The organism is Ruegeria sp. MALMAid1280, assembly GCF_049195285.1.
GTDB lineage: Bacteria > Pseudomonadota > Alphaproteobacteria > Rhodobacterales > Rhodobacteraceae > Ruegeria.
On record NZ_JBMIRT010000059.1, the window covers coordinates 278,773 to 334,046 of the forward strand.

General features: G+C 60.8%; 56 protein-coding genes and 3 tRNA genes (2 of these 59 only partly in view). 38 read left to right on the forward strand and 21 right to left on the reverse strand.

Features of this window, described 5'->3' with window-relative positions:
• Both ACOQFT_RS18275 and ACOQFT_RS18280 read left to right on the forward strand, forming a co-directional pair.
• Positions 1-864: the 3' portion of a D-arabinono-1,4-lactone oxidase gene (locus ACOQFT_RS18275; protein WP_421599303.1), read on the forward strand. Its footprint begins 384 nt before the window's first position; 864 of the gene's 1,248 nt are visible here — the last part of the coding sequence; its start codon lies off the left edge, out of view; the stop codon is at positions 862-864.
• The gene (locus ACOQFT_RS18280) at positions 861-1,979 is read left to right on the forward strand and encodes an alanine racemase (protein WP_421599304.1); all 1,119 of its coding nucleotides are present in this window, start codon (positions 861-863) and stop codon (positions 1,977-1,979) included. Before ACOQFT_RS18275 ends, ACOQFT_RS18280 begins: the two co-directional genes overlap by 4 nt.
• A gap of 33 nt (positions 1,980-2,012) precedes the next feature.
• Here the strand turns inward: ACOQFT_RS18280 and ACOQFT_RS18285 are convergent.
• Positions 2,013-2,096, reverse strand: a tRNA-Tyr gene (locus tag ACOQFT_RS18285).
• 116 nt (positions 2,097-2,212) lie between these two features.
• Between ACOQFT_RS18285 and rlmB the strand changes: the two genes are divergently transcribed.
• The 4 genes from rlmB (at position 2,213) to ACOQFT_RS18305 (ending at position 4,509) form a co-directional block, all read left to right on the forward strand.
• A complete protein-coding gene (gene rlmB / locus ACOQFT_RS18290; RefSeq protein ID WP_421599305.1) occupies positions 2,213-2,986 on the forward strand; it encodes a 23S rRNA (guanosine(2251)-2'-O)-methyltransferase RlmB in 774 nt (257 codons plus the stop codon).
• Positions 2,967-3,281, forward strand: a complete 315-nt coding sequence (locus tag ACOQFT_RS18295) for a hypothetical protein (protein ID WP_421599306.1) — start codon at positions 2,967-2,969, stop codon at positions 3,279-3,281. The genes rlmB and ACOQFT_RS18295 overlap by 20 nt, the downstream gene beginning before the upstream one ends.
• Positions 3,282-3,387: 106 nt before the next feature.
• A complete protein-coding gene (locus ACOQFT_RS18300; protein WP_421599307.1) occupies positions 3,388-3,840 on the forward strand; it encodes a YHS domain-containing (seleno)protein in 453 nt (150 codons plus the stop codon).
• A gap of 198 nt (positions 3,841-4,038) precedes the next feature.
• Complete coding sequence (locus ACOQFT_RS18305; RefSeq protein WP_421599308.1) at positions 4,039-4,509, forward strand: CoA-binding protein; 471 nt, start codon at positions 4,039-4,041, stop codon at positions 4,507-4,509.
• On the opposite strand, the gene ACOQFT_RS18310 is transcribed toward ACOQFT_RS18305, so the two are convergent.
• From ACOQFT_RS18310 to ACOQFT_RS18340, 7 genes are all read right to left on the reverse strand, one after another.
• Complete coding sequence (locus tag ACOQFT_RS18310) at positions 4,506-5,072, reverse strand: hypothetical protein (protein WP_421599309.1); 567 nt, start codon at positions 5,070-5,072, stop codon at positions 4,506-4,508. The genes ACOQFT_RS18305 and ACOQFT_RS18310 overlap by 4 nt on opposite strands.
• Before the next feature lie 72 nt (positions 5,073-5,144).
• A complete protein-coding gene (locus ACOQFT_RS18315) occupies positions 5,145-5,462 on the reverse strand; it encodes a phosphoribosyl-ATP diphosphatase (RefSeq protein WP_421599310.1) in 318 nt (105 codons plus the stop codon).
• Positions 5,459-6,220, reverse strand: coding sequence for an imidazole glycerol phosphate synthase subunit HisF (gene hisF, locus ACOQFT_RS18320; protein WP_421599311.1), 762 nt, complete (start codon positions 6,218-6,220; stop codon positions 5,459-5,461). The genes ACOQFT_RS18315 and hisF overlap by 4 nt, the downstream gene beginning before the upstream one ends.
• Before the next feature lie 94 nt (positions 6,221-6,314).
• Positions 6,315-6,785, reverse strand: a complete 471-nt coding sequence (locus tag ACOQFT_RS18325; RefSeq protein ID WP_421599312.1) for a hypothetical protein — start codon at positions 6,783-6,785, stop codon at positions 6,315-6,317.
• A 224-nt stretch (positions 6,786-7,009) separates the two neighbouring features.
• The gene (locus ACOQFT_RS18330; RefSeq protein ID WP_421599313.1) at positions 7,010-7,381 is read right to left on the reverse strand and encodes a hypothetical protein; all 372 of its coding nucleotides are present in this window, start codon (positions 7,379-7,381) and stop codon (positions 7,010-7,012) included.
• Positions 7,357-7,929, reverse strand: coding sequence for a hypothetical protein (locus ACOQFT_RS18335; RefSeq protein ID WP_421599314.1), 573 nt, complete (start codon positions 7,927-7,929; stop codon positions 7,357-7,359). Before ACOQFT_RS18335 ends, ACOQFT_RS18330 begins: the two co-directional genes overlap by 25 nt.
• A gap of 184 nt (positions 7,930-8,113) precedes the next feature.
• Complete coding sequence (locus ACOQFT_RS18340) at positions 8,114-8,263, reverse strand: hypothetical protein (RefSeq protein WP_421599315.1); 150 nt, start codon at positions 8,261-8,263, stop codon at positions 8,114-8,116.
• 379 nt (positions 8,264-8,642) lie between these two features.
• Between ACOQFT_RS18340 and ACOQFT_RS18345 the strand changes: the two genes are divergently transcribed.
• The gene (locus ACOQFT_RS18345; protein ID WP_421599316.1) at positions 8,643-9,089 is read left to right on the forward strand and encodes a DUF302 domain-containing protein; all 447 of its coding nucleotides are present in this window, start codon (positions 8,643-8,645) and stop codon (positions 9,087-9,089) included.
• Between the two features lies 1 nt (position 9,090).
• On the opposite strand, the gene hisA is transcribed toward ACOQFT_RS18345, so the two are convergent.
• On the reverse strand, positions 9,091-9,810 hold the full coding sequence (gene hisA, locus ACOQFT_RS18350; protein WP_421599317.1) for a 1-(5-phosphoribosyl)-5-[(5-phosphoribosylamino)methylideneamino]imidazole-4-carboxamide isomerase: 720 nt from the start codon (positions 9,808-9,810) through the stop codon (positions 9,091-9,093).
• Positions 9,811-9,944: 134 nt separating this feature from the next.
• Here hisA and ACOQFT_RS18355 point away from each other — a divergent pair, with 134 nt between their 5' ends.
• Positions 9,945-10,343 (forward strand): DUF2147 domain-containing protein, encoded by a 399-nt coding sequence (locus tag ACOQFT_RS18355; protein ID WP_421599318.1) that lies wholly within the window; start codon positions 9,945-9,947, stop codon positions 10,341-10,343.
• A 3-nt stretch (positions 10,344-10,346) separates the two neighbouring features.
• Here ACOQFT_RS18355 and hisH read toward each other — a convergent pair whose 3' ends face one another.
• Both hisH and hisB read right to left on the reverse strand, forming a co-directional pair.
• Complete coding sequence (gene hisH / locus ACOQFT_RS18360) at positions 10,347-10,985, reverse strand: imidazole glycerol phosphate synthase subunit HisH (RefSeq protein ID WP_421599319.1); 639 nt, start codon at positions 10,983-10,985, stop codon at positions 10,347-10,349.
• Positions 10,986-11,573 carry an imidazoleglycerol-phosphate dehydratase HisB gene (gene hisB / locus ACOQFT_RS18365; protein ID WP_209224983.1) on the reverse strand — a complete coding sequence of 196 codons (588 nt, stop codon included), beginning with the start codon at positions 11,571-11,573 and terminating at the stop codon, positions 10,986-10,988.
• A gap of 154 nt (positions 11,574-11,727) precedes the next feature.
• Between hisB and ACOQFT_RS18370 the strand changes: the two genes are divergently transcribed.
• A complete protein-coding gene (locus ACOQFT_RS18370) occupies positions 11,728-11,967 on the forward strand; it encodes an Lrp/AsnC ligand binding domain-containing protein (protein WP_170615187.1) in 240 nt (79 codons plus the stop codon).
• Here ACOQFT_RS18370 and ACOQFT_RS18375 read toward each other — a convergent pair.
• The 3 genes from ACOQFT_RS18375 to ACOQFT_RS18385 all read right to left on the reverse strand — a co-directional run bounded on the left by ACOQFT_RS18375 (position 11,964) and on the right by ACOQFT_RS18385 (position 13,089).
• On the reverse strand, positions 11,964-12,824 hold the full coding sequence (locus ACOQFT_RS18375) for a GNAT family N-acetyltransferase (protein WP_421599320.1): 861 nt from the start codon (positions 12,822-12,824) through the stop codon (positions 11,964-11,966). The genes ACOQFT_RS18370 and ACOQFT_RS18375 overlap by 4 nt on opposite strands.
• 81 nt (positions 12,825-12,905) lie before the next feature.
• Positions 12,906-12,980 (reverse strand) — tRNA-Gly (locus ACOQFT_RS18380).
• A gap of 34 nt (positions 12,981-13,014) precedes the next feature.
• Positions 13,015-13,089: transfer RNA gene (locus ACOQFT_RS18385), tRNA-Gly, on the reverse strand.
• A 148-nt stretch (positions 13,090-13,237) separates the two neighbouring features.
• Between ACOQFT_RS18385 and ACOQFT_RS18390 the strand changes: the two genes are divergently transcribed.
• A complete protein-coding gene (locus tag ACOQFT_RS18390) occupies positions 13,238-13,390 on the forward strand; it encodes a hypothetical protein (RefSeq protein WP_421599321.1) in 153 nt (50 codons plus the stop codon).
• A gap of 15 nt (positions 13,391-13,405) precedes the next feature.
• On the opposite strand, the gene ACOQFT_RS18395 is transcribed toward ACOQFT_RS18390, so the two are convergent.
• The 4 genes from ACOQFT_RS18395 to ACOQFT_RS18410 all read right to left on the reverse strand — a co-directional run bounded on the left by ACOQFT_RS18395 (position 13,406) and on the right by ACOQFT_RS18410 (position 20,422).
• Complete coding sequence (locus ACOQFT_RS18395; RefSeq protein WP_421599322.1) at positions 13,406-13,789, reverse strand: MAPEG family protein; 384 nt, start codon at positions 13,787-13,789, stop codon at positions 13,406-13,408.
• An 80-nt stretch (positions 13,790-13,869) separates the two neighbouring features.
• A complete protein-coding gene (locus ACOQFT_RS18400) occupies positions 13,870-17,307 on the reverse strand; it encodes a pyruvate carboxylase (RefSeq protein ID WP_421599323.1) in 3,438 nt (1,145 codons plus the stop codon).
• A gap of 124 nt (positions 17,308-17,431) precedes the next feature.
• Positions 17,432-18,589, reverse strand: coding sequence for an alpha-hydroxy acid oxidase (locus ACOQFT_RS18405; RefSeq protein ID WP_421599324.1), 1,158 nt, complete (start codon positions 18,587-18,589; stop codon positions 17,432-17,434).
• A gap of 39 nt (positions 18,590-18,628) precedes the next feature.
• Positions 18,629-20,422 (reverse strand): sensor domain-containing diguanylate cyclase, encoded by a 1,794-nt coding sequence (locus tag ACOQFT_RS18410; RefSeq protein ID WP_421599325.1) that lies wholly within the window; start codon positions 20,420-20,422, stop codon positions 18,629-18,631.
• A gap of 177 nt (positions 20,423-20,599) precedes the next feature.
• Between ACOQFT_RS18410 and ACOQFT_RS18415 the strand changes: the two genes are divergently transcribed.
• On the forward strand, positions 20,600-22,996 hold the full coding sequence (locus ACOQFT_RS18415) for an ATP-dependent helicase (protein ID WP_421599326.1): 2,397 nt from the start codon (positions 20,600-20,602) through the stop codon (positions 22,994-22,996).
• Positions 22,997-23,405: 409 nt separating this feature from the next.
• Here ACOQFT_RS18415 and ACOQFT_RS18420 read toward each other — a convergent pair whose 3' ends face one another.
• The gene (locus ACOQFT_RS18420) at positions 23,406-23,630 is read right to left on the reverse strand and encodes a DUF1127 domain-containing protein (RefSeq protein ID WP_421599327.1); all 225 of its coding nucleotides are present in this window, start codon (positions 23,628-23,630) and stop codon (positions 23,406-23,408) included.
• 904 nt (positions 23,631-24,534) lie between these two features.
• Here ACOQFT_RS18420 and mraZ point away from each other — a divergent pair.
• The 9 genes from mraZ (at position 24,535) to ACOQFT_RS18465 (ending at position 34,214) form a co-directional block, all read left to right on the forward strand.
• Positions 24,535-25,038 carry a division/cell wall cluster transcriptional repressor MraZ gene (mraZ, locus tag ACOQFT_RS18425; protein ID WP_421599328.1) on the forward strand — a complete coding sequence of 168 codons (504 nt, stop codon included), beginning with the start codon at positions 24,535-24,537 and terminating at the stop codon, positions 25,036-25,038.
• Positions 25,039-25,042: 4 nt separating this feature from the next.
• A complete protein-coding gene (rsmH, locus tag ACOQFT_RS18430; RefSeq protein WP_421599329.1) occupies positions 25,043-26,035 on the forward strand; it encodes a 16S rRNA (cytosine(1402)-N(4))-methyltransferase RsmH in 993 nt (330 codons plus the stop codon).
• Positions 26,032-26,400, forward strand: a complete 369-nt coding sequence (gene ftsL / locus ACOQFT_RS18435; protein ID WP_421599330.1) for a cell division protein FtsL — start codon at positions 26,032-26,034, stop codon at positions 26,398-26,400. Before rsmH ends, ftsL begins: the two co-directional genes overlap by 4 nt.
• The gene (locus tag ACOQFT_RS18440) at positions 26,397-28,184 is read left to right on the forward strand and encodes a peptidoglycan D,D-transpeptidase FtsI family protein (RefSeq protein ID WP_421599331.1); all 1,788 of its coding nucleotides are present in this window, start codon (positions 26,397-26,399) and stop codon (positions 28,182-28,184) included. Before ftsL ends, ACOQFT_RS18440 begins: the two co-directional genes overlap by 4 nt.
• A gap of 22 nt (positions 28,185-28,206) precedes the next feature.
• The gene (locus ACOQFT_RS18445) at positions 28,207-29,688 is read left to right on the forward strand and encodes a UDP-N-acetylmuramoyl-L-alanyl-D-glutamate--2,6-diaminopimelate ligase (RefSeq protein ID WP_421599332.1); all 1,482 of its coding nucleotides are present in this window, start codon (positions 28,207-28,209) and stop codon (positions 29,686-29,688) included.
• On the forward strand, positions 29,685-31,079 hold the full coding sequence (locus tag ACOQFT_RS18450) for a UDP-N-acetylmuramoyl-tripeptide--D-alanyl-D-alanine ligase (protein ID WP_421599333.1): 1,395 nt from the start codon (positions 29,685-29,687) through the stop codon (positions 31,077-31,079). The genes ACOQFT_RS18445 and ACOQFT_RS18450 overlap by 4 nt, the downstream gene beginning before the upstream one ends.
• Before the next feature lie 24 nt (positions 31,080-31,103).
• Positions 31,104-32,186, forward strand: coding sequence for a phospho-N-acetylmuramoyl-pentapeptide-transferase (gene mraY / locus ACOQFT_RS18455; protein ID WP_170441181.1), 1,083 nt, complete (start codon positions 31,104-31,106; stop codon positions 32,184-32,186).
• Between the two features lie 147 nt (positions 32,187-32,333).
• Positions 32,334-33,734 carry a UDP-N-acetylmuramoyl-L-alanine--D-glutamate ligase gene (murD, locus tag ACOQFT_RS18460; RefSeq protein ID WP_421599334.1) on the forward strand — a complete coding sequence of 467 codons (1,401 nt, stop codon included), beginning with the start codon at positions 32,334-32,336 and terminating at the stop codon, positions 33,732-33,734.
• A 105-nt stretch (positions 33,735-33,839) separates the two neighbouring features.
• Positions 33,840-34,214, forward strand: a complete 375-nt coding sequence (locus ACOQFT_RS18465; RefSeq protein WP_421599335.1) for a glycine zipper family protein — start codon at positions 33,840-33,842, stop codon at positions 34,212-34,214.
• On the opposite strand, the gene ACOQFT_RS18470 is transcribed toward ACOQFT_RS18465, so the two are convergent.
• A complete protein-coding gene (locus ACOQFT_RS18470) occupies positions 34,211-35,389 on the reverse strand; it encodes an NAD(P)/FAD-dependent oxidoreductase (protein ID WP_421599336.1) in 1,179 nt (392 codons plus the stop codon). The two genes, ACOQFT_RS18465 and ACOQFT_RS18470, sit on opposite strands and share 4 nt — an antisense overlap.
• A gap of 126 nt (positions 35,390-35,515) precedes the next feature.
• Here ACOQFT_RS18470 and ACOQFT_RS18475 point away from each other — a divergent pair, with 126 nt between their 5' ends.
• The 17 genes from ACOQFT_RS18475 (at position 35,516) to ACOQFT_RS18555 (ending at position 52,775) form a co-directional block, all read left to right on the forward strand.
• Entirely contained in the window at positions 35,516-35,809 is a 294-nt protein-coding gene (locus ACOQFT_RS18475) for an antibiotic biosynthesis monooxygenase family protein (RefSeq protein WP_421599337.1), read from the forward strand.
• A gap of 168 nt (positions 35,810-35,977) precedes the next feature.
• Positions 35,978-37,141, forward strand: coding sequence for a putative lipid II flippase FtsW (ftsW, locus tag ACOQFT_RS18480; protein ID WP_421599338.1), 1,164 nt, complete (start codon positions 35,978-35,980; stop codon positions 37,139-37,141).
• Positions 37,141-38,238, forward strand: coding sequence for a UDP-N-acetylglucosamine--N-acetylmuramyl-(pentapeptide) pyrophosphoryl-undecaprenol N-acetylglucosamine transferase (locus ACOQFT_RS18485; protein WP_421599339.1), 1,098 nt, complete (start codon positions 37,141-37,143; stop codon positions 38,236-38,238). The genes ftsW and ACOQFT_RS18485 overlap by 1 nt, the downstream gene beginning before the upstream one ends.
• Positions 38,235-39,644, forward strand: coding sequence for a UDP-N-acetylmuramate--L-alanine ligase (gene murC / locus ACOQFT_RS18490; RefSeq protein ID WP_421599340.1), 1,410 nt, complete (start codon positions 38,235-38,237; stop codon positions 39,642-39,644). Before ACOQFT_RS18485 ends, murC begins: the two co-directional genes overlap by 4 nt.
• 78 nt (positions 39,645-39,722) lie before the next feature.
• Positions 39,723-39,956 (forward strand): DUF2484 family protein, encoded by a 234-nt coding sequence (locus ACOQFT_RS18495; protein ID WP_421599341.1) that lies wholly within the window; start codon positions 39,723-39,725, stop codon positions 39,954-39,956.
• A complete protein-coding gene (locus tag ACOQFT_RS18500; protein ID WP_421599342.1) occupies positions 39,953-40,219 on the forward strand; it encodes a DUF2484 family protein in 267 nt (88 codons plus the stop codon). The genes ACOQFT_RS18495 and ACOQFT_RS18500 overlap by 4 nt, the downstream gene beginning before the upstream one ends.
• A gap of 24 nt (positions 40,220-40,243) precedes the next feature.
• Positions 40,244-40,537, forward strand: a complete 294-nt coding sequence (locus ACOQFT_RS18505; protein ID WP_421599343.1) for a hypothetical protein — start codon at positions 40,244-40,246, stop codon at positions 40,535-40,537.
• Positions 40,534-41,460, forward strand: coding sequence for a UDP-N-acetylmuramate dehydrogenase (gene murB / locus ACOQFT_RS18510; RefSeq protein WP_421599344.1), 927 nt, complete (start codon positions 40,534-40,536; stop codon positions 41,458-41,460). The genes ACOQFT_RS18505 and murB overlap by 4 nt, the downstream gene beginning before the upstream one ends.
• A 102-nt stretch (positions 41,461-41,562) precedes the next feature.
• Positions 41,563-42,486, forward strand: coding sequence for a D-alanine--D-alanine ligase (locus ACOQFT_RS18515; protein WP_421599345.1), 924 nt, complete (start codon positions 41,563-41,565; stop codon positions 42,484-42,486).
• Entirely contained in the window at positions 42,474-43,475 is a 1,002-nt protein-coding gene (locus ACOQFT_RS18520; protein ID WP_421599346.1) for a cell division protein FtsQ/DivIB, read from the forward strand. The genes ACOQFT_RS18515 and ACOQFT_RS18520 overlap by 13 nt, the downstream gene beginning before the upstream one ends.
• 8 nt (positions 43,476-43,483) lie before the next feature.
• Complete coding sequence (gene ftsA, locus ACOQFT_RS18525; protein WP_421600067.1) at positions 43,484-44,818, forward strand: cell division protein FtsA; 1,335 nt, start codon at positions 43,484-43,486, stop codon at positions 44,816-44,818.
• Entirely contained in the window at positions 44,805-45,221 is a 417-nt protein-coding gene (locus tag ACOQFT_RS18530; protein WP_421599347.1) for a hypothetical protein, read from the forward strand. Before ftsA ends, ACOQFT_RS18530 begins: the two co-directional genes overlap by 14 nt.
• A gap of 350 nt (positions 45,222-45,571) precedes the next feature.
• Complete coding sequence (gene ftsZ / locus ACOQFT_RS18535; protein ID WP_421599348.1) at positions 45,572-47,200, forward strand: cell division protein FtsZ; 1,629 nt, start codon at positions 45,572-45,574, stop codon at positions 47,198-47,200.
• A 213-nt stretch (positions 47,201-47,413) separates the two neighbouring features.
• Positions 47,414-48,334 carry a UDP-3-O-acyl-N-acetylglucosamine deacetylase gene (gene lpxC / locus ACOQFT_RS18540; protein ID WP_421599349.1) on the forward strand — a complete coding sequence of 307 codons (921 nt, stop codon included), beginning with the start codon at positions 47,414-47,416 and terminating at the stop codon, positions 48,332-48,334.
• A gap of 127 nt (positions 48,335-48,461) precedes the next feature.
• Positions 48,462-49,304 (forward strand): outer membrane protein assembly factor BamD, encoded by an 843-nt coding sequence (locus ACOQFT_RS18545; RefSeq protein WP_421599350.1) that lies wholly within the window; start codon positions 48,462-48,464, stop codon positions 49,302-49,304.
• A 35-nt stretch (positions 49,305-49,339) separates the two neighbouring features.
• Positions 49,340-50,989 (forward strand): DNA repair protein RecN, encoded by a 1,650-nt coding sequence (recN, locus tag ACOQFT_RS18550; RefSeq protein WP_421599351.1) that lies wholly within the window; start codon positions 49,340-49,342, stop codon positions 50,987-50,989.
• Between the two features lie 100 nt (positions 50,990-51,089).
• Positions 51,090-52,775 (forward strand): chloride channel protein, encoded by a 1,686-nt coding sequence (locus tag ACOQFT_RS18555; protein ID WP_421599352.1) that lies wholly within the window; start codon positions 51,090-51,092, stop codon positions 52,773-52,775.
• Here the strand turns inward: ACOQFT_RS18555 and ACOQFT_RS18560 are convergent.
• The gene (locus tag ACOQFT_RS18560) at positions 52,772-54,136 is read right to left on the reverse strand and encodes a DUF3179 domain-containing protein (RefSeq protein ID WP_421599353.1); all 1,365 of its coding nucleotides are present in this window, start codon (positions 54,134-54,136) and stop codon (positions 52,772-52,774) included. The genes ACOQFT_RS18555 and ACOQFT_RS18560 overlap by 4 nt on opposite strands.
• Before the next feature lie 246 nt (positions 54,137-54,382).
• On the opposite strand from ACOQFT_RS18560, the gene ACOQFT_RS18565 reads away from it, so the two are divergent.
• A protein-coding gene (locus ACOQFT_RS18565) for a PQQ-dependent sugar dehydrogenase (RefSeq protein ID WP_421599354.1) crosses the window boundary here: on the forward strand, positions 54,383-55,274 show its 5' portion. The gene runs 734 nt beyond the window's last position; 892 of the gene's 1,626 nt are visible here — the first part of the coding sequence; its start codon is at positions 54,383-54,385; its stop codon lies off the right edge, out of view.

The following is a 55,274-nucleotide window of genomic DNA, read 5'->3' on the forward strand; positions in this document are numbered from 1 at the left end:
GCCGCGAAGCTGGTCACCGCAGGCGGAGATGTCCTGTCCACCAACGACATCCCGCTTGAGATGGCGCAGGTCACGCTGGGAATGCTGGGCATTCTGACCGAGGCGCAAATCTCGATCGTGCCCAAGTACAACCTGCGCCGCCGGGTGCGATTGGCCGATCTGCAGGATAGTCTGGCCGACATGCACCAAAACTGGACGCAGAACCGGAATTTTGAGTTCTTCTACATTCCCTTCACCGGCAAGGCGGTCGAAATCCGCCACGACCTGACTGACTCGCCCGAGGGGGCGGTGCCGCGTGATCTGGACATGATCGCCGTCAAGGTGCTGAAGCTCGCGCGCAACGCAGGCCGGTTTAGTGGCGGGTTGCGCAGTATGCTGCTGAAGTTGCTGACCATGGCGCACTCGGACGAAGACTATGTCGGCGAAAGTTGGCGAGTACTGTGCAGCGACCGGCATATTCGCTTCAACGAGATGGAGTACCACCTGCCGCCCGATGTGGCCGGGGACGTGCTGCAAGAGGTCATCACCCGCCTTCACCGCGATCACAAGGATATCTATTTCCCGATTGAAGTGCGCCAGACCGCAGGCGACACGGCCTGCCTGTCTCCGTTTCAGGGCGGGCCGCGGATTTCGATTGCAGTGCACTCGGATGCCAATGAAAACCATCGCCGCTGTTTCGACGCGCTGGAGCCTGTCTTCGTCGAGGCGGGTGGGCGCCCGCACTGGGGCAAGATGCACAGTCTGACCTACAAGGAACTGTCGGGCATATACCCGGATTTCGACCGCTTCTGTGTGTTGCGGGAACAGCTTGACCCGGGCGGCAAGTTCCTGACCCCCGCTTTGGCCAAGCTGTTTCGACCATGACTGAATACCTGCAAACCCTGTGCGACACGCTGCGGGCCTATGGAGTGGACAAACCGGTCACCGTGGTTGATCTGGATCGGTTGGAGGCAAACTGCGCCCTTGCCGTCAGCGGGGCCGATGCCGGGTTGGATCGCCGGCTGGTCGCCAAGTCTCTGCCCTGTCTGCCGCTGCTGGATCATATCCGGGGGCGGATTTCGACCTCGGGCCTGATGACTTTTTCCGAACCGATGCTGCTGGCACTTTTGCGGGCCGAGCCCAAAACGGATCACTTGATCGGCAAACCACTGCCGGTCAGTTCGGCCGCGCGGGTTCTGGCCGCGTGCCCGGAGGCTGCGGCGTGCGTTCAGTGGCTGATCGACACGCCGGGCCGGTTGCGGGATTACCTGGCGCTTGCGGCAGCCAAGCAATCCGCCCTCCGCTTGTCGCTTGAGGTCGATATAGGCCTGCATCGCGGAGGGTTTCTGCCGGAACAGGTCGCGGATATAGCTCAGGAAATCGACGCCTACCCCAACGCGCGCCTGTCGGGCATGATGGGGTACGAGGCGCATCTGGCCAAGCTGCCGGGATTTTTGAGAAAACGCGCGGTTCGATCCAGCGCGGATGCTTTCCGGCGCGCGGTTTCCAGCTTGCCCAGGGGCGGGGAAGGGCTGTGCCTGAACACAGGCGGCAGCCTGACCTTTCAGTCTTATAGGGCTAACAGCGGCGCCACCGAGGTCGCCTTTGGTTCTGTTCTGGTCAAGCCAAGCGATTTCGATCACCCTGCAACACAAATGTTCCAGCCCGCGGCTTTCATTGCCACGCCAGTTCTTAAGGCGATGCCGGGTAATCCGCTGCCCGGTTTGGATTTTCTATGGCGAACCAGAACTGATATCGCCGTGTTCGGCGGGCATTTTCTGGCACATCCCGTCTTTCCCAAGAGGTTCCGCTATTCCACGATCTTTGGTCGCTCCAGCAATCAGGAGGTCTGGACAGGGCCATGCCCGGCCATGGTCACACCCGGAGATATTGCCATACTGCGCCCGACCCAAAGCGAGGCGGTGCTGAATCAACTCGGAACCATGCTGGCGGTTCGGGGAAATCAGGTGGTCGCAGAATGGGAATGCCTGCCGAATTAACGGCCGTTGCACTTTGTCACCATCTGAGGAAGATGGTGGGCGACCCTGGAATCGAACCAGGCGTGCGTCTCCGCGAGGGAGTTACAGTCCCCTGCCACACCTTGCGGCCTGTCGCCCACTGTCAGGCGTTGCACCTGACGTGGAGGCGTGATTACTAGCGCCTTAAAGGAGCGTCAACAGGAAAATACGGCTTTGACGCAGGAAACCGAATTCCCGGCCCGGAGGCCCAAGAAATGAAGAAACCCAAGTGGGTCGTTGAAAAGGAACAGGCGCGCAAAGCGGCCGCTGCGGAAACCGTCTGGCTGTTCGGTCTGCACGCCGTGCGCGATGCGCTGATGAACCCCAACCGGCAGAAACTGCGCCTGATCGTGACGCGCAATGCGCAGGATAAACTGGCCGAAGCGATTGAATTTGCAGGGATCGAGGCCGAATTGGTCGATCCGCGCAAATTCACCGCGCCGATTGACCCGGGCTCTGTCCATCAGGGCGCCGCGCTTGAGGTCAAGCCGTTGGACTGGGGCGGGTTGGCCGAGAATTGCATCGGGCGCGAACATCCGCGCGTGATACTGCTGGATCGGGTGACTGATCCGCACAATGTCGGGGCGATTCTGCGCTCGGCCGAGGTTCTGGGGGCCAGTGCGGTGATCGGTACGCGGCACCATTCTGCGCCGGAAACCGGTGCGCTGGCCAAAACGGCAAGCGGCGCGCTGGAACGGCAACCTTATCTGCGGGTCCGCAATCTTGCGGACGCGATCGTGGAATTGCAGAACATGGGCTTTCTGGTGCTGGGCTTGGATGGTGAGGCCGACGACACCATCGAATCGACCTTGGGTGGAAAGCTGGACCAGCCTGTTGCGTTGGTCTTGGGGGCCGAGGGGCCGGGTTTGCGGCAGAAAACCAAGGAAACCGTTGATCGATTGGTGAAAATCGACGCAGCCGGTGGATTTGGCTCGCTCAACGTCTCAAATGCGGCGGCAATCGCCCTATATGCCTCAAGGCACAGATAGACAGGAGAGTCCCATTTCCAGCCCGTCGAAAATCGCCACCTGCTGCTATTGCGGGACCCGCGCTGCGCTGGTTCTGAAGGGCAAGCAGCGTCACGAGCTGAGCTGCTCCAGTTGCGGTGCGCCGTTGCATGACCTCAAAATGGTGCCCAAGCGCAAACTGTCCGAGGGCAAGGCAAAGCGCGACACCGCAAACGCGGCGGGATACCGCAAAAAAAAGAAGCCGAAAAAGAAGAAGACTATGTTCTCGCGCGTGTTCGATGAGGCATGGGATGTCATCGAGGATATCTTCGACTGACGTGACGTCCAGGCGACACAGGTGATCACAACCCCGTTAAATGGGGTTTCACTGGGCCGTAAAAATTGCATCTTGAGACCCTGATGTCTGAAATCCGAATACCGTTATGCTGACCCGACGTTTCCTTCTTGGCGCGATGGCCGCCGTTTTGATCGCTCCTGCCGCGACGGCGCAGGAGGTGCCCGTGTACTATGAGGCTGACGGTGCCGCCTTGGCGGGGTATGATCCGGTGTCTTATTTCAGAAGCGACGCGCCGGTACTGGGCCTGCCGGAATACGCGGTCGTTTGGAAGGGGGCCGAATGGCACTTTGCCTCGGATGAGAACCGTGAGGCGTTCGAACGTGACCCGCGCGCCTTTGCACCCCAATTTGGAGGCTATTGTGCATATGCCATGGCCAATGGGACACTGGTCGGTACGGACCCGATGGCTTGGCAGGTGGTTGATGGCCGTCTGTACCTGACACACTCGCCTGAGATCGAAGAGATGTGGCGCGAAGCGACGGCCGAATACATCCGCATGGCCGAGGCGCACTGGCCCGTTGTTCTGTACGAGCAATAGGCGGAGTTCCGCTTTTTGTGACGTGTCATCACAAAAATGCGCGCGCCCTCTTTTTTTCTCCCAACTTATGCCTAAATGTCACAGTGACCGCGGAACGGAACTGCCGCGGGTCATTTCACTGTCCCTCGTTCCAACAACTGGCGCTCAGGTTCGACCTGGGCGCTTTTTTCTTTGGCAGGCTCGGATTAGGGTGCCCGCATGAGCGACTATTCCGACGCATACCTGAAAGACATCCTGCAGCGCACCAAGGTGATCGCCGTGGTCGGCGTGTCGATGAACCCGGTGCGGCCCAGCTATTACGTGGCGCGGTATCTGTCGTTGAAAGGATATACGGTCATCCCGGTCAATCCGGGCCATGCCGGGACCGAACTGTTTGGTCAGACCGTCCGGGCCTCATTGTCCGAGATTTCCGAACCGGTGGACATGGTCGATATCTTCCGCCGCTCCGAGGCGGTGCCGCCGATTGTCGATGAGGCGCTGGCCGCTTTTCCGAACCTGCGCACGGTCTGGATGCAAATCGGTGTCGAAAACCCTGACGCCGCCGCCAAAGCGCAGGCGCGCGGCGTGGATGCGATCATGAACCGCTGCCCCAAGATCGAATATCAACGCCTGTTCGGAGAGCTACGCATGGGTGGATTTGCGACCGGTGTGATCTCGTCCAAAATCTAGCCGCCGACATAAGGCAACAGCTCACCGTATTGCTCCACCCGGCGCTTTTCCAAAACGACGTCACGCGGCACCCATTCGTATTTCGTGTCTTCAACCAGCGGAGACCAGAACAGCACCCCGCCATAGCGCCACGGGTCCAGTACCACGCCGTCATACATCGTCTCACCCTTGCGGCCGATAATGGCCGTGCTGTGGTCGATTCTGAACGGGTTGTCCGCATTGGCAATGGCGCGGTGCAGGTCCAGCGTCTGGAAGTTCTCTTGCTTCAGCCGGCGCTCGATATCCTCGGCCCAGTGCCAGCAAAGCCCGCGCGGGCGCAGGCCCTTGTTGACCTTGGCGTTATGGATCAGCGGAGGGTCGGTGATCTCATATTCCTGCACCAGCTGCGCGGTATAGGAATAGGCGATACGGGCGGCGCGGTCGGCCTCTTCCGGGTCGATATCCGGGCCGAGGCTGCGGATTTCAGTCGCCAACCGCTGAACTTCATCCCCCGAGGATGGTGGAGGGGCGGAACACGCGCCTAGCGTCACAAGGGCCAGAACAATGGCCAAAGCTCGGATCATTATTTGCCCTTCGATCTGTGGACCGTGAGGCCTGATCATAAAGGGTAGGGCGGGGGGACGAAACCCCGTGGCTTACCCCTTGGGGCGCGCGGCTTTTTCAGCGATGCCGCTGATGCCCTGGCGGCGTGCCAGTTCGGCCAGAACGTCATCCAGCGCCACGTCCCGCGCAGCCAGCATGACCAGCAGGTGATAGAGCACATCCGCAGCCTCGGCCGTCAGCCCTGCCTTGTCGTTCTTGACGGCTTCGATGATGGCTTCAATGGCTTCTTCCCCAAATTTCTCGGCACATTTCTCGGGGCCTTTGGCAAGCAGCTTGGCGGTCCAACTGGAGTCGGGGTCGGCGCCTTTGCGGGCCTCAATCGTGGCGGCCAGATCGTGCAGAATGCTCATGTCAGCCTCATGGGGATGCCTGCGGCGGCCATGTGTTCCTTGGCCTCGCGGATGGTGTATTCGCCGAAATGAAAGATCGAGGCGGCAAGCACCGCGCTGGCCCCGCCTTCGGTCACACCCTCGACCAGATGGTCCAGATTGCCCACGCCGCCCGAGGCGATCACGGGAACGTCCACCGCGTCGGAAATGGCCCGGGTCAGCGGCAGGTTGAACCCCGCCTTGGTGCCGTCGCGATCCATCGAGGTCAGCAGAATCTCACCCGCGCCTTTTGCGACAACGGTTTTGGCGAACTCCACCGCGTCGATGCCGGTGGGTTTGCGGCCGCCATGGGTGAAAATCTCCCACTTGCCGGGTCTGACGGTCTTGGCGTCAATAGCGCAGACGATGCACTGGCTGCCGAACTGATCTGCCGAGTCCGCGATCACATCCGGGTTGGCCACGGCGGCCGAGTTGAAGCTGACCTTGTCGGCGCCCGCCAGCAGCAGGGCGCGCACGTCATCCTTGGTGCGCACGCCGCCACCGACCGTCAGGGGGACAAAGCACTGCTCGGCCGTGCGCTGCACGACGTCGAACATGGTGCCGCGGTTTTCATGGGTGGCGTGGATGTCCAGGAAACAGATTTCGTCCGCACCGGCGGCGTCATAGGCCTTGGCCGATTCTACCGGGTCGCCCGCGTCGCGCAGGCCTACGAAATTCACGCCCTTGACCACGCGGCCATCGGCGACATCAAGACAGGGAATGATGCGGGTTTTCAGCATGTCGGCGTCCTTTGTTGCCGCACCTCTACCGACAAAGCCCCGCCGATGCCAGTGCCGAGAGATTTGAATTCGCGACGCCGCAACGCGTGTGGGGCTAGTTCTGCGCCAACATCCTGAGCGCCAAGAGCAGATTGGCCTTGTCGTCTGTCCAGGCGTTCTCGCCATCGGCGATCATGGGATGCCGACCCCTCGCGTCGATGAACGCATTGATGCGGTTTTCGTCGCGGCTCAGGATGGCGACAAGCGAGTTCGCGGCGCCCTGCCGCTGGGCCTCTTCGTCGATCGTACCCCACTTGATTGCCGCGTGCAGACCAAGCGTTTCAGCAGCCCGGGCCAGTTGCGGGGCCAGATCGTAGAATTTGTTGGAGATGTGGAAGGCCAAAGTCCCGTCCGGGTTCAACCGGCTCATATAAGTCTGGATCGCTTCCAGAGTGATCAGGTGAAGCGGTATGGCGTCCGAGCTGTAGGCGTCCAGCACCAAGATATCGAAAGCGAATTCCTGATGCGCCAATATGATCCGCGCATCCCCCAAATGGGTAGTCGACCCCGGGGCGCAGTCTGACATGTAGGTGAACAATTCCGGATTGCGGGCGATCCGGTCGACGGTCTCATCGATCTAGAAAAATTTCCAGGTTTGATGAGGCTGTCGATAGCAAGCCAGCGCACCGGTCCCGAGGCCGACGATACCGATTTTGTCCGAGGCCCGCCCGTATTCCGAAGTCAGGACTTCGGCTATCGGGCCGTTCGGATGATAGCAAGATGACCCGACAGGACGGATACCGGGCGAGGTCAACCTTTGCCCGCCTTGAATCGTGGCGCCGTTCGTGTAGACCCGAAAACCGTCGCGATCATACACCGCATGTGTTCCGAAAAAGCTGCGGTCGCGGGCAATGTGTTGGCATCATTTGTGTTCCCTTGGTTCAGTTCCCAGATCAGGAAAGCAAGTGGAGCAGCGGCGGCAACGCCCAGCAGGACCTGACGAAGGATGATAGCGCCAGACTGAATCAGGAACAGCCCCCCGGCGGTAAGAAGGGGCAGGGCGAATTCGATCTCTAGGTCAAATACAGCTGGTGCGATGATCGAGTTGAACAGCCCGCCACAAGCACCGCCGACCGAGAGGGCGACGTAGAAGATCGTCAGGTGCTTGGCGGGCGGCCGCATCTCATAGAGCAATCGGTGCGCAAACAGATTGGCGGTATATAAACCAGCATCGCAGCCAGGGGCAGTTGTGCGGACCCTAGTCTGAACAGCAGGGCCACACCGATTGCCATGGCGAACAGAACCGGGGTTTTCAGGCTCTCCAACGTGTTCGGTTGCCGTTTTGCGAAAGCAAGAATGAAGGTCAGGATATGGGTGGCCAGCGGCACGACCCAGATCAAAGGGTTGGACCCCAGGTCAATGCTGAGCTTGGTTGTGGTGGCCAGCATCAGCGACGATGGCACAAAGGCAATGAAAACCCAGGTGGCAATTGTCTTTGCGTTGAGAGAGCCGCTGATCCCGCGTGGTTCTTGTGGAAGGATGGTGCATGACGGGCCGCGCAGCGCAATCACTCCACTGATGGCCAGCAGAACGCCAAAAACGACAAAGCCTGCGGACCAGAACAGGCTTATATCCCGCGCGCCATAAAAAGGATCGGCAATCAGTGGAAAGGTCAGCAGAACCAATAGCGAGACGACATTGCTGGCCGCATGCAGGAAAATAGGGGTCATTGGCTGATGGCCCGCCGGACCGAGAATACCACGCCTGCAGCAGCGGTGCGTTTGCGGACAACACCGCAAATAGAACCCCAACGCCCGCTGCAAACAGTAAAAGTGTTTGCAGGGCAATGGATTGCGAGGAATCGAACCTCCAGCCTTCTTGTGTGGCCAGGGGCAGAAAGCCAAGCGCCAGCAGCTACAGCGCCAGATGTGTCACAAGTTGCCACCGCGGGGTAAACCAGCGGGTCAGCATATGGGCATACAGATACCCAAGGATCAGCATCAGCTGGAAAAACAGCATGGCGGTGGTCCAGACCGCCAGAGTCCCGCCGATTTTGGGCAACATGAGCTTGGCAAGCAGCGGCTGAACAAAGAACAGCAAGCTGGCGCTGACGAAAATTGACGCGCAAAAACCGATGACCGGAGCGTAATAGCGCCAATTCTCTGTCGGCTGCTATGCGTTCGAATAGAACACGAGTAAGGTTCCGGTATAAGATAGCGGTCCAGCCGTATTGGTTAATCTTGACCAATTTGCGGCTGATCAGTGGAAACTCGGCGCGTTTGCGCGGAAATGTTCACGATTTGAGATCGATCGGCAGGCGCGCAGGTTGCGGCAGTTATGGTGATGGCCAGAACCGGCAAAGCCCCGCCGATGCCGGAGATGTGATTGCCACATCTCTCAATCCTGTGGAGACTGTCCCCAAATTCATCAGGAGATCAATGAGATGCGTAAACTCTTTTTGACAACCGTTTTTGTAATTGGTGGGGCTGTCACCGCAATGGCAGACGACATCATAAAAGTGAACACCGCCAAATCCGTACCAGAGGCGATGGATGCCCTAGAGGCAGCCGTTGGCAACGCGGGCGCGACAGTGTTTGCACGTATTGATCACGCGGCGGGCGCTGAAAAGGTCGGGCTGACCATTCCGGCCAATCAGGTTCTGATCTTCGGCAACCCGGCACTGGGAACGCCTGCCATGCAGATCGACCCGCGTGCCGGTCTGTTCCTACCGCTGAAAGTGCAGGCCTACGCGGATGAAAACGGTCAGGTCTTGCTGGCCTATGAAGACCCGAAAGAGACCATGGACGAGCTGGACGCCGTCGAAAACTCCCCCGTAATTGAAAAGATGCGCGGCGCGTTGGCCAAGCTGACTTCGGTCGCCGCGCAGTAACTTAGCTCAGGGCGCGAATGGCCTCTTTCAGGTCAATCGCGCCATCATAGAGCGCCCGGCCTGAAATCGCGCCGTTCAGCTCCACACCGCAATCCCGCAGGGCGATCAGATCGTCCAATGAGCTGACGCCGCCCGAGGCAATCACCGGGATCGACACGGCGCGGGCTAGATCGGCGGTGGCTTCGATATTCGGACCTTGCATCGCGCCGTCGCGGTGGATGTCGGTATAGATGATGGCGGCAACGCCCGCGTCTTCGAAGCTGCGGGCCAGATCGGTGACCTGCACATCGGTTTCCTCGGCCCAGCCTTTGGTGGCGACCATACCGTTGCGGGCGTCGATGCCCACGGCAACCTTGTCGGGGAATTCTCGCGCGGCCTCACGCACCAGATCTGGGTTTTCCACCGCGACGGTGCCCAGAATCACCCGGGCCAGTCCCTTGCCGATCCAGGTCTCGATCGTGGCCATATCGCGGATGCCGCCACCCAACTGGGCGGGGACGTCGCAGGCTTTCAGGATGGCTTCGACCGGGGCTGCGTTCACCGGCTCACCCGCGAAAGCTCCGTTCAGGTCGACAAGGTGCAGCCATTCGCAGCCCGCCTCGACGAATGCGCGGGCTTGCGCGGCAGGGTCTTCGTTGAACACGGTTGCCTTGTCCATTTCTCCGCGCAGCAGGCGCACGGCCTGGCCGTCTTTGAGGTCGATGGCGGGGTAAAGGATCATGATCGGCGGCCCTATATCAGTGTTACACGCGCGGGATATCGCACAGGCAGGGCAGGGGATGCAACGCGACGCTAAGTCATTCTTGCCCAGTTTGGTTCCGCCCGTCAGACTGACGGCAAAACAGGGAGGAAATCATGAAGAAAATTACTCTTGCGGCAGGCATTGCTGTTCTGGCAACGGCGTCTTTCGCTGATCCGGCCGATGGTCTGTGGAAAACACAGCCCGGCGACGAAGGCGGGTATTTGCATGTCACGATCGCGCCCTGCGGCAGCGCGATCTGCGGCACCATCGACAGCGCCTTTGACAAATCCGGCAATCAGCAGCTGGCGTATGAAAACCTGGGCAAGCAGATCATCTGGGACATGGAGCCCGAGGGTGACGGCAGCTATGCCAACGGCAAGATCTGGGCGCCGGACCGGGACAAGACCTATAACTCGAAAATGACCCTCGACAGCCAGAACGAGCTGACCGTCAAGGGGTGTGTCGCGGGTGGTCTGGTCTGCCGTGGACAGACCTGGACGCGCATTCAGTAGGCTTTACGGAGCCCAGGTCAGGAAGTTCCCGATCATGCGCAGGCCCACATCCTGGCTTTTTTCCGGGTGGAACTGCATCCCAACCATCGTGTCGCGGCCGATCACGGCCGTGACCTCTTGCCCATAATCCACATAGGCCAGCCGCTGCGCAGGATCGCTGACGCGGAAATGGTAGGAGTGGACGAAATAGGCGTGATCACCAGATTTCACCCCGTCGAAAACGGGATGTCCGCATTCCAAAACCAGATCGTTCCAGCCCATATGCGGGACTTTCAGCGCCCGGTCCGAAGGTTCGATCCGCACCACGTCACCGGCAACCCAGCACAGACCGTCCGTGTCGGTGTATTCGTGACCCTTTGAAGCCATCAACTGCATCCCGACGCAGATGCCCAGAAACGGGCGGCCTTTCTGTTCGACCGCCTCGACCATCGCGTCATAGATACCCTTGTGGCCGCGCAGTTCGGCGGCGCAGGCCGGAAAAGCACCGTCACCGGGCAGAACCAACCGGTCCGCCCGTGCGACGACATCCGCGTCCGAGGTCACGACAACCTCGCCCGCGCCCACCTCGCACGCCATGCGTTGAAATGCCTTTTCGGCCGAGTGCAGGTTACCGCTCTCGTAATCAATGATGGCGGTCAGCATTTACAGCGCGCCTTTGGTGGACGGAATCGCATCCGCCTTCCGCGGGTCGGTTTCCACCGCCAGCCGCAAGGCGCGGGCGACGGCCTTGAAGGCAGCCTCGGCGATGTGGTGGCTGTTGAACCCGTGCAACTGATCGATATGCAGGGTGATGCCGCCATGGGTGGACAGCGCCTGGAAGAACTCGCGCACCAATTCGGTGTCGAACGTGCCGATCTTGGGTGTCGGCAGATCCACGTTCCAGATCAGGAACGGTCGGCCCGACAGGTCCAGCGCGCAACGGACCTGTGCGTCGTCCATCGGCAGGTGGCACTCGCCATACCGTCGAATGCCCTTCTTGTCGCCCAGGGCCTGTGTCAGCGCCTGACCCAGCGCGATGCCGGTATCCTCGACCGTGTGGTGGTCGTCGATGTGATAATCGCCCTTGGCGCGGATCGTCATGTCGATCAGCGAATGGCGCGCAAGCTGGTCCAGCATGTGGTCAAAGAAGCCAACGCCGGTCTGGTTGTCATAGGTGCCGGTGCCGTCCAGATTGACCTCGACCGAGATCTCGGTCTCGGCGGTCTGACGGCTGATCTTTGCGCTGCGCATGGGCGAATTCCTTTTGCTACAGGCGCGCTTATAGACGGGGAAGGGCGGGCTTTTCCAGACCACCCGTCGCAATCACCGCAAACTGTTGCAGGGGATTGCACCCGGACGCGGCCCATGCCAGCCTGCGGACAAGTCAACAAACAAGGCCCGGCCCATGTCCACCTGCGTTTTCATCCAGATCCGCTGTAAACCCGGCTCCACCTACAAGGTTGCCGAGGAAATCGCGCTGCGCGAAATCCACTCCGAGCTATATTCGACCAGTGGTGAATATGACCTGCTGCTGAAGCTCTACATCCCCGAAACCGAGGATGTGGGTCATTTCATCAACGAAAACCTGCTGGTGATTCCGAACATCGAACGGTCGCTGACCACGATGACCTTCAAGGCGTTCTAACCCAGTTCGAACGTGGTTACGCCAAAGATCCGGTTCAGGTCGACATCGGGCTCGTGGTCTGAATACATCCGCGCCGTTTCAAAGACCTTCTCTAACCCAAGTTTTGCCGCCAAAGCAAAGGCAGCCTGGTTGGGTTGGGGTATGTCGATATAGACATCTTGCCTGCTTTGATCCTCGGCCAATGTTTCCAACAGGCTGGCCAGCAAGGATTCGGCAATGTCTGCGCGGTCCGCGAATAGCGGCCCGACCTTGTAGCCGACCCTGCACGGGCGCAGAGTGGCAGAGCCCTTGATCTGCCCGTCCTCGGAATACACGCGGGAAACATGGCCAGGTGCACTGATCCAGCCCTGCAGAAATGTGTCACGCGCGGTCGGAAACAGCTGGCGGTCATACGCCTTCAACTCATTTGAAACCGCAGTCAAAGCTTCAGTGCCAGCCGACCTAGTCAATGTCCGCTTAATGTCGCCTACGGTCCCGGTGAAACGGTAATTGTTGTACGCAAAGGCAAAACCCGATTTGCGATAGTTGTGCTGCTGATCGACAACCCCATCCAGCCCGACGTTGCGTGCAGTGCAATTGGACAATGCACGCTGCCAGAGCTTCAGCCCGTGTCCAGCGCCGCGAAACTCGGGGCGAACGATGTAGAACCCAAGGAAAGCAAACCCATCGTCGTAATGTACCACCGAGATTGAGGCGATCATTTCACCATCCAGAAATCCGCCCAGAAACCCGTCAGTATCCGTGCTGTGGAAACAAGAGGCATCATGATGGCCGGGATTCCAGCCCTCGCGCGCGGCCCAATCCACGGCTTGCTGCAACTCGTCAGCGGTGAGAGGGCGGATAACGTATTCAGACATGAGTGAACCCCGTGTTGCGCAATGCAGCCAGAATGACGCAACGCCTCATGAAGAACCAGCATGTTTGGAAAGTGTGGTATCTGGAGCGGGCGAGGCGATTCGAACGCCCGACCCTAACCTTGGCAAGGTTATGCTCTACCCCTGAGCTACGCCCGCATCAGATACATATGCTGGTCCGAAGACCTCTCAATGGAGCGGGCGAGGCGATTCGAACGCCCGACCCTAACCTTGGCAAGGTTATGCTCTACCCCTGAGCTACGCCCGCGCCGTTGAGTGAGGAGGGATGTATAAATTCCCACGCGGGGCTGCAAGCGGAAAAACACAAAAAGGCGGAAAAATCTTTCGACGGAAATCGGGGGGCGGCGCGTTGAAGTCATAGACCATTAAAAAACAAGAGGGTTCGAGGAGAGGAAATGACACGGATTGCAGATATGAAGATGGCCCTGCTGGCAGCGCTAATCGTGCTGACATCGGCACTTTGTTTACCGGAGAAGGACAGGCTGGGTGAGGTTGAGCCTGTCCTGAGGGATGCACCGCAGGTCGAAACGCGGGTGCTGGCGGGGTAAGTCCCGCCTATCGGATCACAGTGCCAGTACGAGATTCGCGATGGCGGCCACCAGAATCGCAGCGAACGTCAGCAGCATCCCGATCTGGCGCAGAATGACGATCTGCGGGCTGCGTCCGAATCCATAGGCGTGCAACAGACGACCGCTCAGCAATGTCAGGCCCAGCAGGTTCAGCAGCAGCCCACCGGCCCCCTGCAATTCGGCCATCGCGATCAACAGCAGGGCGAAGGGGGTGTATTCGACAAAGTTGGAATGCGTCCGCATCACCTTGAGCATCGCTGTATTCCCGCCGTCGCCGTAGGAAATCTTGTCGCTGCGCCGCTGGCTGATGACCTTGACGCTGAGAGCGATAAACAGGATTGCCAGCAATGCGGCATAGACTGGTGTGACGGACAGCATGGGCAATTATCCTCCTCGGGCCAAGAAAAAGGCCGCCCGGTTCCCCGAGCGGCCCCTGTTAGCCCAGAAAGCTAAACCGGTTATTCCAGTTCGACCAGCAGGTCCTTTGCGTCAATCTGCCCACCGGGTTGAATGTGAACAGCTTTGACCGTGGCGTCGCGTTCCGCGTGGATGCCGGTTTCCATCTTCATCGCTTCGATGGTCAGCAGCATGTCGCCTTCCTTGACCTCCTGGCCCGCCGCGACGGCGACCGTGGCGACTACGCCGGGCATCGGCGCGCCGACATGGTTGGCGTTGCCCACCTCGGCCTTGGGACGTGCCTGCGTAGAGGACGTGACCAGGCGGTTCGGCACCCGGATCACGCGCGGTTGGCCGTTGAGTTCGAAGAACACTTTGACCTCGCCCTTTTCATCGGTCTCGCCGATGGCCTGACAGCGGATTTCCAGCGTCTTGCCGGGATCAATCTCGGCGGTGATCTCTTCGCCCGGCTCCATCCCGTAGAAGAAGGTGCGGGTGGGCAGGGTGCGGACCGGACCATAGGTGCGGTGGCGGCCCATGTAATCCAGGAACACCTTGGGATACATCAGGTAGCCGTTCAGATCCTCGTCATCGACCACTTTGCCTTCCAACTGCTTGGACAGGTCGGCGCGGGTGGCCTCCAGGTCGACCGCAGGAACATCCTTGCCGGGGCGTTCGGTGTTCGGGGCTTCATCCTTCAGCACCTTCCTGATGATGGTATCGGGGAACCCGCCCGGAGGCTGACCCAGATTGCCGCGCATCATGTCGACCACCGAGTCGGGGAACGCCACATCGGTCGATGGGCTTTCCACATCGGCGCGTGTCAGGCCCTGGCTGACCATCATCAGCGCCATGTCACCGACCACTTTCGACGACGGCGTCACCTTCACGATGTCACCAAACATCTGGTTCACGTCGGCATACATCTGCGCCACTTCGTGCCAGCGCTCTTCCAGCCCCAAGCTACGCGCCTGCGCCTTGAGGTTGGTAAACTGACCGCCGGGCATCTCGTGCAGATACACCTCGGACGCCGGAGCCTGCAGACTGGACTCGAAAGCCGCGTACTGGCTGCGGACAGCCTCGAAGTAATCGCTGATTTCGCGGATCGCCTTGATGTCCAGACCGGTGTCACGCTCGGTATGACGCAGCGCTTCGACCACGGTGCCCAGCGTGGCTTGCGAGGTATTGCCCGAGAAGCTGTCCATCGCGCAATCCACCGCGTCCACGCCCGCCTCGGACGCGGCCAGGATGGTGGCGCTGGCGATGCCGGCGGTGTCGTGGGTGTGGAAGTGGATCGGCAGCCCGACCTCTTCCTTCAGCGCCCGGATCAGGATACGCGCCGAGGCCGGTTTCAGCAGACCGGCCATGTCTTTCAGGCCCAGCACATGCGCACCGGCGTCGCGCAGTTCCTTCGCCATGCCGACATAATACTTCAGGTCATATTTGGCGCGGTCCGGGTCGAGGATATCGCCGGTGTAGCAGACGGTGCCCTCGCAGATCTTGCCGTTTTCCACGACCGCATCCATGGCCACGCGCATGTTTTCAACCCAGTTCAGCGAGTCGAAGACGCGGAACACGTCGATGTTTTGCGACGCCTGACGCACGAATTCACGCACCACGTTGTCGGGATAGTTGGTATAACCAACGCCGTTTGCCCCGCGCAGCAGCATCTGGGTCATCAGGTTCGGCATCGCCTCGCGCAGGTCGCGCAGACGCTGCCACGGGCATTCCTGCAGGAAGCGATAGGCCACATCGAATGTCGCGCCGCCCCAGCATTCGACCGAGAACAGCTGCGGCAGGTTGGCGGCATAGCTGGGCGCCACCTTGATCATGTCGATCGAACGCATCCGGGTCGCCAGCAACGACTGGTGACCGTCGCGCATGGTGGTGTCGGTGATCAGCAGCTGACGCTGGGCCTTCATCCAGTCTGCGACAGCCTGCGGGCCTTTCTGCTCCAGCAGGTTGCGGGTGCCCATTTTGGGTTCACCCTTCGACGCGGGGGGCTTGGCCTCTTTCAGATCGGCGCGCGGTTCCGGGCGGTCCTTGGTTTCAGGGTGACCGTTCACGGTGATATCGGCGATATAGGTCAGAACCTTGGTGCCCCGGTCGCGGCGGCGCTTGAAGGTGAACAAATCCGGCGTCGTGTCGATGAACTTGGTGGTGTATTCGTTCGACAGGAAGGTCGGGTGTTTCAGCAGGTTGATGACAAAGTCGATATTGGTGCTGACGCCGCGAATACGGAACTCGCGCAGGGCGCGGTCCATCCGGGCAATCGCCGCACCGGGTGTTGGCGCCTTGGCAGTCACCTTGGTCAGCAGCGAGTCATAGTACCGCGTGATCACCCCGCCCGCATAAGCCGTGCCGCCGTCCAGACGGATGCCCATGCCAGTGGCCGAGCGATAGGCGGTGATGCGGCCATAGTCGGGGATAAAGTTGTTCTGCGGGTCCTCGGTGGTGATCCGGGTCTGCAGGGCGTGGCCGTTCAGGTGCACGTCGGCCTGGCTGGCGGCACCGGTGGCCTCGGCCAGGGTCTTGCCCTCGGCAATCAGGATCTGAGCCTGCACGATGTCGATGCCGGTGACCTCTTCGGTGACGGTGTGCTCGACCTGCACGCGGGGGTTCACCTCAATGAAGTAGAACTTGCCGGTTTCCATATCCATCAGGAACTCGACGGTGCCCGCGCATTCATAGTTCACATGGGCGCAAATCTTGCGTCCCAGCTCGCAGATTTCGGCGCGCTGTTCTTCGGACAGGTACGGGGCAGGGGCGCGTTCGACGACCTTCTGGTTGCGGCGCTGGACAGAGCAGTCGCGTTCGTAGAGGTGGTAAATCTCACCATGCTTGTCGCCGAGGATTTGCACCTCGACGTGGCGGGCACGGGTGATCATCTTTTCCAGATACCCCTCGCCATTACCGAACGCAGCCTCGGCCTCGCGGCGGCCTTCCAGAACTTTCTCTTCCAGCTCTTCCTCGGATTCGATCGGACGCATCCCGCGCCCGCCGCCGCCCCAGCTAGCCTTCAGCATCAGGGGATAGCCGATCTCTTTGGCTTCGGCCCGGATTGCGTCGATGTCATCGCCCAACACTTCGGTCGCCGGGATGACCGGTACGTCAGCCTGAATGGCGACGCGGCGTGCACTGGCTTTGTCGCCCAGGGCGCGCATGGTTTCCGCCTTGGGGCCGATGAAAGTGATGCCGTTCTGCACACAGGCATCGACGAAATCGGGGTTTTCGGACAGCAGGCCATAGCCGGGGTGGATCGCATCCGCACCGCATTCCTTGGCAACGCGGATGATCTCATCAATGCTGAGATATGCCGCAACCGGGCCCATGCCTTCGCCAATGCGATATGCCTCATCCGCCTTGAAACGATGCAAGCCCAGCTTGTCTTCTTCGGCGAACACAGCGACGGTGCGTTTGCCCATCTCATTGGCTGCGCGCATCACGCGAATGGCAATCTCGCCCCTGTTGGCGATCAGGATCTTTTTGAAGTCGGTCATTTTCGGTCCCGGTCTTTATGGTTTGGCCGTGTTAGTAGGCGGACAATACGCGCTCGTATATCAGTCCTTCTGGGTAGAACCGGCATGTTATCGCTCGCAAACGCCGCCTTTTGGCGTGATTGTCTTACACTTGCTGCACTGCAGCATCAATGTTTGCGATTGCCGTCGGGATTTCCTGCAGGTTTGAAAGACCCATTTGGCCCATATTGGCGAGCATGTCCTGACGCAGGATGTCGATGACATGCGCGGGTCCTTGTGCACCCAAGGCGCTGATACCATACAGGAATCCGCGCCCGAGCATGACAAAGTCCGCGCCCAGTGCCAGTGCGCGCAGAATGTCCAGGCCGCCTTCGACGCCGCTGTCGAAGATCAAGGGCAGGTTTGTCGCCTCACGGATCAACGGTAGCACATTGATACTTGCGGGGGCTCCGTCAAATTGGCGTCCACCGTGATTCGAGACCCAAAGGGCATCAACTCCGGTCTGTTGCAGCCGCTCGGCATCCTCAGGGCGCATCACGCCCTTTATGATGAACGGCCCGTCCCACGCATCCCGCAGCCATTTGACATACTCCATGTCGGGCGAAGTGCGCAGCAGGTAACCAACATGGGCGGTCGGCGGAAGTGCACTGTCCCCGTCGATATATTTGTCCAGTGTGCGCATCCGGGGCATCCCGTTTTGCGCCATGCCCAAAGCCCAGGCCGGACGTTGGGCGATCTGCGCCAGCAGGCGCGGGGTCAATCTGGGAGGATTGGTGAGGCCGGATCGTGTTTGCCGTTCACGGCGTGACGCGACAGGGACGTCAACGGTCAGCACAAGCGTCGAGAACCCCGCCGATCTGGCGCGGTTCAGCATGTCAGTGCGAATGCCCGGATCTTTCGGCGGGTACAGCTGAAACCAGGCGTGCCGCCCAAGATGAGGGGCCAGATCCTCGGGGCTCTGGCTGGCGACCGTCGAGAGCGTGTAGGGCAGTCCCGCCTCGGTGGCAGCACGTGCCAGCAGCCCTTCCGCGTCCGGCCAGATCAGACCAGCCATCCCGATAGGCGCGATGCCGAAGGGCAGGGGAAAATCCTGCCCCAGAAAACGCGTGCCGGTACTGAATTCGATAGGACCATGCAGGATCGAAGGCAGAAACTGCACCTGATCCAGCGCGGCCCGATTGCGGTGCAGTGTGGTCTCGGAACCTGTGCCGCTTGCCAGATATTCCCAGACGAAGAAAGGAATCCTGCGCTTTGCGCGGCGCTTCAGGTCGGCAAGGCCGGGGAATGAGCTGTGCAGGTCCATATGAATTGATCCAACCTGCGCAGCGATTCGGCAAGGTTTTCAAGCGGCTGAGGTCGACGGCGCGGATTTGGGCGCCCGTTTGTGCTTTGCATCTGCCACCGTCGAAGGGGCCGAGGCTGCACCTTTGGCGACCTGCACCTGGTTCCGGCCCTTGTCTTTGGCCATATACAGGGCGTCATCCGCTGCACGCATCAGGTCCTGCGGCATGGTGCCATGCGCCGGGTAGTGGGCGACGCCCACAGAGATCGTGATGCGCGGCAGGGATTTCTCACCATAGCGGACCGAGACAGCCTCGACCGCTTGCCGCAATTGTTCGGCGCGGGTCATGGCATCGTCGGGCGTGTTGTCCGGCAGGATCAGCATGAACTCCTCTCCTCCGATGCGGCAGGCGACCTCATCCCGGTCGCAACCCTGTTCCAGAGCCGATCCGACGGCGCGCAGCACCATGTCGCCCGCATCATGCCCGTGGGTGTCGTTGAACTTTTTGAAATGGTCGACATCCACGGCAATCAGGCTCAGCGAGGCACCGGTCTGCTGGCTGCGGCTGATGGATTTGCGCAGCGTTTCGGTCATGTGCCGGCGGTTGAACAACCCGGTCAGAGGGTCGCGCACCGATTGGTCATGCAGCTGATCGCGCATCCGGACATTGGCGATCGCCATGCTGATCTGTTCGGCGCATAGCTGGGCCAGCTTCTTGCTGGAATGAAACACCTCATCGCAGTCCTCATGCGCCCGCAGATGTAATAGACCAACCGTTTCCCCGTGGGCCAGAATGGGAAAGCAGAAATAGGGTCGTCCGTCATGCGGTTCGGCATGTTCGCAGACAAAGTCGATCTCGGACGCGCCATATTCATAGGTGCGCCCCCGCCGCAGACCCCAGCACCCCTCCGGATGGATATGCGATTTGTGCGTGCCGCCATTCCAGCTGGCACAGCCATCCAGCACATCGCGTGAATTGGAATAGACATACACACTGCCTTCGGCCTCGGGCAGGATATGGGTCATGAAGCGCGAGACCATGTCGAACAGCTCATCCAGCGAGCGGCTGGATTGCAGCCATTCGTTCAACTCGCCCAGCAAGCGGACCTCACGCGCTAGGCGCAGTTGGTCGTCCATCAGTTCACGCTCTTTTGCGGCGCGGCCGCGCAGGCTGCGCACCTGCCGCCGGTTGGCGCGGAAAATGACCAGTGTCACCGCCGACAGCGCAATCAGGGCAATGCCGCTGAGCACGGTCAGCAACAGGCGAACCCGATTGATGAACAGGTTCCGCACCTGCGTGATGTCCGAATAGAACTCGATTGCACCGACAAAGCGGCCTTCGCGGATGACGGGGGTGTAGATTTCGGCCACGTGGCGGGTCTGCGGCCCGGTGAGCTCCAGCAGGTTGCCGTCGAAATCGTCCACTTCGGTCAGGGGTTTTTCTTCATGTTTGTAAACGATGTTTCCCCGGCCCAGCACGTCGCTGAAATAGGAGTCGCTGTTGACCGAACCCACGTCCGTGGCGCGGGTCGACCAGATCACCCGCCCTGCGTCGTTGAAGAGTTCGAAACGGTAGATGTCCGAGGTTGCGGGCAGCAATTCCAGAAACTCTTCATCATGGGCGTCCAGCTTGCCGGTGCGAAAGGTGGCGTCAACATCTTCGAGATGAGAAACCACCTGCCGGTTCATCTGCGCTGCGGCGTGGCGCAGGTCGGATTCCAGCATCCGGTCGACCACCGGCGCGGGAATCGCGTAAATTCCCCAACCTGACAGGACCGTGAGGCCTCCCATCGTCAGAAGGATACCAGCAAGTTTCAGACGGGATACCATGTCCGATCCGTCAGTGTTTTTCATGATCCGCGCTCCCACAGCTTTGACCTCAGCATCGGATGCAAGCTTTGACAGTGGGTTAACGTGACCGAAGCGCGGAGGAGCGGATTGGTTAGAATTGGCGGCAAAGCGTGAAAGTCTGTGCGAACAAGGGGTGAACAAACTCTTTCCCTCGGCGCGCATCCGGCGTAGTTTGGGGGGATGAGCAGTAACGACGAAATGGACGCCTTCGAGGGCGCATCACTGTCTGCGCGGGCTATGGCCACGCGACCCACGCCCTATCTGGATGAACTGAACCCGGCCCAACGCGAGGCGGTTGAACGGCTGGACGGTCCGGTTCTGATGCTGGCCGGGGCGGGGACGGGCAAAACCAAAGCACTGACCGCACGCATCGCGCATCTGCTGAGTACAGGGCGGGCGCGTCCGAATGAGATTCTGTCGGTGACTTTCACCAACAAGGCTGCGCGCGAAATGAAAGATCGCGTTGGGCGTCTGTTGGGGCATCCCGCCGAGGGGATGCCGTGGCTGGGCACGTTCCACTTTGTGTGTGCTAAGCAATTACGCCGTCATGCTGAATTAGTTGATCTGAAATCGAATTTCAGCATCCTGGATAGGGATGACCAGTTGCGATTGCTCAAACAGTTAGCTCAAGCAGCGAATATCGATGAAAAGCGCTGGCCCGCGCGGATGCTGGCCGCAATTATTGATGACTGGAAAAGTCGTGCGCTGACGCCCGGCAAGGTGCCTACGGCGGATGCCGGGGCTTATAACAACCAGGGTATAGAGCTTTACGCCCAATACCAAACCCGCCTGCGCGAGCTGAACGCAGTGGACTTCGATGACCTGCTGCTGCACATGATTACGATTTTCCAGACCCATCCGGACGTTCTGGAGCAATACCAGCGCTGGTTCCGCTATATTCTGGTGGACGAGTATCAAGATACCAACGTCGCCCAATACCTGTGGCTGCGGTTGCTGGCCGGAGGGCACAAGAATATCTGCTGCGTGGGCGATGACGACCAGTCGATCTATGGCTGGCGCGGGGCCGAGGTGGGCAACATCTTGCGGTTCGAAAAGGATTTTCCCGGTGCATATGTGGTGCGGCTGGAACAGAACTATCGCTCGACCCCGCATATTCTGGCCGCCGCGTCGAATGTGATCCGCGGCAATGAAAGCCGTTTGGGCAAAGAGCTGTGGACCGACGCGAAAGAGGGCGAAAAGGTTCGGCTGATCGGCCATTGGGATGGCGAGGAAGAGGCCCGCTGGATCGGCGAAGAGATTGACGCGATGCAGGGCGGCACGCGCGGCGTGCGGCCGATGAACCTCGATGAGATTGCGATTCTGGTTCGTGCCTCGCATCAGATGCGGGCGTTTGAGGATCGGTTTCTGACCATCGGTCTGCCCTACAAGGTGATCGGCGGCCCCCGCTTCTATGAGCGGATGGAGATTCGCGATGCCATGGCCTATTTCCGGCTGGTGGTCAGCCCCGAGGATGATCTGGCGTTCGAGCGGATCGTAAACACGCCCAAACGTGGCCTTGGCGACAAGGCGCAGCAGACGATTCAGGTGGTGGCGCGGGAAAACGGCGTGTCTCTGGTCGAGGGCGCGCGGATTGCGGTTGAGAACGGGTTGATCAAGGGCAAGGGCGGCAAGGCCCTGCGCGAGTTGATCGACGGGCTGGCACGTTGGAGTGCGATGACGCGGGGGCCGCGGATTGAGGTCGATGATGATACAGTGATTGATGATGGCGTCTCGCCCATCCGCTATGGTGCGCCGGAACACACCCATATCGAGCTGGCGCAGATCGTTTTGGACGAATCCGGCTACACTGCCCATTGGCAGAACGAAAAGACGCCCGAAGCGCCGGGGCGGCTGGAGAACCTCAAGGAACTGGTCAACCAGCTGGACAATTTCGAGAACCTGCAGGGGTTTCTGGAGCATGTCAGTCTGGTGATGGACAATGAGCAGGACAGCGACGGCGCCAAGGTTTCGATCATGACCCTGCACGCGGCCAAAGGGCTCGAGTTCCCTGCCGTCTTTCTGCCGGGATGGGAGGACGGGCTGTTCCCGTCACAACGTTCGATGGACGAAACCGGTATCAAGGGGCTCGAGGAAGAGCGTAGGTTGGCTTATGTTGGCATCACGCGCGCGGAGGAGGTCTGTACGATTTCCTTTGCCGCCAACCGGCGGGTGTTCGGGCAGTGGCAGAATGCGATGCCATCGCGATTCATCGACGAATTGCCCGAGGATCACGTGGAGGTGCTGACGCCTCCGGGCCTCTACGGTGGAGGTCAGCCGACGGCCAGCATCGAAACGCGCGCGGCTGAGGCGAATGTCTATAACTCCCCCGGCTGGAAGCGGATGCAGGCGCGGCAGGGGCAGTACGGGATGTCTCAACCCAAAGAAAGCCGCAACACCGTGATTGATGCAACTGCGGTGGCCAGCTTCACGCTGGGCGAGCGCGTGTTTCACCAGAAATTCGGCTATGGCGCGGTGATTGGCATTGAGGGCGATAAGGTTGAGGTCGATTTCGACAAGGCGGGCACGAAAAAAGTTGTCTCGCGGTTCTTGTCGGCCAAGGACGACGTGCCGTTTTAATCAAATGGAATGTGCCTGACGGCACATGCTCGATTCTTTTGAGGGGTGCCCGGCTTTAGTTGTGGCGCCTTTTTCTGTCTGAAAACGTAAAAACGGCGGTTCCCAGGGAGGAGGAGAGGGAACCGCCGTTCTTTTCAACATCAGGGCAGGGAGGAGGAGAGCCCTGATGTATCCGAACCCGGGTTTGATCCCGGTATGAGGAAGACGCGGCGACGTCAGGGAGGAGGAGAGACATCGCCGCGCGCTTTCAACACCGGGAAAGGGAGGAGGAATACCCGGTGTGTCAGTTTCCGGCATTCAGGGCCGGTATAGGGTGCGGCGACATCAGGGAGGAGGAGAGATGTCGCCGCTGTAATACAGGTCCTAAAGGGAGGAGGAAGGACCTGATCCTTGTTATTTCGGTGCGCGCTTAGTGCGCGACGTGTTCTTCGGCCGCCTGCATTGCCAGGCGGCGGATCATCGAGCGGTGCAGGCCCAAATCGGCCAGTTCGCGATTTGTCAGTTCGGACAGTTCGTTAACTGTCTGGCGGTAGACGCGGTACCGGACGAACCGGGTCTTTGCTGCCTCGACCAGAGAAGCCAGGCCAGTTGCCGGTACGCCTTTCAGCGCGGTCTGATGTGTTACTGCGGCCATCTGCGTACCCGTTAGTTCTTGTCATTGCCGGTGTGTTCCGGCGCTTGCTTGAGACTGAAAATAGGCAAATGCTGCAATTGCACAATAGCTCATGTCGTCAATGCTGCTATGCGGCAATTGCATAGATATCAACGTGTTGGGCGTTGGGATGCTTAATGGGCTTTAAAGTAAAGGTTTTACCATCGCATCAGCGGCCTTCGCGTGGGTCTGAACGGCGGGGTGGGTTTGTGACTGCTACTTCTTTGTGCACCATCTTTTGAAAATTGCGCGTTTTGAAACCTATATGTGGCGGCAGGCTCAATGGTTGGATCGCGGCCTATGGGAATTCATGGGCAGAGATTGAGCAGGCTTGGGCTGGACGTCGATACAGAGTGTTCTTTGGTGATTCGGGGCGGGATAGGCGTCTGAACTGGTGCTTGGGTGCGGGAATCTCAAGAAATTCTGAAATATCTTGGGAAAGCATGGGACAACGTGGTTGTTGGCCGAATACACCATATATAGTGTTTAACTATCAAGGCATTCATATTTGCGGTGTAAGGTGCATGGTTTTCATTTGATTTCGGCTTGGTTATGCTGTGGGTTCGATGATGAGTCGGTGAAATTTGTTGTTGCTTTCCATGAATTCCCATGTCATCCCTTATACATCCGATGAGGACGAGGCACATGGGGCGCCAAACGACCCCGAACCAACAAAAAACAGGTTTCATACAGGCATCTCGCTTTCATCACTCAAGAGATCCGGCGCGCGGGCGAGCAGACATCCCCCCAGGTGGCGCGCGCAGCTGGACATCCCGCTCAGCGGGTTAATGCGGCGGGTTGATCAGTGGCAGCAGATCAACCCGCCGTTTTTCATCCGGGGGGAGCGTGAAATTTAGGTGGGGCGCAAGCGAAAGGGACAGTCGTCTTGGCGCGCAGGTTCAGAGGCGAAAGCCAGCATAAGGTTGATACGAAGGGCAGGGTCTCAATCCCGGCCTCGTTTCGCCGTGTGCTTGAGGCCTCTGATCCCAACTGGCAACCCGGAGACACGCCTGAACTGGTGATTGTCTACGGCGACCACCGCCGCAAGTTCCTTGAATGTTATACCATGCAGGCAATCGAAGAGGTCGACGACAAGATTGACGCTTTGCCGCGTGGCTCGATGCAGCGGAAGATGCTGCAGCGCATGTTCCATGGTCAGTCCTTCCCGACAACCGTGGATGAGACGGGGCGTCTGGTACTGCCTGCCAAGCTACGCAAGAAGATCGGGCTTGAGGGTGAGGCGTTCTTTATTGCCGCTGGCGACACGTTCCAGATATGGAAACCCGAGACATACGAATCCGAAGAGTTGGCCGCCGCCGAGGATTGGCTGGACGAACAGCCCGAGGACTTTGATCCTCTGGTCTATCTAGATGGCGCCGGGGACGCGTAGCGGCATGGCCGGCGCTGAGACCCCTTCCGACAAACCTCATATCCCTGTTCTGTTGCGCCCGTTGCTGACCGCCGTGGCACCGGTCACGGGTGTCTGGCTGGATGGGACGTTTGGGGCGGGTGGTTACACCCGTGGCTTGTTGGACGCCGGTGCCGACAAGGTCATCGGCGTGGATCGTGATCCGCTGGCATTTGAGATGGTTTCAGAATGGGCCGGTGACTATGGTGACCGGCTGGTGATGCAGCCGGGTGTGTTCTCGCGCATGGACGACTATGCACAGGGCTTGGATGGCGTGGTGCTGGACCTCGGTGTATCATCGATGCAGTTGGATCAGGCCGAACGCGGGTTTTCCTTCATGAAGGATGGCCCGCTGGACATGCGGATGAGCCAGGAGGGGGAAAGTGCCGCCGATCTGGTCAACACCGCGACCGAGACGCAGTTGGCCGATATCCTGTTTCAATACGGTGAGGAACGCGCCAGCCGCCGCATCGCCAAGGCCATCGTGAAGGCGCGTGCTGAAAATCCGATCACCACGACTCTGCGACTGGTTGAGATTGTCGAATCCTGCCTGCCGCGTCCAAAGCCGGGGCAGTCGCACCCTGCAACGCGCAGCTTTCAGGGGCTGCGGATCGCGGTGAATGCGGAGTATGAAGAGCTTTTCCAAGGGCTTATGGCCGCCGAGCGGGCGTTGAAGCCGGGCGGTCAACTGGCCGTGGTGACGTTCCATTCCATCGAAGATCGTATGGTCAAACGGTTCTTTCAGTCTCGGGCTGGCAAGACGGGCCGGGCCAACCGTTACGCGCCCGAAATCGAACAGGAACTGCCGCAATTCACGCTCAAGACCCGCAAAGCCTTGGGTCCGGACGAACAGGAATTGCAGGAAAACCCGCGCGCACGCTCGGCCAAGCTGCGCGTGGCGGTACGTACCGAGGCTCCGGCGGGGGAAATTGACGCCCGCGCCATTGGGATGCCGCAACTTGGGGGAAGGGCGAAATGAAGAGTATTTTGTATGTGTTGACCGCTCTGGCCGTGTTTGGATTGGCGCTTTGGGCGTATCAGGAGAATTACCGCACCCAGCAGGTGGTGAAGGAAACGCAAAAGCTGCAGCGTGAAATCGGTATGGCGCAGGTGCGGTTGGCGGTATTGAACGCGGAATGGGCTTATCTGAACCGACCCGACCGGCTGCGCGAGCTGGCCGACCTGAACTTTGAACGTCTGGGGCTGCTGCCGCTGCGAGCCGAGCAATTCGGCCGAGCCGACCAGATTGCATATGCCGAGGACCCGGACCTGCCCATCGTTGACCCGATCGAGTTGCAGGCCATCACCAACATTCAGGCGCTGGGCGAGGTGCAGATCCCATGACCCGCACGCCCCTGCGCCCTTTGGCCCGAATCCTCGACGCCCGCGCCCGGGGCGAGAATCCCAAGGCGATTGAGCGCGAAAACATCCGCCAGCGCCACGAAGACATGAAAGACCGCGCCCGCGCCCGCGCCGAAGGGCGCTTACTGGTGCTGGGTCTGTTCTTCTTCTGCGCTTTCTCGGTGGTGGGGGTCCGTATGGGCATGTTGGCCACGTCCGAGGCACAAGAGCCGCTGGCCAGTGCCCCCGGTGCCGCGATTGCCATGCAGCGGGCAAATATTGTCGACCGGGAAGGGCGCATTCTGGCGACCAACCTGGACACATATTCGGTCTACGCGCAGCCGCCTTTGATGATTGATCCGGTCGCCGCTGCCGAACAACTGGTGGCGATTTTCCCCGATCTGGAAAAAGAACGCCTGGTTAAGGACTTTACAGGCAATCGCAAGTTCCTGTGGATCAAGAAACGCATCTCGCCGGAACAAAAGCAGGCGGTGCATGACATCGGCGATCCTGGCATTCTGTTTGGCCCGCGTGAGATGCGGCTTTACCCGAATGGCCGTCTGGCTGCGCATATTCTGGGTGGCTCGGGGTTCGGTCGTGAGGGCGTCAGCGCCGCCGAGGTGATCGGTGTGGCGGGTGTCGAAAAGCAGTTCGACGACTACCTGCGTGACCCGGCCAACGGCAACAAGCCCCTGCAATTATCGCTGGACCTGACTGTTCAGGCGGCGGTTGAGCAAGTGCTGTACGGCGGCATGAAGATCATGAACGCCAAGGGGGCCTCGGCGGTTCTGATGAACGCGCATACGGGCGAGGTGGTATCGGCCGCATCGCTGCCGTCCTTTGATCCGAATGATCGCCCGCGTCCGCCGACCTCGGGCTTTGATCCGTCGGACAGCCCGCTGTTCAACCGCTATGTGCAGGGTGTGTACGAGCTGGGCTCGGTGTTCAAAATCTTCACCGCCGCGCAGGCCGTGCAGCTGGGTCTGGTAAATTCCGAAACCATCATTGACACCTCCGGCCCGATGCGGATCGGGCGGTTTCCGATTGGTGAATTCAACGGCAAGAACTATGGTAAGATCAGCGTGGCGGACGTGATCGTCCACAGTTCGAACCGGGGCACCGGCCGGCTGGCGCTGCAGATCGGTGCGAAACGGCAGCAGAACTTTCTGAAATCGCTGGGCATGTTCGACCCGACCCCGTTCGAGATCGTCGAAGCCGCAGGCGGCGAACCGCTCAAGCCCAAGAAATGGGGTGAGCTGAGCACGGTGACCATTTCCTATGGCCACGGGTTGTCGACCAGCCCGATGCATCTGGCCGCCGGATATGCCGCGATTGCCAATGGCGGGCACTATGTCAGCCCGACCATCCTGCGCAAGAATGGCCACCAGTACGGCCCGCGCGTCTTGTCGGACAGCGCAGCCACACAGGCGCAGAAAATGCTGCGCAAAGTGGTCACGGACGGCACCGCCAGCTTTGGCGATGTCGCGGGCTATGATGTGGCTGGCAAGACCGGCACGGCGGACAAGCCAAAGCCGCGCGGTGGCTATTACGATGACAAGGTAATCGCGACCTTTGCGACGATCTTTCCGGCTTATGATCCGAAATATGTGCTGATCGTCACGCTGGATGAGCCGTCCATCGTAGCCTACGGCGAAAAACGCCGCACGGCGGGGTGGACGGCGGTTCCTGTCGCCGCGGAACTGATCGGTCGCATTGCCCCGTTGCTGGGCCTGCGACCCCGGCTTGAGCCTGAGGCACGCGCTGCTATAACCCTGACCTCAAATTAGGCTATCCAGCAAAAGGTGGGTCATGGGCACAAGGACGAAAACACTCAGCCAACTGGCCCTGACCGCAAGGGGCGGCGCAAACCCCGAGATCACCGGGCTGGCCGTCGACAGCCGTGAGGTCAAGGACGGTTTCCTGTTTGCAGCCCTTCCCGGTACCCGCGTTCATGGCGCAGAGTTCATCCAGTTCGCCCTGCGTATGGGCGCTGCGGCGATTCTGACCGATGCCGAGGGCGCTGAGATCGCTGCCGAAGAATTGGCGGCGTCGGACGCGGCATTGATCGTGGTTGAAGACCCGCGTCAGGCGCTGGCCGGATGCGCCGCGTTGTGGTTCGGCGCGCAGCCGCAGACGATTGTGGCTGTGACGGGGACGAACGGAAAGACATCGGTGTCGACCTTTGTACGCCAGATCTGGATGGAGCTTGGTCACGCGGCGGTCAACCTCGGTACCACGGGGGTTGAAGGTGCATGGACTGCACCACTGGCACATACCACGCCCGAGCCGATCACCCTGCATCGTTGCCTGGCCGAAGCGGCTGAGAACGGCGTGACCCATGCCGCGATGGAGGCATCCTCGCACGGGTTGGAGCAGCGCCGTTTGGATGGCGTGCATCTGGCCGCTGCGGGGTTTTCGAACTTCACGCAGGATCATCTGGATTATCACGAAACCTTCGAGGCCTATTTCGCCGCCAAGGCCGGGCTGTTCGACCGGGTTCTGCCGCAGGACGGGACCGTGGTCATCAACATGAATGACCCCAAAGGTGCCGAGGTTCGCAAGATCGCCGAGGCACGCGGCCAGTCGGTTCTGACCGTCGGATCAACCGATGCCGATCTGTGCCTGACAAACCAGCGTTTCGATTCCACCGGACAGGACCTGCGCTTTACGTGGCAGGGCAAGGTGTTCCAAAGCCGTCTAAATCTGATCGGTGGGTTTCAGGCCGAGAACATCCTGCTGGCCTGTGGTCTGGTCATCGCTGCCGGTGAGGACCCTGAGCGTGTGTTCGAGACCCTGCCGCATCTGACAACGGTTCGGGGGCGTATGCAGTTGGCCGCAACGCGCGAAAACGGCGCGGCGGTGTTTGTCGATTACGCCCACACCCCGGATGCCGTGGCCACCGCGCTTAAGGCGATGCGCCCTCATGTCATGGGCCGTCTGATTGCCATCGTCGGTGCGGGCGGGGATCGCGACGCCACCAAGCGCCCGTTGATGGGGCAGGCCGCCGCTGAAAATGCTGACGTCGTCTTTGTCACCGATGACAACCCGCGCAGCGAAGATCCGGCCCCCATCCGCGCCGCCGTTTTGCTGGGCGCGCCCGAGGCCACCGAGGTCGGTGATCGGGCCGAGGCGATATTGCGCGGCATTGACGCCTTGCAACCCGGCGATACCTTGTTGATCGCGGGGAAAGGGCATGAGTCCGGCCAGATCGTCGGCGATCAGGTTCTGCCCTTCGACGATGCGGAGCAGGCCAGCATAAGCGTTGCGGCGCTGGACGGGAGGGTGGCATGACGCTCTGGACTGCGGCTGAGGCCGCCGAAGCCACCAATGGGCGCGCGACGACTGATTGGGTGGTGAACGGCGTGTCGATCGACACCAGAACCCTCCAGCCCGGAGACCTGTTCGTGGCGCTCAAGGCCGCGCGGGACGGACATGACTTTGTGGCACAGGCCTTGGAAAAGGGTGCGGGCGCAGCACTGGTGTCCCGTATCCCTGAGGGCGTATCTGAAGACGCGCCTTTGCTGATCGTCGATGACGTGCAGACCGGGCTTGAGGCGTTGGGGCAGGCGGGTCGCGCCCGTACGGACGCGCGCGTGATCGGTGTGACCGGTAGTGTTGGCAAAACCTCGACCAAGGAAATGCTGGCCTGCATCCTGGAAACGCAGGGAAAAACCCATGCCAGCGTGGCCAGCTACAACAATCATTGGGGTGTGCCCCTGACGCTGGCGCGGATGCCGCGGGACACCGAATTCGCGGTGATCGAGATCGGCATGAACCACCCGGGCGAGATTGCGCCGTTGGCACGGCAGGCGCGTCCGCATGTGGCACTGGTGACGACCGTGGCGGCGGTGCATCTTGAGGCCTTCGAGTCGGTTGCGGGCATCGCCCATGAAAAGGCCGCGATCTTCGAAGGGCTCGAGGCCGGCGGTGCGGCCATCGTGAACGCCGATATCGACCACGCAGAGATCCTGCGCCAGACCGCGCAGGAACATGGGGCCGGGATTGTCGATTTCGGTCGCAAGGCTGCGGATTACATTCTGACCGAAGTGACGCAAAGCGCCGACTCGGTTCATGCCGGGGCGACTGTCGGCGACATGGCCATCACCTATGATGTGCAGTCTGCTGGTACGCATTTCGCCATGAATGCGCTGGGTGCGCTGGCGGCCTGTGTTGAGATTGGAGTCGATCTGGATGACGCCATCGCCGGGCTGCGCCAATGGTCTCCGGTCAAAGGGCGGGGCGTGCGGGAAACGCTGCCTTTGGCAACAGGTGGGCAGATCGAGTTGCTGGACGACAGCTACAATGCCAACCCCACCTCGATGGAGGCCGCGCTGGATGTGCTGGCCGCGTCGCAAGGTGCCCGTCGGATCGCTTTTCTTGGCGATATGAAAGAGTTGGGCGCGCAGGAAATTGCGATGCACGCCGGAATGGCCGATGTCGCGGCAATGGCGCGTGTGGATCAGGTTCATTGCATCGGCCCGCTGATGAAAGCCTTGCATGAAGCGCTGCCCGAGGAAAAGCGCGGGCTGTGGAGCGAGACCAGCGCCGAGATGGCCGAGCACCTGCCGGAGTTGATCCGCGCGGGGGATACGGTGCTGGCCAAGGGCTCGCTCAGCATGGCGCTGGCCCAGATTGTTGACGGTTTGCGGAAAATGGGGCAAGGGAGCGCGCTTGAACCATGATTGCCGCCTAGGAAAGGTATTGTAATGCTCTATTGGTTGACCGCCCTGTCGGATGGAGGGGATTTCTTTAACCTCTTCCGCTATATCACATTCCGTGCGGGTGGGGCCTTTCTGACGGCGCTGATCTTTGGGTTTATCTTCGGCAAACCGCTGATCAACGTGTTGCGCCGCAAGCAGGGCAAGGGGCAGCCGATCCGGGATGACGGTCCCGAAGGACATTTCTCGAAAGCGGGCACGCCGACCATGGGCGGTTTGTTGATCGTGGGGGCGCTGGTGACATCGACGCTGATCTGGGCGCGGTGGGACAATCCTTATGTCTGGATGGTGCTGTTCGTGACGCTGGCCTATGCGGCGATTGGCTTTGCGGATGATTACGCCAAGGTCTCGAAACAGAATACCAAGGGGGTGTCCGGCAAAATGCGGCTGGCGCTGGGTGTGATTATTGCGGTTCTGGCCTCGCTCTGGGCGACATTGCACCATCCCGAGGCGCTGCAGTACCAGTTGGCCGTGCCGGTGCTCAAGGATACGCTGGTCAATCTGGGTGTGTTCTACATTCCGTTTGCGATTGTTGTAATCGTTGGGGCGGCCAATGCGGTGAACCTGACCGATGGTCTGGACGGGCTGGCGATCATGCCGGCGATGATCGCGGCCTCGACCCTTGGGGTGATTGCCTATGCGGTTGGCCGGGTCGACTTTACCGAGTATCTGGACGTGCACTATGTGCCGGGAACCGGAGAAATCCTGATTTTTACTGCAGCGTTGTTCGGGGGCGGGTTGGGCTTTTTGTGGTACAATGCTCCGCCTGCGGCCGTGTTCATGGGCGATACCGGATCGCTGGCCTTGGGTGGTGCGCTGGGCGCGATTGCGGTGGCCACCAAGCACGAGTTGGTTCTGGCCGTTGTCGGTGGTCTGTTTGTGGTTGAGGCGCTGAGTGTGATCATTCAGGTGTTGTATTTCAAACGCACCGGACGCCGGGTGTTCCTGATGGCGCCGATCCATCACCACTATGAGAAAAAGGGCTGGGCCGAGCCGACCATCGTGATCCGGTTCTGGATCATCTCGCTGATCCTGGCGATGATCGGTCTGGCGACTTTGAAGGTCCGGTAACGCTCCCGCCAGGTTCGGCGGACCTGCGGTCCACCTGCCACCTGTTGGGCCCGGCTCGCGCTGGCGCGAGCCTTGTGCCGCTCTTGCCATCGGTTATGTCTTCTGCGCAGTGTGACGCCAATTGGACGTCAGAAGAAGGTACGCGGCATGATCCCGGTCAAAGGGTTTTCAGGGCAGAGGGTTGCGGTTCTGGGGCTTGGCCGGTCGGGCTTGGCCACAGCGCGTGCATTGCGGGCGGGCAAGGCCGAACCGGTCTGTTGGGATGACAACCCGGCGGCGCGTGAAACGGCCGAGGCCGAGGGGTTTACCTGCCTTGATCTGCATCGTCACGGGGCGTTTGACGATATCGCATCGCTGATCGTTTCGCCCGGAATCCCGCATCTCTATCCCGAGCCGAACCCGGTTGTTGCCGCAGCGCTTGCGGCAGGGGTGCCGGTGGACAATGATATCGGGCTGTTCTTCCGGTCCTTTGCAGGCCCGGAATGGGGCAACTATGACACCCCGCCGCGCGTGATCGCGGTGACCGGGTCGAACGGCAAGTCGACCACTGCTGCCTTGATCCACCATATCCTGACTGAAGCAGGGCGCGAGGCGCAGTTGGCTGGGAATATCGGGCGTGGTGTGCTGGATATCGATCCGGGCGGCGATGGCTCGGTCGTGGTGTTGGAGTTGAGCAGCTATCAGACCGAATTGGCTCGGTCGCTGACGCCGGATGTGGCGGTGTTCACCAACCTGTCGCCGGATCATCTGGACCGACATGGCGGAATGGGGGGGTATTTCGCGGCTAAACGCCGCCTGTTCGCCGAGGGTGGTCCGGATCGTGCCGTGATCGGGATTGACGAAACCGAAGGCGCGTTTTTGGCGGGGCAACTGGCCGAAGGGCCGACTGACGACCGGGTGATCCGTGTCTCGGTGGCGCGCAAACTGACCGGCCCGGGTTGGCAGGTCTTTGCGCGCAAGGGGTTTCTGTCGGAATTTCGCAAGGGGCGGCAGGCCGGGTCGATCGACCTGCGCCAGATCAAGGGGTTGCCCGGCGCGCATAACCATCAGAATGCCTGTGCGGCCTATGCCGCCTGTCGTGCGCTTGGTCTGGCGCCGCGGGTGATAGAGGATGCGCTGCACAGTTATCCCGGACTGCCGCACCGCAGCCAGATCATCGCCGAAGCTGATGGTGTGACCTATGTGAACGATTCCAAGGCCACCAATGTGGATAGCGCGCTGAAGGCGCTGACGGCGTTCGACAAGATCCGCTGGATTTGCGGAGGGCTTGAAAAAGAAGGAGGTCTGGCTGCACTGAACGAAGCGGCGGATCAGGTGCTCAAGGCCTATGTGATCGGGCGTGACGCGGCCGGTTTCGCCATGCAGCTAGAGGCCGAAGCACAGGTCTGCACCACAATGGCAGAGGCAGTCACGCAGGCCATGGCGGACGCTCAGCCGGGTGAGACCGTGCTGCTGGCTCCGGCGGCGGCCAGTTTCGACCAGTATGACAATTTTGAACAGCGCGGAGACGATTTCACGCAACAAATTCTGAAGCGGCTCGCAGGCTAGTCATTTGCAATAGACCGCCGGTTGGGCCAAGCTGCGGTGCCATCAGCTTGACGCGCCATGACAATTACGTTTGGCTCCGGGCAAATTCAACACGAGGTCATGACTATGCCATTTCGTAAGTTTTCTCTGATCCTGCCTGCTATTCTGGTTGCAGGCGCCTGCACCAACACAGGCGCCAATTATCAGCCTATCGTTGATGGTCCGATCGGTCCGAACTACAATGTTGATCTGCAGCAATGCCAGCAGCTTGCCGCCTCGCAGGCCAGTGTGGATGGCACCACTGCCGGGAACGCGGCAATCGGCGCAGCGGGCGCTGCTGCGACGACCGCAATTATTCAGGACAGCAGTGACAATCTGGGTCGCGCAGCGGCAGCAGGTGCGCTGATCGGCGCTGGTGCGGATGTCTATTCGAAGAACCAGAACAAAGAAGTCATCGTGCGCAACTGTATGCGCGGCCGCGGTTATAACGTCGTAGGCTAACGGGTCGCGATGGCAGTTCCGGCGGCGTATCCCGAGGACCACGCCCACTGGAAATTGTAGCCGCCCAGCCAGCCGGTGACATCCACCGCTTCACCAATCGCATAGAGGCCGGGGACATCCCTGGCCTCCATCGTTTTCGACGACAGGTCATCCGTGTCGATCCCGCCCAGAGTGACCTCGGCGGTGCGATAGCCTTCGGTGCCCGAGGGCGTCAGATGCCAGTTGGACAGCGCGGCCACCAGCTCGGTCAGCGCGGTGTCGGACTGGTCGGCCAGATTGCCCGGCATCGGAATGTGCTGGCTCAGATAGTCCACCAGCCGCGCGGGCAGGTGGCGGGCCAGTTCCGTTGTCAGTGCCTTGCGACCGCTGCTTTGCCGCTGATCGCGCAGCAGATCGAACAGGGGCAGATCGGGGATCAGATTGACCCGGATCGCCTCGCCCTCATGCCAGTAGGACGAGAGTTGCAGCGCCGACGGCCCGCTGAGGCCACGATGGGTGAACAGCAGCGCCTCGTCAAAGCTGGTGCGGTCGTTTGACAGCCGCGCGGGCAGTGAGACGCCGGACAGGTCATTGAACCGGCCATCGGAAAAGGTGAACGGCACCAGCGCCGCGCGTGTCCCGGTCATCCGCAGGCCGAACTGTCGCGCAATATCATAGGCCAGCCCGGTCGCGCCCATCTTTGGGATCGACTTGCCGCCCGTGGCCAGAACCAGATTGCGGCAGGTCAGGCAGAAGCGTTGGCCTTCGCGGTCAACGTCCAGTGCGAAACCCGCTTCGGTCTTGCGCAGGTCCTTTACTTCAGTCCGGACCCAAAGCTCGGCCCCGGTGCGTTCCATTTCGTCCAGCAGCATCTGGATGATCTGTTTCGAGGACCCGTCGCAGAACAGCTGCCCCAGTGTTTTCTCGTGCCACGCGATGCCGTGGCGCCCGACCAGATCGACGAAATCCCATTGCGTGTAGCGTGCCAGCGCGGATTTGCAGAAATGCGGGTTCTGCGACAGGAAGTTGCCCGGCCCTGCATACATGTTGGTAAAGTTGCAGCGCCCACCGCCCGAGATGCGGATTTTCTCACCCGCAGCCTTGGCGTGGTCGATCACCAAAACGCGGTCACCGCAATGGGCGGCGCACATCATGCCGGCTGCACCGGCCCCAAGGATGATCGTGTCGTAGGTCATGCGCAGCGCATGGCGCGAAATGGCGAGGATGGCAAGTGGAAGCCTGTTCACAGGACGTTTGAGCTATGTGGTAAACTCCTATCGTCAAAGAACCGAAATATGCTCATTGCAGAGGAGGGCGCCCCGATGATCATGCGTGTATTCCAAGTCACCGTTCGGCCCGGCAAAGAAGCTGAATTCTCGAAGTTCTTCCACGAGACCGCGATCCCATTGATGCAAAGCACCGATGGCATCGTTCAGGTTCTGCCAGGCGCCGCGCGGTCCGACACGCCGCGCGAGTTCAGCTTTGTGATGATTTGGCGCAGTTTGGATGCGCTGAAGGCTTTTGTTGGTGACGACTATGAAAGCCCGCACATTGATCCGGCCGAAGCCGAATTGGTCGAGTCCAGAACGATCAAACACTACGATCTTGTTGCCTAGGCGATCCGAAGCTTGGGGAGTGGCGCCTTGAGTCCAAGCCACTGCCCGCAGGGCGCTAATTTCCGCAACCGGCCCGTCATTCTGCTAGCCCAAACACCAAAATGCCTGTAGAGTCTCAATCAGACCCCGAAAACGGGGCGTTAACGAGGCAGAGAGTGGCGGTATCTCATGACTGAGATGGTGTATGGCGCGGTCCAGGACCAGCGCGGCGAACCGATTCTACCAAAGTGGTGGCGGACAATTGATCGCTGGACGATGTCCTGCGTGCTGATCCTGTTTGTCATCGGGCTTTTGCTGGGGCTGGCCTCGTCGCCACCCCTGGCCGGTCGCAACGGGTTCGATCCATTCCACTATGTCGAGCGTCAGGCATTGTTCGGCGGGCTGGCGCTGGTAGCGATGCTGCTGACCTCGATGATGTCGCCGACGCTGGTGCGGCGTCTGGCGGTGCTGGGCTTTCTGGGCGCGTTCGTGGCGCTGGCCTTCCTGCCGGTATTCGGCACCGACTTCGGCAAGGGCGCGGTGCGCTGGTATTCGCTGGGCTTTGCCTCGCTGCAACCGTCCGAGTTTCTGAAGCCCGGCTTTGTCGTCGTGGCCGCGTGGCTGCTGGCCGCGTCGCAAGAGATCAATGGCCCTCCGGGTCGGTTGTGGTCCTTTGCACTGTGCATGGCCATCGTCGGGATGCTGGTGCTGCAGCCCGATTTCGGTCAGGCCTGTCTGATCCTGTTCGGTTGGGGCGTGATGTATTTCGTGGCCGGCGCACCGATGCTGCTGCTGCTGGGCATGGCCGGAGCGGTGGTTCTGGGGGGTATGTTTGCCTATTCGAACTCGGAACACTTTGCGCGCCGGATTGATGGCTTTCTGAACCAGGAGGTCGATCCGACCACTCAGATCGGTTACGCCACCAACGCCATTCGCGAGGGCGGATTGTTCGGCGTGGGCGTGGGCGAAGGGCAGGTGAAGTGGTCTCTGCCTGATGCGCATACGGATTTCATTATCGCAGTCGCGGCCGAGGAATTCGGCCTGATCCTGGTGTTGATCATCATCGCGCTGTACTCAATCATCGTGGTGCGCTCGCTGCTGCGGCTGATGAAGGAACGTGATATGTTCATCCGTCTGGCAGGCACCGGTCTGGCCTGCATGTTCGGCGTGCAGGCGATGATTAACATGGGCGTCGCAGTGCGTCTTCTGCCCGCCAAGGGCATGACGCTGCCGTTTGTCAGCTATGGCGGGTCGTCCCTGATTGCGGGCGGTATTGCAGTCGGGATGCTATTGGCGTTTACCCGCACCCGCCCACAGGGCGAGCTTGGCGATATTCTGCGCGGACGAGGTTGATGACCAAACCCTATCTACTGATTGCGGCGGGCGGCACTGGGGGCCATATGTTCCCGGCGCAGGCCCTGACCGAGGCAATGCTGCAAAAGGGCTGGCGCGTGCGCCTGTCCACCGATGCGCGCGGTGCGCGCTATACCAGCGGTTTTCCGCACTCGACCGAGATTGTCGAGGCGTCGTCGGCCACCTTCGCCCGCGGCGGTCTGGCGGCAAAAGCACTGGTCGGGCCGAAGATTGCCGCAGGTGTGACTGGCATGGCCGTCCAGATGATGCGCGACCGCCCGGACGTGGTGGTGGGCTTTGGCGGCTACCCCTCGATCCCGGCGCTGGGCGCGGCGACGATGCTGAAAATCCCGCGCATGATCCACGAGCAGAACGGCATTCTGGGTCGGGTGAACCAGCTGTTTGCAACCCGCGTGTCACAGGTGGCCTGCGGTATCTGGCCCACCGACCTGCCCGAGGGCGCAAGGGGCGTGCATACCGGAAACCCTGTCCGCGCCGCGGTGTTGGAGCGGGCAGCAGCTGGCTATATCCCGCCCGGCGATTACCCGATGTCTGTCTTGGTAATGGGCGGCTCGCAAGGTGCGCGCATCCTCAGCGATATGGTGCCGGGTGCGATTTCCGCCTTGCCCGAATTGCTGCGCGATCATATCCGCGTCGCCCATCAGGCCCGCGACGAGGACGGTGAACGGGTCACCGCCTTTTACGCCGAACACGGCATCCGGGCCGAGGTCAAGCCGTTCTTTCAGGACGTCCCCCGCCGCATGTCCGACGCGCAGCTTGTCATTTCACGTTCGGGTGCGTCCAGCGTCGCCGATATCTCGGTGATCGGGCGGCCTTCGATCCTGATCCCGTTTGCCGCGGCCGCTGGCGACCACCAAACCGCCAACGCGCGTGGCCTGGTGCAGGCGGGCGGGGCGATCATGATCCCGGAAAACCTGCTTGACGTTTCCGCGCTGACCGAGCAAATCACCGCAGTTCTGACAAACCCCGAAGCCGCACAAAAGATGGCCCATGCCGCCCTCTCGACCGGCGCGCCGGATGCGACCGAGCGTCTGGTGCACCTTGTCGAAGATCTGGCGCAGAAGGAGACCGCATGAATCCCGCAACCAAACTGCCGCAAGATGTAGGGCCGATCCACTTTGTCGGGATCGGAGGGATCGGGATGTCGGGGATTGCCGAGGTGCTGCTGAACCTGGGCTACCGGGTTCAGGGGTCTGACCTTAAGGCCTCGAAGATCACAGACCGCCTGGCTGGTTTGGGGGCTGAGATTTTTGTCGGTCAGCGTGCTGAAAATCTGGAGAACGCGGCCGTTGTGGTGGTGTCGACTGCGATCAAGCCGGGCAACCCGGAGCTGGACGGCGCCCGCGCGCAGGGTCTGCCGGTGGTGCGCCGTGCGGATATGCTGGCCGAACTGATGCGGTTGAAATCGAATATCGCCATCGCCGGGACTCACGGCAAGACCACCACCACCACGATGATGGCCGAGCTGATGGTGGCGGGCGATTTCGACCCGACCGTGATCAATGGCGGGATCATTCACGCCTACGGCTCGAACGCGCGGATGGGGCAGGGCGAATGGATGGTGGTCGAGGCCGACGAGAGCGACGGCTCGTTCAATCGCCTGCCCGCGACGATTGCTATCGTCACCAATATCGACCCCGAGCATATGGAGCATTGGGGCGATTTCGACAAACTGCGTGACGGGTTCTTTGAGTTCCTCTCGAACCTGCCTTTTTATGGCTTGGCCGTGTGCTGCACCGACCATGCCGAAGTGCAGACATTGGTGGGCCGCATCACCGACCGCCGCGTGCGGACCTATGGGTTCAACGCACAGGCCGATGTGCGGGCGGTAAACCTGACCTACAAGGGCGGCGTTGCCCATTTCGACATCCACCTGCAATACGAAGACACGGTGATCGAAGGGTGTACCCTGCCGATGCCCGGGGATCACAACGTCTCGAACGCTTTGTCCGCCGTGGCCGTCGCCCGTCATCTGGGCATGAAAGCCGCGGAAATCCGCAATGCCCTGGCCAATTTCGGCGGCGTCAACCGCCGATTCACCAAGGTGGGCGAAGTCGATGGTGTCACTATCATCGACGATTACGGCCACCACCCGGTTGAAATCAACGCCGTGCTGAAAGCCGCGCGCCAAGCGACCGAGGGTCGCGTCATCGCCGTGCATCAGCCGCACCGCTACTCTCGCCTGTCCAATTTGTTTGACGACTTCTGCACCTGTTTCAACGATGCTGACGTTGTGGCCATCGCCGACATCTTCGCCGCCGGGGAAGACCCGATCGAGGGCGCATCCCGCGATGATCTGGTGCAGGGTCTGATCCGTCACGGCCACCGCCACGCTCGCGCGCTGTTGGATGAGAACGATCTTGAGCGCCTTGTGCGCGAACAGGCCCGCCCCGGCGACATGGTCGTATGTCTGGGCGCTGGCACGATCAGCACCTGGGCCAATGGCTTGCCGGCGCGGTTGCAGCAAAAACAGGCTGTTTGACGCAATGGACTTTCAAGCGATGCAACTTTAAAGTGTAGCGTTGCAACGTCCTCGGAGGGCCAACAGGTGTATTCAGTTGTGTTCGCATCCCTATGGGTCGTGGCTGCGACAGCCGTGGCCATGCTGCCGATGCGATTGCAGTTTCCTCCGGGCATCGTGCTGCTGATCTCTGCACCCGTGCTGATTGTCTGGTTGGGCCATGATTACGGCTGGCACCTCTCGGTACTGGCCTTCGCCGGCTTTGCGTCCATGTTCCGTAATCCAATCAAATATTACTGGCGCCGCTGGACGGGCAGGGAGGTGCAGGAATGAACTGGTCCATCGGCCTTGCCGCGTTGTGGGGGATTGCCGCGAATGTGCTGGCGATGCTGCCCAGCAAAGACAATCACTGGACGCGCGCCTATATCCTGATTGCGGTCGGTATCCCGATATTGGGCTATGTCACCTTGCAAAACGGCCCGTGGATTGGGTTGCTGGTTCTGGCAATGGGCATGTCGGTGCTGCGCTGGCCGATAATTTACCTGACCCGTTGGACAAAGGCGAAAATGCAGGGCATGAAGGCGGCCAACAAGTAACGGCCGCATTCAGGAGTCTCCGCCATGGTCGACGTCGCCACATTCGCTTATTTGCCACTGATCGCGCTGGTCCTTGGGGCCGCGGCGGGCTTTGTTGCCGGGCGCTGGATCGGCCTTAAGGGGCTGCTGTGGCTGATTGGGTTAACCGCTGCCGTCTCGCTGGGTCTGATCGTGATGCTGGCAGGCGTCAACACCGGCGAAGAAGAACAGGCCTTTGGCCCCTTCATCTGGTTGACCGGAGCGGTCCTGCCGTTTCTTTTGGCGGTCATCATGGGCGGAGTCGGAGGGCGAAGCCTGGCGGCACGGGCAAATACATGATCAATCCGACTGACGTCCGGGGGCGTCTGACGCAGGCCCGACCGTTGAACGACCTGACCTGGCTGCGCGTCGGCGGTCCGGCGGATTACCTGTTTCAGCCAGCCGATATTGAAGACCTGCAAGGTTTTCTGCGCGACCTGCCTGCAGAGGTTTCGATCTTTCCCATGGGCGTCGGATCGAACCTGATCGTGCGCGATGGCGGTCTTCGCGCTGTGGTGATCAGGCTGGGGCGCGGCTTTAACGGTATCGCGGTTGACGGCAACATGGTTACCGCTGGTGCCGCCGCGCTGGACGCGCATGTGGCGCGCAAGGCGGCGGATGCGGGCGTGGACCTGACGTTTCTGCGCACCATTCCCGGCTCAATTGGCGGTGCGGTGCGGATGAACGCGGGCTGTTACGGCAGCTATACGGCGGATGTGCTGCGCAAGGCCACCATCGTCACGCGGCAGGGCGAGGTGGTGGACCTGACCCCCGAGGATCTGAACTTTCGCTATCGCCAGTCCGATCTGCCGGAAGGCGCAGTGCTGGTTTCGGCTGCGTTCGAAGGCGCCTCGGGTGATCCGCAGGACTTGCACGACCGCATGAAGGTACAGTTGCAGAAGCGTGACGAAACCCAGCCCACCAAGGACCGCAGCGCCGGGTCGACCTTTCGCAATCCCGCCGGGTTTTCGTCGACCGGCAGGGCGGATGATGTGCATGACCTCAAGGCGTGGAAAGTGATCGACGACGCCGGGATGCGCGGCGCGACGTTGGGCGGCGCGCAGATGAGCCGCAAGCACTCGAACTTCCTGATCAATACCGGCACCGCCACGGCCGCCGACCTCGAGGGTCTCGGCGAAGAGGTGCGAAAAAAGGTTTACGAAACAAGCGGCATAACGTTAGAGTGGGAAATCATGCGGGTCGGTGATCCGCTGAAAGAATAAAGCCCCATCCGTCAGACCATAACAGGCAATTTCAGGCGACGGATCAAAGGCATAAACGCAGTACGGACCACCACATAAGGTCCGGGGACATTGAGGCGCACATTGGGTATGTCGAGCAGGACAAACCCCAAAGTGGCGGTATTGATGGGCGGCCCCTCGGCAGAGCGCGAGGTGTCTCTCAGCAGCGGGCGCGAATGCGCAGCCGCCCTACGGGGAGAAGGCTTTGAAGTGGTCGAACTGGACGCAGGTCCCGACCTCTGCGCGCGCCTTTTGGAGACCAAGCCGGATGTGGTTTTCAACGCCCTGCATGGCCGCTGGGGCGAGGATGGCTGTGTGCAGGGTCTGCTGGAATGGATGCGCATTCCGTACACGCATTCCGGCGTACTGGCCTCGGCTTTGGCGATGGACAAGCAGCGCAGCAAAGAGATTTACCAGACCGAGGGCCTGCCCATCGTGCCCAGCGTGATCGTGCCCAAGGTCGAGGTGGTCGAGGTTCACGTGATGGAGCCGCCCTACGTGGCCAAGCCGAACAACGAAGGCTCCAGCGTCGGCATCTATATCGTGCATGAGGGCGCCAACGGCCCGCCGAAACTGTCCGAGGACATGCCCGACCAAATCATGGTCGAGAAATACGTCGCAGGCCGCGAACTGACCGTGACCGTGATGGGTGACCGCCCCCTGACCGTGACCGAAATCATGACCGATGGCGGATGGTACGACTACGACGCCAAGTACAAGCCCGGCGGCTCGTGGCATGTTCTGCCCGCTGATATCCCGCAGGACATCTTTGACCTGTGTATGGATTATGCGCTGCGCGCCCATAACGTGCTGGGGTGCAAGGGCGTTTCCCGCACAGATTTCCGTTGGGATGACAGTATGGGCGCCGAAGGGCTGTTTTTGCTGGAAACCAACACGCAGCCCGGCATGACGCCGACCTCGCTGGTGCCGGAACAGGCCGAGCATCGCGGTATGACGTTTGGCCAGCTCTGCGCATGGATGGTGGAGGATGCCTCATGCAACCGCTGAGAGCCACCCGCGCGCCGGTGATACACCGCTCGAAACCTTTGGCCGGGCCGGATGCCGATTTCGCGTCGGGTGACCGCCACGAGGCCGAGCCGAAACTGCGCCTGCGCGGTGCAAAGCTGTTCGGGCGTAAGACGCAGCGGTTCGATCCCGCCCCGTCGCGGATGAGCTATCGCCTGCAGCGTTGGATGCTGACACCGGGCGTTCGGCGGGGGCTGAAGGTCGGATTGCCGATTGCAGCGGTCTGCGCTGCCGTGGGGTTGTATTTCGGTGCTGAAGACCGGCGCGAGGCCGTGGTGGCTTATGTCAACGACATCAAGACTTCGATCCAGCAGCGCCCTGAATTCATGGTCAACCTGATGGCGATCGACGGTGCGGGAACCAACCTGTCCGAAGATATCCGCGAGGTTGTGCCGCTGGATTTCCCGATGAGCTCGTGGGATCTGGATGTCGAGCAGATCCGGGACACGATCACCGGATTGGATCCGGTCAAGTCCGCCTCGGTCCGTGTTCGCCCCGGCGGCATCCTGCAGGTCGACGTGGTGGAACGGAAACCGGTCATCGTCTGGCGTACACGCAGCGGGATCGAATTGCTGGATGAGACCGGCGCCCATGTCGAACGGATCGCATCGCGCAAGGATCACTCTCATCTGCCGTTGATCGCTGGCAAGGGTGCGGATGCACATGTGGGCGAAGCGCTGCAATTGATGACAACCGCGCGCAGTTTGGGCACGCGGGTGCGGGGCCTTGTGCGGATTGGTGAGCGCCGCTGGGATCTGGTGCTGGATCGCGGTCAGCGCATCATGCTGCCGACCGAACGCCCCGTGCGCGCGCTTGAACGCGTGCTGGCGGTGAACGAAGTGCAGGATTTGTTGGAACGCGACGTGGCGGTGGTGGACATGCGTCTGGGCCAGCGTCCGACCATCAGAATGACCAAAGCCGCCAGCGAAGACTGGTGGAATACAAAAGTGACAGTGGGTAACGGGCAGTAACGACCATGATGACCGATCTTTATCAGTCCCAACGGGCCATGCGGCAGATGCGCAGGCAGGCGATGCAACGCGGTGTTGTCGCCATTCTGGATGTGGGCAGCTCCAAGATTGCCTGCCTGGTGCTGCGGTTCGATGGAACAGGTCGACTGAGCGAGGATAACAGCATCGGTTCTCTGGCCGGTCAGACCGGGTTCCGGGTGATCGGAGCGGCGACCACGCGGTCGCGCGGTGTGCAGTTTGGTGAAGTCACCGCCATGCAGGAAACCGAGCGCGCCATTCGCACCGCATTGCAAGCGGCGCAGAAGATGGCTGATATCCGGGTGGATCATGTGATCGCCAGTTTCTCGGGCGCGAACCCGCGTTCCTACGGTCTGGACGCGCAGGTTGATCTGGAAGGTCAGGTCGTCAGTGAAGCCGAGGTTGGCCGGGTGCTGAACGCTTGCGACGTGCCGGATTATGGGATCGGGCGCGAGGTGCTGCACGCCCAGCCGGTGAATTTTGCGCTGGACAACCGCTCGGGCCTGATCGATCCGCGCGGCCAGATGGGCCAGAGCCTTGCGGTCGATATGCACATGCTGACCGTCGATGCGGTCGCGATCCAGAACATCGTACGCTGTATCAAACGCTGCGATCTGGAATTGGCGGGGATTGCGAACTCGGCTTACGTGTCCGGTATTTCTGCACTGGTCGAGGATGAGCAGGAGCTGGGCGCCGCCTGTATCGATATGGGCGGCGGCACGACCAGCGTGTCGATCTTTATGAAGAAACATATGATCTACGCCGATTGCGTCCGTATGGGTGGGGATCACGTGACCGCTGATATCTCGATGGGGCTGGGCGTTCCGGCTGCGGTGGCTGAGCGGATCAAGACTTTCAATGGCGGCGTCCATGCTACAGGTGCCGATGACCGGGACCTGATCGACATAGGTGGCGACACCGGCGATTGGGAACATGACCGCCGTACCGTCAGCCGGGCCGAGCTGATCGGCATCATGCGCCCGCGCGTCGAGGAAATCCTTGAAGAGGTGCGCGTGCGCCTGGATGCAGCCGGGTTCGAACATATGCCCAGCCAGCAGATCGTGCTTACTGGCGGCGGTAGTCAGATCATGGGGCTGGATGGTCTCGCGACCCGTATTTTGGGCCAGCGTGTCCGCCTGGGTCGTCCGCTGCGCGTTCACGGCCTGCCGCAATCGGCGACCGGGCCGGGGTTCTCGTCGGCCGTGGGGCTCAGCCTGTTCGCCGCGCATCCGCAGGACGAATGGTGGGACTTTGAAATCCCGGTCGATACCTATGCGGCGCGTCCGTTCAAGCGTGCAATGCGCTGGTTCCGTGACAATTGGTAAGCGGGCAGGGGTCGCGGCGCTGGTCGCTTTGACCCCGTTCGCCGCCCATGCCCAGACCCGGATCACACCAGAGGCCTTCCTGACTGCGGTTCAGGGCAAGACGGTCACATTCCATGACTACCCCAGCGGCTTTCTGGTGGGCACCGAGGAATTCCTCAGCCCCACTCAATCCGTCTGGCGTATGGAGGGGAGGGGCTGCGTCTATGGTCAAATCACGACGCCAAACGGCCAGATCTGCTTTTTGTACGATGACGATCCGGATGACGTGCCGGTCTGCTGGTGGCCCTTTCTGCACGAAGACCGCCTGATGGTGCGATTGGCCAGTTTCAGCCGCCGCGAAATTCAAGAGGTGCGCAGCATCACCGAGGACGGTCTGAATTGTCCAAGTGTCCCAATTAGCTAAAGAAATGGGTTGCGGCCCGACGTTTTATCTCGCAAGATATCCACAAGGCCCGTCAGAGGCCCCGCGGCAGGACCTGAGCAGTTTTCCGCATCTTGAAAACCGGTAGAAACCCTAAGTGACGTGCATGTCGGCTGCGGCGCATGTGTCGCTTGCTTTGTGGTGGATTGAGTTCGCTCCGCAACATCTGGCGTGCAATGCGAAATACCGCTGACAGCTGCCTTATTTCCTCCATATTTTGTGGAATTTGACGATTTTTGGCGTGACCTTTGCGGTTTGGGTCGATAGAATTGTAAGCGGATAGGTAAGAAAAAACACCGCTTTGGCGGGTCAATAAAACAGGCGGACAGAGCATGACATTGAATCTTTCGATGCCCGGGCACGACGAACTGAAGCCTCGGATTACAGTATTTGGCGTTGGCGGTGCAGGCGGCAACGCTGTCAATAACATGATTGAAAAACAGCTGGACGGCGTCGATTTCGTGGTCGCGAACACCGACGCGCAGGCGCTACAGCAAAGCCAGTCTTCGGCGCGGGTGCAGTTGGGCGTGAAGGTCACCGAGGGTCTGGGAGCCGGTGCACGGCCGGCCGTGGGTGCCGCAGCCGCCGAAGAAAGCATCGAACAGATCGTCGACCACCTGGCTGGTGCGCATATGTGCTTTATCACCGCCGGCATGGGTGGTGGCACCGGTACGGGTGCAGCCCCGATCATCGCGCAGGCCGCGCGGGAATTGGGCGTGCTGACCGTGGGCGTGGTCACCAAGCCCTTCCAGTTCGAAGGCGCCAAGCGGATGCGTCAGGCCGAAGACGGCGTTGAATCGCTGCAGAAGGTCGTCGACACGCTGATCATCATCCCGAACCAGAACCTGTTCCGTCTGGCCAACGAGAAAACCACCTTTACCGAGGCGTTCTCGATGGCAGATGACGTTCTGTATCAGGGTGTCAAAGGCGTGACTGACCTGATGGTGCGTCCGGGCCTGATCAACCTCGACTTTGCAGACGTTCGCGCTGTGATGGACGAGATGGGCAAAGCGATGATGGGCACCGGTGAGGCCACTGGTGAGGATCGCGCGGTTCAGGCGGCCGAGAAAGCAATTGCCAACCCGCTGCTGGACGAAATCAGCCTCAAGGGCGCGAAGGGCGTGCTGATCAACATTACCGGTTCGCACGATCTGACCCTGTTCGAACTGGACGAAGCCGCCAACCGCATCCGCGAGGAAGTGGACCCCGAGGCCAACATCATCGTTGGTTCGACCCTGGATACGGCAATGGAAGGCGGGATGCGCGTTTCGGTCGTGGCCACTGGCATCGATGCCAGCGAGAAAACCGAGGAAGTACCGGTTGCGCGACGCAGCATGTCGGCACCGCTGACCCGCACCGTTTCGGCAGAAGAGCCGCTGCAGGAAGAGACCCCCGCTGCAGCGGCTGACGTGGCCGAGCCCGCGCCGCAGCCGGAGGTGAACCGCGAACCCTCGCTGTTCGAAACTGCCGAGGAACCGGCTCAGCCCCAATTCCAGCCGCGCGCAGAACGGGACGATGACGGCCTGCCGCCCCCGGCCTATCAGCCGCGTGTAGCCGAATTCGAGCCGACCCCGGAACCGGTTGAACCCGCGCCCGAGAGCTTTGTTGCGCCGCATCCTCAGGCCGCAGCAGGCACACCGTCGCCCGAGGCGTTGCAGCGTCTGCAGGCCGCGGTTCAGAACATCCCGGCAGCCGAGCGTGGCCATCCCGCGCCCCGTCCGCAAACCCAGCAACCGGCCCCAACCCCCGCGCCGCAGGCAGATGCACAGGATCGTCCCCGGTTTGGCTTTAACCGCCTGATCGACCGGATGACCGGTCACGCCGCAGATACCCCGGCCCAACCGGTGCGTCAGCAGCCTCCGATGCGCCAAGCTGACGCTACGGCACCTGCGCATGACGAGGCCGACCCCGATCAGGACCGGATCGAAATCCCTGCCTTCCTGCGCCGTCAGGCCAACTGAAGTCGGTAACAAAATAGCTAATAAGGGTCGCCGTTTGGCGGCCCTTTTCTTTTTGAATACATGGGTTTGATCATATGTAAGCAGGCTTTTGCCTATCTGTTACATTCATGTTTCATTCAGTTGCAAAGAGTGAGTTGAGCCTTGACCCGACCTTCCTTAGTTGAGTGTCCAACACGGACCGATAAGGCCGGAAACCACTCACCGAGGTTCACCTTGCAACATACGCTCAAATCTCCGATCACGTTTACAGGCGTCGGGCTGCACAGCGGCAAGCCTGCGACGATGGTCCTGAAGCCGGCAGCAGCCGGTCACGGCATCTGGTTCAAACGGACGGATATCGAGCTGGGCAATGCGCTGATCCCCGCGATCTATGACGTGGTCGAGCGGACACCGCTTTGCACCCGTCTGGTGAACGAGGCAAGCGTCTCGGTGTCGACTGTCGAGCATATCATGGCCGCGCTGGCCGGATGTGGCGTGCATAACGCACTGATCGAGATTGATGGCCCCGAGGTTCCGATCATGGACGGCTCGTCGATCGATTTCGTGCGCGGCATCATGGCCAAGGGCGTGCGCCGTCAGGCCAGCCCGGTTTTGGCGTTTGAAGTTCTCAAACCTGTGACCGCGTCGCGCGAAGGCGCCAGCGCGTCGATTGCACCGGCGGACGGGTTGATCATCGACTTCCACATCGATTTCGAAGACGGCGCGATTGGTAGCCAGACCAAGCGACTGGACATGCGCAACGGTTCGTTCGCGCGTGAGCTCAGCGATTGCCGCACCTTCTGCCGTCGTACCGACGTTGAAGCGATGCGTGAAAATGGCCTCGCCTTGGGCGGAACGCTGGAAAACGCCGTTGTCGTTCAGGGTGACGAGGTGCTGACCCCCGGCGGGTTCCGCCACGCGGATGAGGCGGTGCGCCACAAGATGCTGGACGCTCTGGGTGACCTCTATCTGGCAGGCGGTCCGATTCTCGGCCATTTCACCGGTGATAAATCCGGCCATGCTATGACCAACACGCTGTTGCGCAAACTGTTCGAAACACCCGGCGCGGTGCGCCCGGTGCTGTGCACCCCCGAACAGGCCGCGCGCCTGCCGGGGCAGGGCCTTGTCTGGGACGAAATCCCTGAAGTTGCCTGATTAGATCACCTCGGTCGACAATTCCGCCAGCGGGTGTACTAAGGCGTTTTGCCCCGGAACTATATGTGCTAAACCGAAGCCCAATCCGGGGCTTACCCCGATAAGCAATACGACAAGGATAGGCGGAATGGTTGGCACCAAAGCGGCAGTCAGGTTCGCGGGCGCGATACTTCTGACAGCAGTTTTGACGGCCTGCGGCGACACCGGCGCAGACCGCAATCAGAACCTGGAAGGCTTTACGCCGGAACAGATTTTCACACGTGGCGAATATGAGCTGTCGCAGAATCGCTCGGATGATGCAGCGTGGTACTTCTCGGAAGTGGAGCGCCTGTACCCTTATTCCGACTGGGCAAAACGCGCGCTGATCATGCAGGCGTTTTCGTTCCACACGGACAAGAATTACGAAGAAAGCCGGGCCGCTGCGCAGCGTTATATCGACTTCTACCCGACGGACGAAGACGCAGCCTACGCACAGTACCTTCTGGCGCTCAGCTACTATGACCAGATCGATGAAGTTGGCCGCGATCAGGGCCTGACCTTTCAGGCGCTGCAATCGCTGCGGACGGTGATTGAGGTCTATCCAGACAGTGAATACGCGACCTCGGCGGTTTTGAAATTCGATCTGGCGTTTGACCACCTTGCTGGCAAGGAAATGGAGATCGGGCGCTATTACCTGCGTCAGGATCACTATACGGCGGCCATCAACCGGTTTCGCGTCGTGGTCGAGGATTTCCAGACCACCACCCACACCGCCGAGGCGCTCTATCGTCTGATCGAAGCGTATCTGTCGCTGGGTCTGGTGGACGAGGCACAGTCGGCCGGCGCCATCCTGGGTTACAACTACCAGTCGTCCGAGTGGTACGATGCGGGCTACAAGCTGCTGACCTCGCGCGGGTTGGAGTTGAAGAGCCGTGGCAACAACTGGCTCAGCCAGATCTACCGCCAGACGATCAAAGGTGAGTGGTTGTAATCGCCATGGCTACTGGCGTGGGACGCTGAGACCCGATGCTGCGCGCCCTTGATATTCGCGACATGCTGATCATTGACCGGCTGGAACTGACGTTTCAGCCGGGCCTGAATGCGTTGACGGGGGAAACCGGGGCGGGCAAATCGATCCTGCTGGATTCTTTGGGTTTCGTTCTGGGGTGGCGCGGACGGGCCGAACTGGTCCGTCAGGGGGCAGCGCAGGGCGAGGTGGTCGCCGAGTTCGAACTCGGCCCCGATCATGCCGCTCATGCGGTTCTGGCCGAAGCTGGCCTGCCCGGTGGCGAGGAACTGATCCTGCGCCGTGTCAACACGGCTGAGGGGCGCAAGACCGCTTGGGTCAACGACCGGCGGTGTTCCGGCGAGGTGCTGCGGGCGCTGTCCGAGACTTTGATCGAGCTGCACGGCCAGCATGATGATCGCGGATTGCTGAACCCGCGCGGGCATCGTGCCATGCTGGATGATTATGCTGGGGCAGGGGATCATCTGACGGCTGTACGTGCCGCATGGACCGAAATGTCCCGCGTGCGAAAAGCGCTGACCGAGACCGAAGCGACGCTCGCTGCCATGCGCGCCGAAGAGGAATTCCTGCGCCACGCGGTTGCCGAACTGGACAAGCTGGACCCGCAGCCGGGGGAGGATGCCGAACTGGACGCCCGCCGCCGGATGATGCAGGGGGCCGAACGCATTCGTGATGATGTGGCCCGTGCTTTTGATCTGCTGGGCGGGGACGGGGCCGAAGGGTCCATGTCCGACGCAGTTCGCTGGTTGGAAGGCGTGTCCGACAACGCAGGCGGGCAGCTTGAGGAGCCCATCGCCGCGCTTGGCCGTGCCCTGATCGAATTGGGCGAGGCGCAGGACGGCGTGAACTCCTGCCTCCAGGCGCTGGATTTCAACCCGTCAGAGCTTGAGGCCGCCGAGGAGCGTCTGTTCGCCATCCGCGCCCTGGCGCGCAAGCACGATGTGGCCCCGGACGATCTGGGGGCGTTTGCCGATACTCTGCGTGACCGTCTGAACCGGCTGGACGCGGGTGATGCGGATCTGGCCGATCAACGGGCCGCGGTCGAGGCCGCTCAGGCCGCTTATGACAGTGCCGCCGCCACGCTCAGCACCGCGCGTCAGCAGGCTGCCGGGCAGTTAGATGCTGCGGTGATGGCAGAACTTGCACCGCTGAAAATGGAACGCGCTGTGTTTCAGACCGAAATCACCGCCGCTGACCCCGGCCCCGACGGCACAGATTCTGTGGCCTTTACCGTCGCGACCAACCCCGGCGCACCGTCGGGGCCGTTGAACAAGATCGCGTCGGGGGGCGAACTCAGCCGTTTCCTATTGGCGCTCAAGGTCTGTCTGTCTGGTGACGACAGTGCGCGTACCATGATCTTCGATGAAATCGACCGTGGTGTCGGCGGTGCGACTGCCGATGCGGTGGGTCGGCGATTGGCCTCGCTGGCGCAGGGTGGGCAGGTGCTGGTGGTGACACACTCACCACAAGTGGCTGCCCGCGCAGCGCATCACTGGCGGGTGCAGAAACAGGTCAGCGACGGGCAGACATTGTCCACCGTCATCCCGCTGGCCGATCCCGACCGTGTGGACGAAATCGCCCGCATGGTGGCAGGCGATACCATCACGGATGAAGCCCGCGCCGCCGCCCGCGCCCTGCTGGACGCCTGAGACAATTCTGCCGCTTTCCGGTTCCCAAACCGTCGCGATCCCACTTTTATCAAAACGCTCCGTGGCTTACTAAGGGTTAAGACTTGATCCCCGAGGGCCAATGACCCAATCGACCCGCACCGTTTTGCGCAACCAACTCAATCAGGCCTTGGCCGCGATGAAGGATGCGTGGCGGGTGATGCGGCGGCGCGGCCCCAGCCAGATTCAGTTCTGGTTCATTGCGCTGGCCATCGGGGTCGCGGCGGGGTTCATGGCGCTGGGGTTCCGCAAAGCGATCAGTGCGTTGCAGGCCTATGTCTATGATACCGAAGACATCCTGCTGCTGCATAGCCATGCCGAGAAACTGCCATGGTTTCTGATCCTGATCATCCCCATCATCGGTGGCCTGATCGTGGGGGTGATCCTGCACAAATTCACCGATGACGGACGCGTGCGCTCGGTCGCGGACGTGATCGAGGGCGCCGCGCTGACAAATGGCCGGGTCGAGGGCAAGGCGGGGATCGCGTCCTTCTTTGCCTCGCTGATCACGCTCAGCACCGGCGGGTCATCCGGGCGCGAGGGGCCGGTGGTGCATATGGCCGGGGTGATCTCAACTTGGGTCAGTGACCGTATCCATGCCGATGGCATCACGGGGCGCGACCTGCTGGGTTGCGCCGTTGCAGCGGCGGTTTCAGCCAGCTTCAACTCGCCCATCGCAGGGGCATTGTTCGCGCTTGAGGTCGTGTTGCGCCACTTTGCCGTGCACGCTTTCGCGCCCATCGTCATCGCCTCGGTCGCGGGAACGGTGATCAACCGGCTGGAATATGGCGACGTGACCGAGTTCATTCTGGAAACACCAGGATCTCTGCAATTCTACGTCGAATTGCCCGCGTTTCTGATCCTCGGCTTGATCTGCGGGCTTGTGTCGCTGTTGTTGATGCGCTCGATCTTCTTTGCCGAGGATATCGGCAGCCATATCCAAAGCCGCCTGTCCCTGCCACGCTGGCTACGCCCGGCGGTGTCTGGCGCGATGTTGGGCCTGTTGGCGATCTGGTTCCCGCATATCATCGGCGTCGGGTATGAAACTACGATCCGCGCCTTGGCCGGGGACCTGACCTTGTCAGTGGCGATCTTGTTTGCCGTGATCAAGACGGTGGCGCTTGCCATCACCATGGGCGGGCGCATGGGGGGCGGGGTGTTCTCGCCCTCGCTGATGATCGGGGCGCTGACGGGGTTGGCCTTTGGCCTAATCGCCACCGGGCTGCTGCCGGATGTGTCAGGGACACATACGCTGTATGCGTTTGCCGGGATGGGTGCCGTGGCGGCTGCCGTGCTGGGCGCGCCGATTTCCACCACCATGATCGTCTTTGAACTGACCGGAGACTGGCAGATCGGTCTGGCGGTGATGGTCTCGGTCTCGATGTCCACGGCGCTGGCCTCGCGCCTTGTGGACCGGTCGTTCTTCCTGACGCAGCTGGAACGCCGTGACGTGCATCTGGCCGCCGGGCCGCAAGCTTATCTGCTGGCGATGCTGCGCGCCGGGGCGGTGATGCGGCCAATTGGTGATGCGAAGTCAATCACCAGGGAAAAGGCGCTGGAACTGATCGATCAGGGCCTTTGCGTGCAGGCCTCCGCCACGCTGGAGGCGGCGATGCCCTATTTCGACCGCGACGAGATCCCCTGCATTCCGGTCGTGACCGTGGAAGAGGATGGCAGCGAAAACCCTGTGGGCGCGCTCTATCATGTCGATGCGCTGAAGGCCTATAACCGCGCGCTGGCGGCGACGGCGGCGGAAGAGCATTCCTAGCCGCCATACACCGTCGCTGCGTCGCCCAGATAATTGTCCCACGCGAACCAGTACGAGATATGCCCCGCGACCCGCGGCAACTGTGTGCCGTCCGGCCCGATCAGGGCCTCTTCGGTCAGGGTCCATTTACGGTTGTTCTGATCGACCAACCCGCCATCCGAGGCTTTGAACTGGTGCGATTTCCGCTCATAGGCGCGGACGGTGCGCTTGTCGGCTTTGCCGATCAGAACCAGCGGCCGGGTGGCTATCGCGTCATTGATCACGCGGGTTTTGCTGAACGCCGCCAGAGGCCAGGCCCGCGCCGCACCGAATTGGCGGACAGCAAAGACATAGTCTTTCTGTCGATGCACGGATTGATCGACCAGCGCAGGGAACATCAACTCGGGCGAGGCGAAATACTCGCGATACACCACCCCCGAGCCATAGTTGCGCCGATGCCCGGTGTTCAGCGACAGGACTTGCGTACCGGGGTGTGAGGTCTTCCAACTCTCCCATGTGGTGATCACCACCGGGCGCTGTTTCAGTTCGATCCCGCTGCCCACCAGCGGCCCCACGACAGGCTTGCCGGTATATTGGTTCCACAGCGAATGCGTCTCGCGGTCAAACATCAGCTTGTTCGAGCGATACAGGAACCCCGATGAGCCGAAGATCAACGGTTTGCGCCGCCCCGCGACCTGCGTATCGAACAGAATGCCCGAGCCGCACAGCGTACAATAGGCCAGCGCGACCGGCACACCGCCTATCACTTCGTTGAACATCTCGTGCCAGCCCATGATGCGCAGGGGATAGGCGCGCTCATCCCCGTTGATCGAGACGCCAAAGACCAGATCGCCCTTTTTCAGGTAATCGGCCTGTGCGGCCGGTATCAGCGTCGGGTTGTCCAGTGACGGGATGCCGCCCTTGCGCACGCCACCCCAGGCAATTTCTTCCAGCCGGATTTTCATCTTATCCCGCTGCAGGTATTCCGGGCGCAAGAAGTCGTCGAAGTTCTGGTCGATGCCCAGCAGCACCTCGCGTTTGAACGGGATAAGAGAGGGGTGGGGGACCAGCTGCGGATTTTGTTCCTGCCACAACATCCAGTCGAACCAGTCGGTGCCGATGCTTTCGCCGGTCAGGGTTTGCATGACCTTGGCGATCTCGTCACTGCGTCGCTGGCCAAAGCGCATCCCGGTCATCAGGGCGGGAACAACGTCGGGGTTGCCGCGTTGCACCAGAAAGGCCATGCCCTTCTCGAATTCCGCGTTGCTACCGAAAAGCGTGGTCCTGACGGCCCCTAGCACCGGGTCCTGCTGGGCCCAAAGCGCGCTGGGCAACGCGGCAGCTCCTAACAGTCCTGCGAAATGGCGGCGTGTGATCGACATGGCATCCTCCGGCGGTGACTGCGCGTATTCTGCACGGTCCGCTGTTCACATGCACTCAACAGCCGCGTGAGCTGGCATGACCGTTTCCGGCATCTGCAGTTGCCAAAAGGACCCGTGATCCACATTCGCCGATCTCGGCAGTTGGAAACGGTCAGCCGGGTTGATACTGCCTGAAAATCCAGTTTCTATGTGCAAGAGCAGCACCTTTTCGCGCATTGGCCAACGAAAAAAACATGAGGTCAGGGAATGAAATTTTTGAAACGGCTTATAACCAGCCCGTTTGTCGTGGTGGCCCTTGTAGCGGCGGTTGTCCTGCTGGTTCTTGAGATCGAGGAACTGCGCAAACGCCCCGTGGGCGTGCCCCATACCGTGCCAGTCTGGTCCGACGATCAGACCACCCAAGTCGAGACCATTTTCACCGCTCTAAACATGCGCGCGCTGGACGTTCCAGTTGAACGCGCCGGAGGCGGCGGGGCCCTGACCAGCCTGGGCAATGACCTGCTTTTGATGACGCATGAAGGCGGGTTTTTCGAAGTAGGCGGGGATGAGGCCCGCAAGCTGGACATAGCCCCTCCGCCGAACGGGTGGGAGGCCATGCTGGATTTCGAGACCGCGAATCCGAACTACAACTTCGCCCATTTTTTCTTTCGCTATAACGATGTGGACGTTGTGGACGATGAGTTGCTCGTTTCGTTCACCGAATGGGTTGAAGGTGACAACTGCTATCGCACCTCGATCGCACGGGCAGATCTGAATGGCGCTGCCGCGGCGGATGCTTCGATCGGCGCGGATGACTGGAGCCTTGTGTTTTCAACAGAGCCTTGCCTGGCGCCCAACCCGAACGGTCGCGCGATTCAAGGGCACATGGCCGGGGGTCGGTTTCGTGTAGACGCAGACGGCACACTTTATCTTGCGGCCGGTGACTATGCGCAGGACGGGATTTATGCGCCGGTGCCGCTGTCTCAGGACCCCGAGCAGATGTATGGCAAGGTGATCGCGATTGATCTTGAAACCGGTGAGAGCCGCATTGTCAGCCAGGGTCATTCGAACATGCAGGGCATCGCATTCGACGACGAGGGTAAGCTGTGGACGGTTGAACATGGCCGGCGCGGCGGGGATGAGTTGAACCTTATCCGCG

Excerpts from the sequence above, each read along its gene's own strand:
- ACOQFT_RS18280 (WP_421599304.1), top strand. The coding sequence starts at position 861 with ATGACTGAATACCTGCAAACCCTGTGCGACACGCTGCGGGCCTATGGA.
- rlmB (WP_421599305.1), top strand. The coding sequence starts at position 2,213 with ATGAAGAAACCCAAGTGGGTCGTTGAAAAGGAACAGGCGCGCAAAGCG.
- ACOQFT_RS18295 (WP_421599306.1), top strand. The coding sequence starts at position 2,967 with ATGCCTCAAGGCACAGATAGACAGGAGAGTCCCATTTCCAGCCCGTCG.
- ACOQFT_RS18300 (WP_421599307.1), top strand. The coding sequence starts at position 3,388 with ATGCTGACCCGACGTTTCCTTCTTGGCGCGATGGCCGCCGTTTTGATC.
- ACOQFT_RS18305 (WP_421599308.1), top strand. The coding sequence starts at position 4,039 with ATGAGCGACTATTCCGACGCATACCTGAAAGACATCCTGCAGCGCACC.
- ACOQFT_RS18310 (WP_421599309.1), bottom strand. The coding sequence starts at position 5,072 with ATGATCCGAGCTTTGGCCATTGTTCTGGCCCTTGTGACGCTAGGCGCG.
- ACOQFT_RS18315 (WP_421599310.1), bottom strand. The coding sequence starts at position 5,462 with ATGAGCATTCTGCACGATCTGGCCGCCACGATTGAGGCCCGCAAAGGC.
- hisF (WP_421599311.1), bottom strand. The coding sequence starts at position 6,220 with ATGCTGAAAACCCGCATCATTCCCTGTCTTGATGTCGCCGATGGCCGC.
- ACOQFT_RS18325 (WP_421599312.1), bottom strand. The coding sequence starts at position 6,785 with ATGTCAGACTGCGCCCCGGGGTCGACTACCCATTTGGGGGATGCGCGG.
- ACOQFT_RS18330 (WP_421599313.1), bottom strand. The coding sequence starts at position 7,381 with ATGCGGCCGCCCGCCAAGCACCTGACGATCTTCTACGTCGCCCTCTCG.
- ACOQFT_RS18335 (WP_421599314.1), bottom strand. The coding sequence starts at position 7,929 with ATGACCCCTATTTTCCTGCATGCGGCCAGCAATGTCGTCTCGCTATTG.
- ACOQFT_RS18340 (WP_421599315.1), bottom strand. The coding sequence starts at position 8,263 with ATGTTGCCCAAAATCGGCGGGACTCTGGCGGTCTGGACCACCGCCATG.
- ACOQFT_RS18345 (WP_421599316.1), top strand. The coding sequence starts at position 8,643 with ATGCGTAAACTCTTTTTGACAACCGTTTTTGTAATTGGTGGGGCTGTC.
- hisA (WP_421599317.1), bottom strand. The coding sequence starts at position 9,810 with ATGATCCTTTACCCCGCCATCGACCTCAAAGACGGCCAGGCCGTGCGC.
- ACOQFT_RS18355 (WP_421599318.1), top strand. The coding sequence starts at position 9,945 with ATGAAGAAAATTACTCTTGCGGCAGGCATTGCTGTTCTGGCAACGGCG.
- hisH (WP_421599319.1), bottom strand. The coding sequence starts at position 10,985 with ATGCTGACCGCCATCATTGATTACGAGAGCGGTAACCTGCACTCGGCC.
- hisB (WP_209224983.1), bottom strand. The coding sequence starts at position 11,573 with ATGCGCAGCGCAAAGATCAGCCGTCAGACCGCCGAGACCGAGATCTCG.
- ACOQFT_RS18370 (WP_170615187.1), top strand. The coding sequence starts at position 11,728 with ATGTCCACCTGCGTTTTCATCCAGATCCGCTGTAAACCCGGCTCCACC.
- ACOQFT_RS18375 (WP_421599320.1), bottom strand. The coding sequence starts at position 12,824 with ATGTCTGAATACGTTATCCGCCCTCTCACCGCTGACGAGTTGCAGCAA.
- ACOQFT_RS18390 (WP_421599321.1), top strand. The coding sequence starts at position 13,238 with ATGACACGGATTGCAGATATGAAGATGGCCCTGCTGGCAGCGCTAATC.
- ACOQFT_RS18395 (WP_421599322.1), bottom strand. The coding sequence starts at position 13,789 with ATGCTGTCCGTCACACCAGTCTATGCCGCATTGCTGGCAATCCTGTTT.
- ACOQFT_RS18400 (WP_421599323.1), bottom strand. The coding sequence starts at position 17,307 with ATGACCGACTTCAAAAAGATCCTGATCGCCAACAGGGGCGAGATTGCC.
- ACOQFT_RS18405 (WP_421599324.1), bottom strand. The coding sequence starts at position 18,589 with ATGGACCTGCACAGCTCATTCCCCGGCCTTGCCGACCTGAAGCGCCGC.
- ACOQFT_RS18410 (WP_421599325.1), bottom strand. The coding sequence starts at position 20,422 with ATGAAAAACACTGACGGATCGGACATGGTATCCCGTCTGAAACTTGCT.
- ACOQFT_RS18415 (WP_421599326.1), top strand. The coding sequence starts at position 20,600 with ATGAGCAGTAACGACGAAATGGACGCCTTCGAGGGCGCATCACTGTCT.
- ACOQFT_RS18420 (WP_421599327.1), bottom strand. The coding sequence starts at position 23,630 with ATGGCCGCAGTAACACATCAGACCGCGCTGAAAGGCGTACCGGCAACT.
- rsmH (WP_421599329.1), top strand. The coding sequence starts at position 25,043 with ATGGCCGGCGCTGAGACCCCTTCCGACAAACCTCATATCCCTGTTCTG.
- ftsL (WP_421599330.1), top strand. The coding sequence starts at position 26,032 with ATGAAGAGTATTTTGTATGTGTTGACCGCTCTGGCCGTGTTTGGATTG.
- ACOQFT_RS18440 (WP_421599331.1), top strand. The coding sequence starts at position 26,397 with ATGACCCGCACGCCCCTGCGCCCTTTGGCCCGAATCCTCGACGCCCGC.
- ACOQFT_RS18445 (WP_421599332.1), top strand. The coding sequence starts at position 28,207 with ATGGGCACAAGGACGAAAACACTCAGCCAACTGGCCCTGACCGCAAGG.
- ACOQFT_RS18450 (WP_421599333.1), top strand. The coding sequence starts at position 29,685 with ATGACGCTCTGGACTGCGGCTGAGGCCGCCGAAGCCACCAATGGGCGC.
- mraY (WP_170441181.1), top strand. The coding sequence starts at position 31,104 with ATGCTCTATTGGTTGACCGCCCTGTCGGATGGAGGGGATTTCTTTAAC.
- murD (WP_421599334.1), top strand. The coding sequence starts at position 32,334 with ATGATCCCGGTCAAAGGGTTTTCAGGGCAGAGGGTTGCGGTTCTGGGG.
- ACOQFT_RS18465 (WP_421599335.1), top strand. The coding sequence starts at position 33,840 with ATGCCATTTCGTAAGTTTTCTCTGATCCTGCCTGCTATTCTGGTTGCA.
- ACOQFT_RS18470 (WP_421599336.1), bottom strand. The coding sequence starts at position 35,389 with ATGACCTACGACACGATCATCCTTGGGGCCGGTGCAGCCGGCATGATG.
- ACOQFT_RS18475 (WP_421599337.1), top strand. The coding sequence starts at position 35,516 with ATGATCATGCGTGTATTCCAAGTCACCGTTCGGCCCGGCAAAGAAGCT.
- ftsW (WP_421599338.1), top strand. The coding sequence starts at position 35,978 with ATGACTGAGATGGTGTATGGCGCGGTCCAGGACCAGCGCGGCGAACCG.
- ACOQFT_RS18485 (WP_421599339.1), top strand. The coding sequence starts at position 37,141 with ATGACCAAACCCTATCTACTGATTGCGGCGGGCGGCACTGGGGGCCAT.
- murC (WP_421599340.1), top strand. The coding sequence starts at position 38,235 with ATGAATCCCGCAACCAAACTGCCGCAAGATGTAGGGCCGATCCACTTT.
- ACOQFT_RS18500 (WP_421599342.1), top strand. The coding sequence starts at position 39,953 with ATGAACTGGTCCATCGGCCTTGCCGCGTTGTGGGGGATTGCCGCGAAT.
- ACOQFT_RS18505 (WP_421599343.1), top strand. The coding sequence starts at position 40,244 with ATGGTCGACGTCGCCACATTCGCTTATTTGCCACTGATCGCGCTGGTC.
- murB (WP_421599344.1), top strand. The coding sequence starts at position 40,534 with ATGATCAATCCGACTGACGTCCGGGGGCGTCTGACGCAGGCCCGACCG.
- ACOQFT_RS18520 (WP_421599346.1), top strand. The coding sequence starts at position 42,474 with ATGCAACCGCTGAGAGCCACCCGCGCGCCGGTGATACACCGCTCGAAA.
- ftsA (WP_421600067.1), top strand. The coding sequence starts at position 43,484 with ATGACCGATCTTTATCAGTCCCAACGGGCCATGCGGCAGATGCGCAGG.
- ftsZ (WP_421599348.1), top strand. The coding sequence starts at position 45,572 with ATGACATTGAATCTTTCGATGCCCGGGCACGACGAACTGAAGCCTCGG.
- ACOQFT_RS18545 (WP_421599350.1), top strand. The coding sequence starts at position 48,462 with ATGGTTGGCACCAAAGCGGCAGTCAGGTTCGCGGGCGCGATACTTCTG.
- recN (WP_421599351.1), top strand. The coding sequence starts at position 49,340 with ATGCTGCGCGCCCTTGATATTCGCGACATGCTGATCATTGACCGGCTG.
- ACOQFT_RS18555 (WP_421599352.1), top strand. The coding sequence starts at position 51,090 with ATGACCCAATCGACCCGCACCGTTTTGCGCAACCAACTCAATCAGGCC.
- ACOQFT_RS18560 (WP_421599353.1), bottom strand. The coding sequence starts at position 54,136 with ATGTCGATCACACGCCGCCATTTCGCAGGACTGTTAGGAGCTGCCGCG.